The following is a 56,005-nucleotide window of genomic DNA, read 5'->3' as shown; positions in this document are numbered from 1 at the left end:
ACCCACGGCTGGCGGCGCAGCGGCCCCCTCGACGGCGACGGCATGCTCCTCGTACCGAGCGTCTTCCATTGGCCGGACACGCCGGTGATGGCCGAGCCGTATCAGCCGATGCTGGTCTACCCCGCCCCCGGTGTCGGCACGGTCTGGTTGCAGGGGGTGGTCCCCACCACGGACGCCCTCAATGCCCTCATCGGCCGCACCCGCGCCCGGATCCTGGTCACGCTCGGCGAAGCGGCGACCACCACCATCCTGGCGCGCCGGCTGTCCATGGCACCGGGCGCGGTCAGCCAGCATCTCAAGGTGCTCTGCGACAGCGGTCTGGTCACCCGGCAGCGCAGTGGCCGCGAAGTCTTCTACGAGCGCTCGGGGTTGGGCAACTCGCTGTGCGCGGCGTGACAGCGCCTGCCGCGGGAGGCAGGCGCTGGTCTCGCTCGTGCTGGGCCTCGGCCTGCTGTCAGCAGGGGTTGACGTTGAGTTTGAACGTGGTGGTGGTGTTGCGGATGTTCTCGTCGTTGCCGCTCATCCGCAGACAGTTGATGGTCGCCTCACCCACGGCGGGACCCTGGCCGGGTTCGGGCAGCTCGTTGGCCCAGATGCCCATGCCGGACTTGGCGTCCCAGGCGTCGCCGCTGCGCTTGGCGCCGGTGATGGAGATGTCGCTGAGGATCGTGTCCTTGATCGGGTTCTCCGGCTGGCTGCCGTTGTACTTCGTCTGGAACATGATGCCGCTGTAGGTGGGGTCGACGATGTCCACGTTGTTGATGCGGATGCCCTGGAAGACCTTCGAGGCCGAGAACAGCCAGATGCCGGGGAAGGTCTGGTTGCCCCAGAAGTGGCCGCCCGCCCGGACGATCGAGATGTTCTCGAAGGTCGTGGGGTCGGTGCCGAAGCCGTTCATCGGGTAGCCGAAGTCCAGCGACGAGATGGTGATTCCGGAGTAGACGAGCGTGTCGGCGATGTGGATGTTGCGGAAGGTGTTGTGGTAGCCGCCGTACACGGCGATGCCCGCGGCCCGCCAGGTCAGGGTGCTGGTCAGGTTCTCGTAGACGTTGTTCTTCATGTCCGCGCCGCCCGCGTCGATCGCCGAGAACAGCGCGAAGCTGTCGTCGCCGGTGGCCCGGGCGTCGTTGTTGGACACGAGGTTGTCCGTGGAGCCGTTGGTCATGTTGACGCCGTCGGCGAACATGTTCCGGATCCGGGAGTTGCGAATCGTCATCCGGTCGGTGTTGGCGCCCCAGTACAGGCACACCATGTGCTCGTTCCAGATGTCGTCGATGACGATGTCCGACACACCTGAGAAGTCGAACACCTTGCCCGGTCCGTCGATGCGCGAGGTGTAGTTGCCGAAGTAGGCGAAACCCTTGAAGAGCGAGCCCTTGGCCGTGGCCTCGGCGCGGAAGCCGACGTCCGTGTTGTCCTGCGTGGAGGGGGCGTGGAACTTGGTGTACCAGGGGCCGGCGCCGACGACCTTGACGGCCTTGCCGTACACCTGGAACTTGCTTGAGGTCTGGTAGTCGCCGGGCGGCAGGTAGACACCCACGAGCCTGCCCGTGGTGTCCATGCGGACCTGGTCGAGCGCGTTCTGCACGTCCTGGTGGGTGAAGCCGGCCGGTACCGCGTAGGCCGCCGGATCCGGATTGGCTACCGGGGCGACCTTCTCCAGGTCGATGAAGTCGAAGGCGTAGTGGGCGGCGGTGTTGGCGGCGTCCTTCTGGAGGCGGATCTTGCTGCCCGCGGGGACGGTCTCGCCCAGCAGCAGGTGCGCCTCGTCGTAGATGTGCCGCGGCGCGCCCGAGCCCGGGTCGTTGCCGGGAGAGGCTTCCGCCCCGTACAGCCAGGCGTACTTCGAGGTGAGCGGGAGTGCCTTCTTGAAGACGCCGTCGACGTAGACGTTGATGGTGGAGTTGAGGCCTCCGCCGCCCGGGGCGTCCGGGATGGAGAAGCGGGTGACGAGGGTGTTCGTCTCGGCGCGGGTGGTGAACTCGACGTACTCCCCAATCGCGTCGAGGGTCACCGCCTTGCGGCCGGAGGCCTCACCGGCGATGTCGCCGATGGTCCGGTTGGGGCCGACCACCTTCGCTCCCCCGCCGACGGTGGCGTCCTCCGCCTCGTACGTGGTGTACGGCATGTTGGCGCCGCGGCCGACGAACAGCGGCTGGGTGGAGGTGTTGTTCTCCCGCTTGACCGGCGGTTCGTTGGCGTCGTCGGCGATGACGGTCTTCACCGTGTAGGAGCCGTTCGCCGCGGTCCAGGGGCCGAGGCTCACCTCGGCGATGGCGCCGGCGGCGATGGTGCCGGTGTGGGCGCCTGTCAGGGTCTTGACCGTGGCCCCGCTGTCGTCGATCAGCGTGAGCGTGACGGCGTGGCTGCCCGAGGCACTGGCCTCGGTCCCCTGGTTCTTCACCGGCACCTTGAAGGTGACGGCGTCGCCGGCGCCGGGGCTGGAGGGGTTGGTGGTCACGGTGCCGGCGACCAGGTCCGAGCCGGCGACCGGCTTGACCACCAGGGCGGTGGGCCTGGTGTACGCGTTGTTGGTCTCGTTCTGCTCGACGACGTCGTTCGGCTCGTCCGCGACCGCGCTGAGCTCGTACGAACCCGCGTCCCGGGCGCCGATGGAGGCCTCGACCGTGCTCTGGGCACCCGGCGCGAGGGAGCCGACCTCGGCGGTGGCGACCTTGGTGTCGCCCAGGCGCACCGCGACCTTGCTCGCGGGAGCGGTCGCCGGGCCGTCGTTGCGGACGGTGGCGGCGACGGTGATGTCGTCCGACTCCACGGGTGCGGCGGGTGACGTGGTCAGACCCGTGACGACAAGGTCCGGGTTGGGTGCGGGCACGCCGACGATCTGGAACTCGGCGAGCTGGCCTGCCGGAGCGCCGGTGTTGGCGGTGAACTTCAGCTGTACGTCGGCCACCCGGTCCGTGACCGGGATGGTGACCGTGTTGCCATCGGCCGGGCTGAAGTCGTAGCTCTTCGCCGCCACCAGGCTGGTGAAGCCGGAGGCCTTCTGTTCCCGGCCGAGGACCTCGATCGTCTGGGAACGGGCGGACCAGGCCGTGTCCGGGTTCAGCTTGAGCACGAGCCGGTCCAGGTCGGCGTTGGCACCCAGCTTGACGGTGAGGGTCTGGGGGTAGCTGCCGCCGGCGCCCTCCCAGTAGGTGACGGTGTTGTTGTCGTTGGCGTTCGCGGCGACGTAGGTGTGCACCGTGGAGGAGGCCTCGATCGGCTTGCCGACGGCGAGGTTGGAGCCGTTTCCGCCGCTGCCGTTGCGGGTCACGCTGTTGCTGTCGCCCGACGCGTTCCCGGCCGCGTCCTTGGCCCGGACCACGTAGGTGACCGTGCTGGTCGTCGGCTGGGTGTCGGTGTACGTGGTGACGTTCCCGGCGACGCTCTCGCGCAGGACGTTGTTGGCGTAGATGTCGTATCCGGTCACGCCCACGTTGTCGGTCGAGGCGGTCCAGGTGAGCTTGACCTTGCCCGGGTCGGGCTCGGTGAAGGCGAGGTTCGACGGGGCGGTCGGGGCCTCGGTGTCACCGGCGTCACCGACGCGGGTGACTGTGTTGCTGTCGGCTGACTGGTTGCCCGCCGCGTCCCTGGCTCGTAGGCGGTAGGAGACGGTCTGGTTCGCCGGGCGGTTGTCGGTGAACGCGGTGACGTCCCCGGCAACGCTGGTCAGCAGGTCGCCGTTGGCGTAGATGTCGTACGCGGTGACGCCCGTGTTGTCGCTCGCGGCCTTCCAGGTCAGGCGGATCTGGCCGGTGGCGGGCTCGGTGTACGCCAGCTCCGAAGGCGCGGTCGGGGCCTCGGTGTCGCCGGTCGCCGGGCCGTAGATCTCCAGCTCGGATATCTGGGCGGCGGGCCGGCCGGTGTTCGCGGTGATCAGGACACGGACGTAGCGGGTCGTGGCCGCGTCCAGGGTGATGGTCGCGGTGTTGTCGTTCGCGGCGTTGAAGGCGTGGGCCTGCGACGACGACAGGTCGGTGAAGTCCGTGCCGTTGGTGCTGCCCTGGATCTTCAGGGTCTGGCTGCGGCTCTCCCAGCCGGCCGGGAGCTTCAGCACGACGCGGTTGACGGCGCGGGAGGTGCCGAGGTCGGCCTGGAGCCATTGCGGCAGTGCGTTGTTGGCGCTCTCCCAATAGGTGGCCCGGTTGCCGTCATTGGCGTTGCCCGCCGTGTAGACCTCGGTGTGGCTGCTGGCGGTCAGGGTGCGTCCGGCAGCGAGGTTCGTGGAGGCGTCGTCGGCCGAGTGCACCTCCAGCTCGGAGAGCTGGGCCGCCTGCCAGCCGGTGTTGGCGGTGACGTCGACGCGGACGAACCGTGTCTGGGTAGCCGGGAACGACACGGTGACGGTGTTGCCCGTGCCCGGGGTGAACGTGTAGGTGGCGGAGCTCTTGAGGGTGGTGAAGCTGGTGCCGTCGGCGCTTCCCTGGACGGAGAGCGTCTGGTTGCGACTCTCCCAGCCGGTCGGCAGTTTGAGGACGACCTCGTCCACGCGGGTGGACGTCCCGAGGTCGGCCTGCACCCACTGGGGCAGATTCGATCCGGCACTCTGCCAGTAACTGCCCTGGTTGCCGTCGGTGATGTTCGCGGCGCCGTACTCGGCGTGGGAACTGCTCGCCGACGCGGCGTCGCCGAGCGCGATGTTCGGTCCGCCCGCGGCGTGGGCGGCCGTCAGGGGTCCGCCCAGCGCCAGCAGGCTTGTTGCGATCACGGCGCTCAGGCACCGGGATCTTCTGGTGGGGGTGTGCATCAGTCCTCGCTCTTCCGTCGCGTGCCGAGGGGCACGCGACGCGACTCGGGGGAAGGGTGCGGGTCCATCGCTTGCCAGTCGTTCTGGCGGTGCGGCGGCCCGGGGAGAGCGGGCCGCCGCACCTGGTCTGGGCGAGTGGGTCAGGTGCGGTTGATGACGAACTGCGAGCCGGGCTCGACGCAGACGTCGCCTTCCGCCGAGTTGGTGTTGGTCACGTCGGTCAGAGTGGCGCTGCCGCGTGCGCCGCCCATGGCGAGGACGCCGCAGCCGTTGACCGACTTGTCGATGCGGACATGGGTGATCTTCACGTCCGGTATCGCGCCGCCTCCCGTCTTGAACTGGATGCCGTCATAGGTCGAGTCGTGGATGTCGGTGTCGCGGATGGTGACACCGGGGATGTCCGGTCCCTGCGCGAAGAGCGTGATGGCGCCGAACTCCTGGTCCTCGTTCCAGAACGCCCCGCCCGTGCGGTACAGGCCGTTGCCCGCGATGAGGGTCTGCCCGGAGAAGGGCAGCGGGTCGTGGTCGGTGGCCAGCATGATCCCCGGGTAGTTCATGGTGTCGGAGACGAGGTTGTTCTCGATGGTGTTGCCGTAGCCGCCGTAGACGGCGATGCCGTTGGCGCGCCAGGGCAGTTGGACGGTGTTGTTGCGGAAGTGGTTGTCGTGGCCGATGTCGACCGAGGTGTCCTTGACGTACTTGCTGGCCCATACGGCAAGGGCGTCGTCGCCGGTGTTGCGGAAGGAGGAGTTGTAGACGGTGGAGTTGCGGGTGCCATTGGCGAAGTTGACTCCGTCGGCGTAGGTGTTGCGGATGCGTACGCCGCTGAACTCGACGCGGTCGCCCGGGCCCCACAGTTCGGGGATGTTGGAGTAGTCGCGGCCGACCCAGGCACCGACGTTGGCGTGTTCGATCCACACGTTGGTGATCTTCGTGTCCTTGCCGAACCGGCCGTTGAGCGCGACACCGCCCTCGGCTCCCCCGTCGCCGCCCCGGATGGTGCCGGAGCCGAAGACGGCGATGTCGGAGATCTTGGTGTTGTCGTCGATGTCGAAGCCGAAGTTGCCCTCGTGCGGGTGGTTGATGCCGCCGGCCTGGTGCGGCGGGGTCAGCGAGTACAGCTGGGAGTGCCACATGCCGGCGCCGCGGACGGTCACGTCCCGGATGCCGACCTGGTTGTACTGGCCCCGGTCCTGCGGGTCGTCGGTGAGGATCTTCTTCTCCTGCCGCCACTGGCCCGCCGGGATCCACACGCAGTCGATCTCGCCGTTCTGGTCGGCAGTGACGGCGCGCTGGATGGCGTCGGCGTCGTCGATGCCGTCGTTGGGTACGGCGCCGTACTCGGTGATGGAGGTGCAGCCGGCCGGCTGGGCGGCCGGGGCGGCGACCTGCTCCAGGTCGACCAGGTCGATGACGTAGAAGGCGGCGGTGTCGCCCGCGTCCCGCTGGAGACGGAACTCCGTGCCCGCCGGGTAGGTCTCGGTCAGTAGCGCGTGGGACTCGTCGAAGAGGCGGCGTGCGTCGCCGCCCGGGGTGTTGGTCAGCCCCTCCGGGTCGTCGGTGGTGCCGTAGAGCCAGCTGTGCTTGGACGAGAGCGTCAGCTTGCGGACGAACTCGCCGTCGGCGTACAGGCTGAGCGTGGCCTCGCGTCCGCCTCCGCCGGCCGCGTCCGGGACGGAGTTGCGTACGACGACGGAGTTGGCGGCGCTGATGGAGGTGAACTCGACGTGGTCGCCGGTGTCGTCGAGCCGTACCGACCGGCGGCCGGACGATTCGGTGGCGAAGTTGGTGTGCCCGAAGGTGCGCTGCTTGTCGGCGGTGAGGAGGGTTCCGTCGTAACTGCCGTCCTCGGCCTCGTACTCGGCGTAGGGGACGGCGGCGCCGCGTCCGACGACGATGGAGCGGGCGAAGACGTTGTTGTTCTCGTCGGTCTCCTCGGCGGTTGCGGTGGCGTCGGCCGTGGCGGTCAGGGTGGCGCCGCCGTTGGTGGCCTTCCAGGTGCCGTCGATGGTGACGGTGGTCGTGTCGCCTGCGGCGACGGTCCCGGTCGTGCCCTGAAGGGTGGTGTCGCCGACGGTGAGCCGGGTGACGGTGCCAGCGGACACGGGGGTGGTGCCGCGGTTGTTGACCGCCACGGTGAAGGAGACGGACGAACCGACCGCGGGTGCGGCCGGGTTGCTGGTGATGCCGGTGACCCTCAGGTCCGGGCCCGGGGCCTGGGCGACGGTCAGCTTCTTGTCGGCCGTCCGGCTGTTGTTGCTGTTGTCCAGCTCGGCGACGGTGTCCGTCGGGTCGACGGCCGCGGAGACGGTGTAGGAGCCGGTCGGGCGCTTGCCGACGGGGACGGAGACGGTGGCGGACGATCCGGCCGGGAGGGCGGCGACCGGAGCGGAACCCGCGACGGCGCCCTCGACGCTGACGTTCACCGTCGTCGCGGGGGCGTCTGCGGTGCCGGCGTTACGGACGGTGGTGTCGACCGTCACCTCGTCCTTCTCGGACGGGGAGGCCGGGGACCAGGTCAGATCGGTGACGACGAAGTCCGGGTGCGGCGCCGTCCTGCCGATCACCTGCAGTTCGGCGACCTGCGCGCCGGGAGCGCCGGTGTTGGAGTGGAAGGCCAGCCGCACGTCCGCGACGCGGCCCGTCACCGGGATCACCACGGAGTTCTCGCCCGATGACGGGCTGAAGGAGTAATCGGCCCTGGGTTTCAACGTGGTGAACCCGGAAGCTCCCTGGGCGCGCCCCAGGACCTCCAGCGACTGCTTGCGTGCTGCCCATATGTGATCCGGGTTCAGCTTGACGGCCACGGCCTCGACGTCCGCGTCGGCACCGAGCTTCACCGTCAGGTCGGCCGGGAAACCCGCCGACTCCCAGTAGGTGCTGAGGTTGTCGTCGTTGGCGTTCGTCGCGACGTAGTTCTGCGTCGTGGACGTGGCCTCGATCGGCTTGTTCCGCGCCAGGTTGGTGCCCTCCGGGGGCGGGTCCACGGGATCCTCGCCGCCCTCGCCGTAGATCTCCAGCTCGGACAACTGGGCTGCGTTCCAACCCGAGTTGGAGGCCACCTGCACCCGTACGTAGCGGGCGGTGGCCGAAGGCAGGTCGATGTTCACGGTGTTCGCCTCGGAGGGGGCGAACGTGCGGGCCTGGGTGCCGGCGAGCGTAGTGAAGGAGTCGCCGTCGGGGCTGCCGAGGACGGCCAGGGACTGGGAGCGTCCCTCCCAGCCGGTGGGGAGTTTCAGCGCGACGCGGTCCAGGGGGACTTGGGAGCCCAGGTCGACCTGGACCCACTGAGGGAAGGAGCCGGTCGGGCCCTCCCAGTACGACTGCTGGCTTCCGTCGGTGACGTTGGCCGCCGGGTAGCCGCTGTGTGCTCCACCGGCCGCTGCCGGTCTGCCGAGTGCGAGGTTGGGATCCTCGTCCGCGGCATGTGCGGGGGCGGGCAGCAGTCCTACGGCGATCAGGCCCGCGGTCAGCAGGCCGACCCCCCATCGTCTGCCCGGAGGTATGCCTCTCATGTTGGCCTTTCCCAAGGTCATGCGCGGGGAGCGCAGCATGGGTTCGACAGGAAATGGCGACCGCAAGACAAATTCTTGAGTAGTTTCATCGCTTGCTTGCGTCGCTGGGCTGAGAGGTTTCTACTGCATGACGAGTTTGTCAACGGTTCCGTCCTGACCATGACAGGCGGAAGGCGGCAGAAACGCCGACGGCACCGGTATCAAAGCCGCTCAAGGAGCGGCGATACCGGTGCCGACAGGGTGGTGACGGAGGGTCAGCGGGTCGGGGGCGGTGCGGTCGATCCGCGGACGACGAGCTCGGGCTCGAAGAGCAGCTCCCCCAGGCCGGGGTGAGTGCCCTGGATCTGGGCGCACAGCAGGTCGACCGCGGCGCGGCCCATCGCCTCGATGGGCTGGCGGACCGTCGACAGGGGCGGCTCGGTGCACGTCATGAAGGCCGAGTCGTCGAAGCCCACGACCGACACGTCCGCGGGAACGGAGAGCCTGCGCCGGCGGGCGGCCCTGATCGCCCCCAGGGCAAGGGGGTCGCTGCCGCAGACGATTCCGGTGACGCCCTGGTCCAGGAGCTGCGCGGTCGCGGCCTGCCCGCCTTCCAGCGAGAAGATCGACCGCCGCACGAACTCCTCGGGCAGCGCCATGCCCAGCGCCTCCGCCGCCACCTTGGCGGCCTCCAGCTTGCGGCGCGAGGGGACGTGGTCCGGAGGGCCGATGACCAGGCCGATCCGTTCGTGGCCGAGCGAGGCGAGGTGGCGCCACGCCTGCTCGACGGCGACCGCGTCGTCGCACGCCACGCACGGGAAGTCGAGGCCCTCGATCGACGCGTTCACCAGGACGACCGGGATATTGCGCTCCGCCAGCAGGTGGTAGTGCTCGTGCGGCGCGTCGGCCTGCGCGAAGAGGCCGCCGGCGAAGACCACCCCGGACACCTGCTGCTGGAGCAGCAGGTCCACGTAGTCGGCTTCGGACACGCCTCCCGTGGTCTGCGTGCACAGCACCGGCGTGAGCCCCTGTTGCGCGAGCGCGCCCCCGATGACCTCGGCGAACGCCGGGAAGATGGGGTTTTGCAGCTCCGGCAGCACAAGGCCCACGAGGCGGGCGCGCTCCCCGCGCAGCTGCGTCGGGCGCTCGTATCCGAGGACGTCCAGCGCCGTGAGCACGGACTGCCGTGTCGCATCGGAGACACCGGGCTTGCCATTGAGGACACGGCTGACCGTGGCCTCACTGACCCCCACCTTCTTCGCCACCTGGGCCAGTCGTCGCGTCATGCACGCAAGCCTAACGCAAAACCCGCAAGTAGTTGCAGCCCTCCCACCGTTCATATCCGTCGACGGGACCGGATCTGACGTACCTGCACGTGGTCGTCGTTGTCTGCTCTGCGCAAACGGCTTCCAGAGGCGCCGACGGTGGGGTGTCAGGCCCGCAGCCACACCGCCGTGTCCGTCGGCAGCGTTCCGTCGGCGTGCAGCGGGCCGCTGGCCAGGAGGAGCCGTTCGTGCGGCGGCAGGACCGCCGGGGCGTCGGAGAGGTTGACGACGCAGACCAAGGCGTGGATTCGGCGGAAGGCGAGGACGCCGTCCCGTGCGGGGAGCCAGGCCAGGGGGCCGTCACCGAAGCCCGGCTCGCTGCGGCGCAGGCGCAGGGCCCGGCGGTAGAGGGCGAGCATCGACTCCGGGTCACCGCTCTGCCGGTCGACCGCGTAGCGCGCCCAGTCCGCCGGCTGGGGCAGCCAGGGCTCGGACCCCGGCCCGAATCCGAGGGACGGTGCGCCGGCCTCCCAGGGCAGCGGGACGCGGCAGCCGTCGCGGCCCGGGTCCGTCCCGCCGGAGCGGAAGTGCATCGGGTCCTCGATGCGCTCCAGTGGGATGTCGGCCTCGGGCAGGCCCAGTTCCTCGCCCTGGTAGAGATAGACGGAGCCGGGCAGGGCGAGGCTGAGCAGGGCGGCGGCGCGGGCGCGCCGGGTACCGAGAGCGAGGTCGGTGGGGGTGCCGAAGCGCTTGGTGGCGAAGTCGAAGGCGGTGTCCGCACGGCCGTAGCGGGTCACGGTGCGGGTCACGTCGTGGTTGCACAGCACCCAGGTGGCCGGGGCGCCGACGGGCGCGTGCTCGGCAAGGGTGTCGTCGATGGAGCGGCGCAGCCGGGCGGCCTCCCAGGGGCACGTCAGGAAGTTGAAGTTGAACGCCGTGTGCAGCTCGTCGGGGCGGAGATAGCGGGCGAAGCGCTCTGCGTCGGGCAGCCACACCTCCCCCACGAACACACCGCCGTACTCGTCGGCGATCGCCCGCCAGGAACGGTAGATGGCGTGGATCTCGTCCTGGTCGACGAAGGGCTCCGGGTCGACGCCCGCCGTGTAGTCCGGCAGGGACGGGTCCTTCACGAGCAGGGCCGCGGAGTCGATCCGCACGCCCGCCACGCCCCGTTCGAACCAGAAGCGCAGCACGTCCTCGTGCTCCTGACGCACCGCGGGGTGGGCCCAGTTGAGGTCGGGCTGCTCGGGCGTGAACAAGTGCAGGTACCACTCGCCGTCGGGGAGGCGGGTCCAGGTGGAGCCGGCGAACTGCGACGGCCAGTCGTTGGGCGGCAGTTCCCCGTGCTCGCCGCGTCCGGGACGGAAGTGGAACAGTTCCCGCTCGGGGCTGCCGGGGCCGGCGGCGAGCGCTGCCCGAAACCAGGGGTGCCGGTCGGAGACGTGGTTGGGCACGATGTCGATGATGATGCGGATCCCCAGTTCCCGGGCCTCCGCGATCAGCTTCTCCGCGTCGGCGAGCGTGCCGAAGGCCGGGTCGATGGTGCGGTAGTCGGCCACGTCGTAGCCGCCGTCGACCAGCGGTGAGAGGTACCAGGGGGTGAACCAGACGGCGTCCACGCCGAGTTCGGCCAGGTAGGGCAGTCGGGCGCGCACGCCCGCGAGATCCCCGGTGCCATCGCCGTCGCCGTCGGCGAAACTGCGCGGGTACACCTGGTAGATGACGGCGTCGCGCCACCAGTCGTCGGTGCGGTGCGGGGTGGGGGCTGCCACGTGACGGTCCTTTCGGGCAGGGTGGATCTTCGCCGCCGGTGCGGACAGCGGGGCGTCGGACAGGCCGGCGGCGAAGGCTTGTGGGCGGTGACGGGTGCCGCGGCGGGCGGTCAGCCCTTGAGGCCGCCGGCGGTGAGGCCGCTCATGATGTTCCGCTGGAAGATCAGGAAGATCAGCAGGGTGGGCAGGGAGGCGATCGTCAGCGCGGCGATCAGCACGTTCACCGGCACACCGTTGGACAGGGAGTAGATACCGACGTTGAGGGTCTGCTTGGCGGGGTCGGGCAGGGTGAGCATCGGCCAGAGGAAGTCCTTCCAGACGCCGACGACCGCGAAGATCGACACCACGCCGAGGATCGGCCGGGAGATGGGCAGCACGATCGACCACAGGATGCGCATCGGCCTCGCCCCGTCCATCGAGGCGGCGTCCAGCAGTTCCTTCGGGATCGAGTCGAAGAACCGCTTCAGCAGGAAGATGTTGAAGGCGTTGGTCACCGAGGGCAGCCAGATGGCCCACGGGGTGTTCAGCAGGTTCCGCTCGACGATCGGCACGTCCAGGACCGTCAGGTACTGCGGCACGACGAGCACCGTCGCGGGGATCATCAGGGTCGCCAGCATCATCCCCAGGATCGCCTTGCCGAATATCGGGCGGAGCTTGGACAGCGAGTAGGCGGCGGCCACGTCCAGGACCAGTTGGAAGGCCAGGGCACCGAACGCGTAGTAGAGGGTGTTGCCCAGCAGTCTGGCGAGGTCCATGACCTCCCAGGCCTGCTGGTAGTTGTCGGGCTCGAAGGATTCGGGAACCAGCGTCGGCGGGGTCTGGATCACTTCCTGCGCCTCCTTGAAGCCGCTGGAGACCAGCCAGTACAGCGGTCCGAGGAAGGCCAGCGTGAAAGCGCCGGTGACCAGGGTGAACACGATCCAGTACAGGGCTTTGCCGCGCGGCCTGGCCAGTTGGGCCGGCGAGATGAGCGTACGCGTGGACATGGTGGTCTCCCCTGGCCTACTCGTCCTCGGCGCGGCTGAGCCTGACGTACGCCGCGGAGAATCCGGCTAGCAGCACGAGCAGGAGCAGGCCCAGCGCCGCCGCGGCACCGTAGTTGTTGAAGTTGAAGGCGTACTGGTAGATCAGGTAGACCACCGTCGTGGTCGAACCCTCCGGGCCTGCACCGCCGGTCAGCAGGAACGGCTCGACGAAGACCTGCATGGTGGCGATGACCTGCATGAGCAGCATCAGCGACAGGATCAGCCGGGTCTGCGGGATGGTGACATGCCAGATCTTGCGGAACAGCCGGGCGCCGTCGAGTTCGGCCGCCTCGTACAGCTCACCGGGGATGCCCTGCAGCGCGGCGAGGTAGATCAGGGCGGCGCCGCCCATGTTCATCCAGGTCGAGGCGAGGACGACGGAGAGCATCGACAGGTCCGCGTCCTGGAGCCACTGCTGTTCGGGCAGGCCGAAGAAGCCGAGCATTTCGTTCAGGAGCCCGTAGCCGGGGTCGTAGAGGTACTTGAACAGCAGTACGGAGGCGACCGGCGGCAGCATCACCGGCAGGTAGACGAGCAGCCGCAGGTAACTCCTGCCGTGGTGGAACTCGTTGATGACGATCGCGACGACGAACGGCACCGCGAACCCGAAGACGAGCGCCAGGACGGTGAACAGCAGCGTGTTGCGCCACGCCTGCCAGAAGGCGGGATCGTTGAACACCGTGACCAGATTGTCCAGGCCGACCCAGGTGACCTCACCGCCCTCGGCCTTCTGGAAGGCCAGGAAGAACTCCCTGACCATGGGATACCAGGAGAACAGGGCGAAGCAGACGACCGCGCCGATCAGGAAGCCGTGAGCCGTCAGGTTGCGCCGCAGGCTCCGGGTGAAAGGTCCGCGGGCGGGCGCGCGGGATGTCTCGCGCGGCTTGGTGTGACTGGGTGGTCCTGCCTTGCTCGGGGTCAGGCTGGGGGCCGACATCGTCGCTCCTTGGTACCGATCTGCCATGTCTGTCACCGAGGCCGGGACGCCGGGCGGGGCGGCTCCTACGCCGCCCCGCCCGGTTGCGTCACTGATTGGCCAGGATCTGGTTGACCTGCGACTCCGCAGTGTCGAGGAGCTTGTCGATGTCGGCGTCCTCGTTGGTGAGGAGGCCGGACATGACGTTGTCGAGGACCTTGTAGATCTCCTGCGCCTTGGGCGGCTCGGCCTTGCCCACGACGGGGTTGTCCATGAACGTCTTGAAGTTCTCCACCGGCATCGTGGCGTGCTCGGCACGGGCCGCGTCGTCCTGCGTCTTGGACTCGTTCAGCCAGAAGTTGGGCTGCGGGACACCGACCGGCAGCCCGTCGGCCTTGGTGCGCTCCCAGTCGAACTGGCCCTTGCCCACGGTGAGGTTCTTGAGGTTCAGCCAGGCGATCGCGGCCTTGACCTTGTCGGACGAGATGCCCTTCTTGATCATGTAGCTGTTGCCGCCGGCCAGCGTGGCCTTCTCGCCGGGTATCGGCCCCATGCCGAAGTTCTCGTACTCGGCGCCGAGTTGCTGAGCCATGTAAGCAATGTCGTCGGGGGCCGCGAGGAACATGCCGAGCTTGTCGGTGGCGATCTGCTTCTGCAGGTCGCCCCACTTCAGCAGCTGGGTCTTGCCCATGCTGTCGTCCTGCCAGCGCATGGCGTGGAGGTTCTCGGCGACCCGCCTGCCCAACTCGTCGTTGAACGCGGCCTTCTTGCCGCTCGCGTCCACGATCTCGCCGCCGATGCTGTACATCTGCGCGGTGAAGTGCCAGCCGCCGGTGTTGCCCGCGCTGTACTCGCCGAATCCGGCGATGCCGTCGCCCAGATCGGCGATCTTCTTCGCCGCGGTGCGGACCTCCGCCCAGGTGCGCGGCGGGGCATCGGGGTCGAGGCCGGCCTCCTTGAACAGCTTGCGGTTGACCAGCAGACCCATCGTGTAGTTGCTCGTGGGCAGACCGTAGAGCTTGCCGTCCTGCTTGAGCGTGCCGAGCACGTTCGGGTCGATGTCCTTCAGCGCCGGCACGGTCTTGTCATTGACGTAGGCGGTGATGTCCTCCGCGCCGTCGTGGTCGAGCACCTGCGGCAGATCGGTGAAGTAGGTGTAGAAGACGTCGGGCTGCGACTTGGCCTTCAACATCGCGGTGAAGCGCGGCGGTTCCAGACACTGGCCAGGCGTGGAGCGGCCCTCGACGGTGACGTTCGGGTAGGTCTTGTTGAACTCCTCGACGTCCTCCTTCCACTCCTTGAGCTCGGCCGCCTTCGCCGTCGGCGGCATGCAGTCGATGGTGATCGTCACCTTCGTCTTCGGATCCAGCGGGGCGGAGGGATCCGACGAGCCGTTCCCCTCGGAAGAGCCACCGTCGTTGTCGCTGCTGCTCGTGCCGCAGGCAGCGAGCGCGGTCAGCGTGAGCGCGGAGACGAGGGCGACCGCGCTTGCGCGGCGAGTACGGCGGAACCTGGCACTTCTCATGGGTGGTCCCCTTCGGGCATGAACGTGAAAGGTCACCCCACCACCGGTCGGCGGGTGCGCTGTGGGGTGCGGCACACTCAACCACTCACTCCAAGTGAACGCAAGATCTCGCGTTGATTTCGTAATTTGCTTACAAGGGCAGGTCGGATAGCTGCTCAGGGATCGTCAGATCGCAATCCATGACGGCGACCGCCCCGGCCTCACATCAGCTGGAACATCTTGCGGACCGGCCACAAGAAGAGGAGGCCCAGGGCCACCGCACCGGTGCCCCTGGGCCTCCTCGTTCTGCCGTCAGGCAGGGATCATTTGCTTCCACACCTGGGCGCTGGTGCCGTTGCACTCGTGGATCTGCAGCCGGACGGCGTTGGTGAAGTCCGCGTAGGGCACGTCCAGGCACTTGCCGGACGCCGGGTTGCTGAAGGCGGCCGGGGTGGGCTGGTCATAGCGCCACTGCTGGGCGCCGGTCCCGTTGCACGTATAGATCTGGACCTTGGTGCCGTTCGCGGTGCCCCCGTCGGCCACGTCCAGGCACTTGCCCGAGTGCGGGTTCACCAAGGTGCCTTCGGATGTGATCCGCCAGGTCTGGCCCAGGGAGCCGTTGCACTCCCACAGCTGGACCCGCGCGGCATCCGCCGTGCTGGCGCCGCTCACGTCCAGGCAGTGCTTGCCGCCGTTCGGGCTGTAGGAGAACTCGGTGGGAGTGGGCTGCGAGCCGGTCACCGTGAACGGACACCAGGCGGACCAGGCGGAGGGCCCGTCGCCGTTCTCGGCACGGATCCGCCACTGGTAGTCACCCGGGCTGAAGGTGCTGGTGGGTATCTCGATTCCCCATACGTGCCCGACCGGCCCCGTGTTCACCTGATACGTACGGAACGGCTGCTCGCCCGCACGCGCGAGCTCGATCGTCCCGTCCAGACCGGGCTGGGGGTCCACGCCCCGGACGTCGGCGGCGAACAGCGGGGCGGAACCGTTGGCGGTGCTGAACGTCGGCGGGCTCTGGGCGCCGCACAACTGGAAGCCCGCATAGGGGCCGTTGGAGATGCGCAACGCCTCGGGCACATCAGGCACAGCCGCCCACGCCACAGCCGGAACACCGAGTAACGCCGTCGCCAGGCCCGCGGCGACGACCACCACGTAGCGAATCCATCTCATGCTCACTCCATCGCAAGATCGACACATCCGGTCGATCAGGAGTCCACATCGGCCGACATCCCCGCGTCAGCCCCACCGGGGCCGACGTAAGAAACACGTCACAACTCCCGCTCGGACAACGGATGTTCGAGCAGGACGCGGATGCGGTCGTCCGGTCGCGGCGGCGCGCATACAGTCGGGGCATGATTTGTCGACTGTGGCGAGGCTGGACCACGGCGGAGAACGCCGACGCGTACGAACGCATTGTCCGGGGGCAGGTGATTCCCGGGATCGAGGCGCGGCGCATCCCGGGGTTCCTCTCGATCGACCTGGTCCGGCGCGAACGGGAGAACGACGTCGAGTTCATGACGCTGATGTGGTTCGACGCGCTCGACTCCGTACGGGCGTTCATGGGCGAGGACTACGAGACGGCGCATGTGCCGCCGGCCGCCCAGGCGGTGCTCTCGGACTTTGACAAGCAGTCGGTGCACTACGAGGTGCTCGACCGCCGCGCGCAGCCCCAGTGAGCAGCCCCGGCGGACGACGGGTGACGTCAGACGCCGCGGTCGACCACGGTTCTTGATCCACTAAGCGGCCCGCACCATCCCAATTCCGCCCAAAAGCAAGCCGGTAGGGTGGCCGCTCCGAACTCCCTGTGACCGACAACCCATCGGAAGCAGGGAGTTACCCATGCAGCGGAACACCACCACCACGCCGGGCCGCAAGCGGGCCAGGAGGCTCGCCGTCGTTGTCGCGGCCGTCGGCGTCCTGCTGGGCGGCGGGTTCGCCGTGGCGGGCCCGGCCGGCGCCGACACCTTCTGCGGGGAGACCGGGGACGGCGGCTTCGGGTGTGTGATCGACCAGGGCGACGGAACGTTCAAGATGGTCAACAGCAACGGGGACATCGTCTACAACTGGTGACGCCGTTCGCTCCCGCGCGTGGCTGCCGTACGCCCGCCGGCGCAGGGCAGCCCGTCACGGGATGACGAGTACCGCCGCGCCGATGAACACCAGTTGCAGTGCGGTGCGCGGGCCGAGTGGGTCGCCTTGGGCCGTGTGGCGCCGGGCGGCCGAGACGTTCGCCGGGAACATCGCGATCATCAGTGCGATGAGGCATGCCGCGGCGAGGCGCGCGGTCGCCGGGATCAGGAGGCCGATGGCTCCGGCGATTTCGAGGATGCCGGTGAGCGTGACGAGGAGACCGGGGCGGGGCAGCGTCGGCGGGACCATGGCGATGAGGTCGGCGCGGAGTTTCGGGAAGAAGTGGGCGAACGCGGTGAGCAGGAACATCACCGCAAGTCCCCACCGCAGCGCCGGATGCCAGCCGTCCAGGGCGTCGACGCCGGCGAGTCCGGCCAGCCGGGCGGCGCCGAAACCGACCAGGAGCGCGAGGAGTGGTTCCATCGGGACCTCCATCTGGCCGACAGGTAAGTTTCCACTGGAAAGATAGGGGCGGCCCGCAATGTTGTCAACGGTAAGATGCGGGGCATGACTGATCGGCCCTATCACCACGGAGACCTGCGCCGGGCAGCGCTCGCGGCGACCGTCGAAGCCATCGAGCAGGGCGGGGCCGCCGCGCTGAGCCTGCGCGACGTGGCCCGCCGCGCCGGGGTCTCGCACGCGGCGTTCAAGCACCACTTCGGCGCGAAACCCGGCCTGCTCACCGCGCTGGCGACCGAAGGCTTCGATCTGCTGGCCGACGCCGTGACCGCCGCGGGCGGTGACCTCGTCGAGGCCGGCGTGGCCTACGTGCGGTTCGCGGCCGCGCACCCGGCGCACTTCGAGGTGATGTTCCAGCCCGCGCTGTACCACGCCGACGACGCGGAGTTGATCGGCGCGCAGGAGCGCGCAGGGCACGCACTCGGCGCGGCCCTCGCGGCGTCGTCGGCATCGGCCACCGAAACCTCCGAGCTGGCCGCCTGGTCGATCGTCCACGGCTTCGCCGGCCTGTGGCTGAGCGGCGCGCTCCCGGACGGACTCGGCGACGATCCCGGCAACGCCGCGCGACCGGTGATCCGGCTGCTGTCCTTCATTCCGTGACCTGACCGCGCCCCTCTCAGCCTTGGGCCGTCGGTCGGCCGCCGGGGCCGGGTCAGCGTGGTATGACCACCACCGTCACCTCGGCGCCCGGGCGGGCATGGACGCGCGCGGTGACCGAGCGGCCCGCCGGCAGGTTGGGGGTGGGCGTGACAGCGGGGCCTGTCAGGGAGATCCGCCAGCCGCCCGCCCGGGACGGTACGCGGATCTCCGTGACGCCGTGGCCGGCGCGGTAGGTGAGGCGGTAGGCGCCGGTCTCGGGGGTGTGGTTCTCGGCCGTGACCGTCCCGGCGACGGCCGCGGCGTACGGAGCGGCGGTCCGGTCCTTGTTCGGCCGCAGGGTGCCCGTGTCGTCGAGGGCGCAGTAGCCGCCGCCGTAGCACCACACATAGCCCGCCCAGCCGGAGGTGTAGCGGCCCAGGGAGACGAGGGCGTCCGAGTAGAAGCGGCCCATGCGGGGCAGCGCGTTGTTGAGCGGGCCCCACTCCCCCACGACCACCGGCACGCCGTGCTGCCGGGGATAGACCGTGACGGCCGCCTCGTAGGTTTCGATCCAGCCCGCGGCCGGGTCGTAGTCGGCGCCGGCTTCCATCGCCGTGTTGTAGAAGTGCGGGGCGTACACCGTCTTCGGGTCGTCGATGCGGCCGAGCGCGGTCGGCACGCCCTCGCCCACGATCGGGGTGGGCTCGAAGAAGATCCAGGCGTCCCGGTCGGCCGAGCGGACCGCGTCGGCGAGCCGGTTGTACATGGGGGTGAGCTGCTCGGCCTCGATCCGGGCGGCCGCGGTGGGCAGGTCCTCGCCGGGGCCGAGTTCGCCCATGGGTTCGTTGATCAGGTCGTAGCCGAGCACGGCCGGGTGGTGTGCGAAGCGCCCGGCCAGGACCCGCCACATGCCGGTCTGCGCGCGCCGCAGGTCGGCGTCCTCGTACAGGTGCGTGAACGCCCGCTGCACGGCGGGCTCGAAGTACTCCGAGAACCAGTCCTCGGGGTGCGGGGTGAACGGCAGCCCGTCCGTCCTGGTCGCCCATGCGGGGATGCCGCGGTGGCCGAAGGCGGGCCCGAACACATCCTGGTGGGCATCGATCAGCACACGTATGCGGTACTTGTGTGCCCAGTCCAGAACACGTTCGATCCGGCGCAGATAGTCCTCGCTGTATCTGCCGCGCTCCGGCTCAAGGTCGTCCCAGAAGACCAGCAGCCGGGCGAAGTTGAAGCCGTTGTCGTGCAGGTCCCTGAAATGCCGCTCGGTGATCGCCGACAGCGCCTGTTCCCCGCGGTGCACCTTGTCCTCGACGTTCCAGCCTCGCAGGGTCAGCACCCGGCCACGCTCGTCGGTGATCCGGGGGATGTCCGCGGCGAGCGGCGCGCCGACGTCCTCCACGGCCCTTCCGGCACCGGCCGTGGTGCCCGCCTGGGCGGCGGTCCCGGCTCCCAGCAGGGCACAGCAGACGAGCGCGGCGAACAGACGTCGGTACACAGGCGGACCTCCGGCAGGCTCTGAACGACTGGTGCGAGAGATCTCATCAGCAGACCTGACGGTCCATCAAGAGGCAGGACAGGAACGGCATCATGCAGGGCCGTCGCGTCCGCCGACTGGGACACTCCGCCGTATGACTTCCTCCATATCCGAGTCCTGGACCCGCATAGAGGCGTGGCTCGCGGACAACGCGCCGCGCACCTTCGCCGAGTTGGCGCCCCCCGCCGAGCCGGAAGCCATCGCGCTGGCAGAGCAGGCCACCGGCCTGGCCTTCCCCCGTCCGCTGACGGAGTCGCTGCTTCGGCACGACGGAACAGGAATCGGCGTTCTGCTGCCGCCGTTTTGGATGATGCTGAGCACCGAGCAGATCGCGGACGCCTGGAGGACACGGACCACAATCTCCGGGCCGGGGAGGCCGGACGCCGACGAGGGCGATCCCGAGGGCGAGTACGGGCCTTGGTGGCACCGGCAGTGGATCCCCTTCGCCGCGGACGGGGCCGGTGACTATCTGGTGATCGATGAACGTGCGACGCAGCGGCGCGGACGGATCGGCAACGCCGACCATGAGGAAGGCTGCCGCTTCGGTCCGCATCCGATGTGGGCCTCGCTGCCGGCGCTGCTCGACATGACTGCCACCGCGATGGAGACCGGCGATCTCGTGGACTGCTACGAACGGGTCGTCATCGATGAGCGAGAGCTGGGCTGGGAGTTCTGACCGCACAACGCGGATGCGGCGTCAGGTCCTGGCAGCAGGACGCGTCTTCAGAGGTGGTGGGTGCGGATCACGGCAACGCCTTGGTCGGTGGCCAGGGCCAGGTTCGGGCCGGCTGCCGCGAGTCCGTGACTCATGCTGTCCGCAAGGCCTGCGCGGTGCCGGCCGCCTGGGCGGCGATGCCGGGGATGCTGGAGGTGATGAACGAGCCGCCACCGGTCATGTCTCCGACCACGTGCACGCGCGGGTCGGCGGGGATCAGGCCGCCGGACGGGTGGAGCGTGGCCAGGCCGGTGCCCACCAGGGACTGCACCAGCTGCCGGGCGGCGGCCGGGACGGCTTGCGGCGGCGGGTTCACGGCGTTGACGACGATCTCCGCGGTGCGCTCGCCGTCGTCGTGTCGCACCCTGAACCGCCCGTTGGCCGGCTCGATCGCTCGGACGCCGGCCAGCACGGCGAGCCGGCCGGCATCCAACAGCCGCATCAGCACGGACGCGTTGACCGGAACCATGGGCGAGGCCACGCTGACGGCCGTGCGCAGGTGGCGCCGTAGCCGGGCGCGGTCGGATTCGGGCAGCAGCCGCCAGGCGTACGGTCCGACGCTGTGCGCCGTCTGCTGCACTACGCGGCGGCCGATCCGGGGATCGTCGACGGCGGCCATCTGGCGCCGGAGCCGTTGGACCGGGTCCTCGGCCGCAGGGTCCAGCAGGTCGGCCGCGAGGTCGTCGAAGTCCTCACCCGCGTCGGCCAGTTCCGCGCGCAGCAGCCCGATCAGGTCGTCGAGGGTGACCTCGCCGCGGGCCTTGTGCAGCGCCGCCACCCGTTCGGCCGTCACATGCCGCGGGCGCCGGCCGTCCGGGCGCTGCCAGACGTGGGGCAGCACCCCGCTGCGCGACAGGAGCGCGATCCGTCCCCGGTGACCCCGCGCGGCGAGCGACACGACGACGTCCACGGCGGTCAGGCCGCTGCCGATGATCGCCACATCTCCCCCGGCGGGGACGTGGTCCAGTGCGTCGGCCATCGGGTAGGGGTCGGCGGTGAAGCCCGGGTTGCCTGCGAGGCCGTACAGGTCCGGGGGTGTTCCTCCGCCCACGCACAGCGCCAGATGCGTGGCCTCGTACTCCTCTGTGTCGTGCGTGTGCAGCACGAGTCGGGTTCCGCGGCGGGCGACCTCGGTCACGCGCGCGGCAACGATGTGCACGAGCCAACCCTGCTCGTTCAGGGCCGCGACGGCCTTCTCGGCGGTGTGCGCCAGATACTCGCCGTAGAGCGCACGCGGGACCAGCGGTTGGCCCAGGAGTTCGTCGACGTGGTCGGCGCCTCGTTCCCCCAGCCAGGCCGCGTAGTGGCCGAAGTCGCCGTGCCGGATCGACATGAGAGCGGGCGGCGAGTTCACCAGTACCGCATCCAGGTCCGGGCCGTACGGCCGCCCCCGCCACAGATGCGGCGACGGCTCGAAGACCGTGATCGTGCCGCTCTCGCCCTCCAGGGCGGCCAGCGCGTCCAGCAGTCCGACCGCTGCCGAACCCCCTCCGACAATCGCGATATCCATGATCTCCCTCTTCGGTGGTCGTGTGTCATCGACCTTCGCCAACGCCGCCGCCCAGCCCCATCCCCCGCACAGGGGCGACCGGCCTGAAATACCCCCCTCGAACGAGGGGTTGGCGCCATACGGAAGGCCGGGCAGGCTGACCGGCGGAGGGGATACGTATGACCGATCCAGCCCGGCCGGTGCTGTCGGCCGCCGAACGGGCCGCCGACGCAGTGGAGTTGTTCAGCCGGGCCGCGGCCGGGCTGCGACGGCTGGTGCCCTACCACTCGGCCGTGTGGACGGCCGCCGACCCGGAGACCGGCCTGATCACGGCGCCGATGCTGACCGAGGACCTCGGCGACGGTGAGGGCTGTGCCGCCTACTGGGAGAGCGAACTCCTGGAAGAGAACATCGTGCCGTTCCGCGACCTGGCACGCGCGCGTGTACCGGCCGCCGGACTGCGCGCCGCCACCGGCGATCTGCCCGCCCGCAGCACCCGCTTCCGCCGCCTCCTGCTCCGCCAGGGCGTACACGACGAACTGCGCGCCGTACTGCGGATCGGCGACCGGCCATGGGGCCTGGTGAGCCTGTTCCGCACCACCGACGCGTTCCGCACGGACGAGATCACGCTGCTCGCCGGCCTGTCCCGCCCCCTGGCCGCGCGCCTGCGCGGCTTCGCCGGGCCGCCCGAGCCCGCACGACGCACCGGCTCACCCTCGCCCGGCCTGATCCTCTTCAACGACTCCGGCGACGCCGTGTCGATCAATGACGAAGCACGGCATTACCTCGCGCTACTGCCGAAGGGGCCCTCGTTCCCCTCACCGCTGGAACTGAAGCTGCCCATCTGGGTGATCGGCACGGCCCTCCAGGCACGAGCCATCGCCGACGGCCGCGACCACGGCCACGCCCGCGTGCGCATCCGCACCACCGAGGGCCAGTGGCTCAACTGCCACGCCTCCGCCCTCACCGGGCCCGGCGGCCGGTCCGGCCCCATCGCCCTCGTCATCGAGCCCGCCGCACCCACCGACCTGGCGGTCCTGGCCGCCGAGGCGTACGGCCTGACCCCGCGGGAGCTCCAGATCACCCAGCTCGTCGCACGTGGGATGACCACCACCGAGATCGCCACGGCACTGTTCATCTCCCCGCACACAGTCCGCGACCACCTCAAGACCGTTTTCACCAAGGCAGGCGTCTCCAGCCGAGGCGAACTCGTCGCCCGCCTGTTCACCGAGCACTACTGGCCCGCCCTGCCGGAACCAAGTCACATCGAGCGCCCCGGCCGGTCTCCGGCCCAAGCCCGAATTCCCCACGGCTGAGCCGCTGTGCGGCGGCTCGTGGACCGCGTTGTGCCATCAGCGCGGAATCACCCAGCCCGGTGCCCAGGTCCCGGTGGTGTCCTGGCCGGCGGCTGTGGCGGCGAGGTAGGCGCGCAGGGTGGCCAGCGCCGGGTGGGGGTTGTCGCGGTGCCACAAAAGCGAGTGCGGGTAGACGGGTGTCGGGTCGGTGACCGGGATGAGGCGCAGGCCGTGGCCGGCGGGCCAGACGAGGCGGGTCCGCCCGCCCATGAAGGTGGCCAGGGCCGGGGTGTCGGCGACGGTGTCGAGGAGGGCGTCGGAGCCGAAGTTGGGGCCGGTCACCTCGATGGTGAGGCCGAACTCGGCCACGAGGTCGTCGTAGTAGGCGGCCCACTCGGAACCGGGGACGATGCCGGGCATCCAGATCCGGTGCCCGGCGAGCCGGGCGAGGGTCACCGACCGGGCGCCCGCCAGCGCGTGCGCCGGGCCGGTCAGCAGCTGGAGCGGTTCGTCGAGCACCCGGGCGGACTCGATCTCCTCGAAGAGGGGTCGGCCGGGCGCGGCCACGGCGCGGAAGGACGCGTCGATCGTGCCTGAGCGGATGGCGGAAACGGCCGTCTCGATGTCGAGCAGCATCACCACGTCGAGGTCGATGTCGGGGTGCGCGCGGTGAAAAGCCCGCATCAGGCCCGTCGCCGCGCCGCGCGAGGCGATCACGTCGACGCGCAGCGGACGGCGTCCGGTACGCACGGATGCTTCCGCGCGCTCGGCGACGCGCAGCAGTTCGCGCGCGTGGGGCAGGAACGCCTGCCCGTCGATGGTGAGTTCGGCGCCGCGCGCGGTGCGGGTGAACAGCCGCACGCCCAGGTTGCGCTCCAGCGCGGCGATCCGCTTGGAGACGGCCTGCTGGGTGATCGCCAGCTCGGCGGCGGCCTCCTGGAACTGCCCCGCCTCGGCGGCGACGACGAAGGTCCGCACGGTGTCGAGATCCATACCGACACCCTACGAGTACAACCGTTGGTTGTGTCTGAGGACGCTGCGGTTGTTTGATCCCATGGTGCGGCGCTCGCTTTGATGCTTCCGGTCGCGAAATGGTTGTGCGGGTCAAGGGGCGAGGGGCGTCGGGCGTGAGGAGCGGGAACGGGAGCGGGAGCGGGCATCGGCTGGGGCCGCGGTTCGGGTGGTTGTGGGGCGCGTACGGGACCAGCGCGCTCGGCACCTGGCTCGCCTTCGGCGCGTTCCCCCTGATCGCCATCCAGGTGCTGCACGCCGGGCCGGCCGAGGTCGCCGCGCTCGCCGGCGTGGGGTCCGCGGTGGGCGCGGCCGTCGCGGTGCCGCTCGGGGGGTGGGTGGAGTTCCGCCGTAAGCGGTCCGTGCTGATAGCGATGGACCTGGTGCGCTGCGCGGCGCTGCTGACGATCCCCGCCGCGTTCGCCCTCGGCGTGCTCACCCTTCTTCAGCTCCTTGCGGTCTCGGTCGTCGTCGCGGCGGCCGACATCACCTTCCGCGCCGCCTCGGGCGCGTACCTCAAGACGCTGCTGCCGGACGAGGACCTGCTCGTCGCCAACGCCCGCCTCGAATCGACCGCCTGGACGACCACGATCATCGGGCCCCCGCTGGGCGGCGCGGCGACCGGGCTGCTCGGTCCGGTGTCGACGGTGGTGGCCGACGCCGTCAGCTACCTCCTCTCCGCCCTGGGCCTCCGCCGAATCGGCGGGCACGAGCCGCTACCCGAGCGCCGGCAGGACACGCGCCTGCGGGCCGGGGACCTGCTCGACGGCTGGCGGCACATCCTCGCCGACGCCACGCTGCGGCCGCTGTTCTTCAACACCGCCCTGTTCAACGGCCTGGTGATGGCCACCCAGCCGCTCCTGGCCGTCCTGATGCTCGACCGACTCGGCTTCGCACCGTGGCAGTACGGCCTCGCCTTCGCCGTACCCTCCATCGGCGGACTGCTCGGTTCACGTCTGGCCCGACCGCTCGCCGCCCGGTTCGGCCGGCACCGGGTGCTGGTCGCTGCCGGCTCCCTGCGCGCCGTCTGGCCCGTCGGCCTTGCCTTCCTCGGGTCGGGAACCGCAGGCCTGCTGCTCGTCATCGGCGTCGAACTCGGGCTCATCCTCTGCTGCGGCATCTTCAACCCCGTCCACGCCACCTACCGCCTCCAGCGCACCCCGACCGACCGAATTGCCCGCACCCTCACCGCCTGGTCGGTGACCACCAAAGCCACCACCGCACTCCTGACGGCCCTGTGGGGCCTCATCGGCGCCCTCCTCGGCCCGCGGACAGCCATAGGCCTGGCCGGCGTGATTCTGCTGGCGACGCCGCTGCTGCTCCCACGCCGTATGGCTACCCCGCTCATGAGCGGTAGCGAGAAGGTGCATTGAGCGCTTGAGCGCTATTGCGGTCGCATCAGGTCGAGGTCCTTGCCCCATGCGTCCAGCACGTCACCGTGTCCGGCCTGCCGGACGGCTGCCTCGACATCAGCGAAGAGCTGCCGCTGCACGGTGACATCGCCGGTTCCCGAGATCCGGTCCACAGCACGAAGCAGCAAGTCGGTGTCCCAGCCCGGCAGTGGGTATCGCGCAAGCTCCCACTCCAGGTACTTGTTGTAGGGGCGGGGACGACGGTCGAGAGCGAAGAGCAGCTCCAGTAGAAACTCAACGCTGTCGCCGGCATCGAGGCGAGCGGCGAGTGACTGGCCGTCCCGGTGGTTCTTGGCGGAGCGGTAGAGGGAGTTGGCGTAGGCGTCCAGCCAGCGCCGCGAGTCTCCGGATGCCTCGTCGGTGCCCAGACGCGCCTTGTCGGCCAGAATTCGAGCGATGCCTCCTTGGAGCGGTCGAGCACAATCCGGGCCCGGGCGAGGGCGTACCGCTCGAAACCAGGCATGCCGGCCGCACGGAACTCGGCGAGAGTGACGATGACGAGGTCGAGCTCGGGACTGCGGTGACCAGTGAACCGGGTGAGATCCATTGATACGTCATCGGCGAGGACCACGTACAGGTCGTGATCGGAGTGCCGCGTGACCATGCCCTCATGTGCTCGGGAGCCTTTGAGGACAAGTCCGACGACGGCCGAGTCAGCGGCGGCGAATTCGACAAACGCGTCGTAGGCGAGGGGCTGCTGAGCAGTCATTGCGTGAGTCTCCGGTGTGATGGTGACGGGTATGCCCGCTGGGGCGGCCCCCGCTCAGGGGGCGCACTGGACCGTCCGCGGCTGCACATGGCGGCCGCCCGGGAGATCAACTCACGTCTGGAGTCTATCGTTTGACCGGAGGGGGCTGCGCGTGCAGACCGCATGCGGCAGCGCCGCTGCACATGAGGTCGATGCCCCCAGTGGACTCAGCGGCATCGTCCGCAACGTCGAGGCCACCGACGACCCGGCGCTTCCGGTGTCCCGGTCACCGGTCGGGCTGCAGGAGCTCGCCGAGGTGCAGATCGATCACTGCGATCGACTGACCGACCTCTTCGCCCCCTCCCCCGCCGACGGCTCAAGGTCTCCGCACTCGGAACCGCTCTAAGTCAGGTCCAGGTCGGAGTGGAGCAGGTGGTGGTCCGAGTACGGGGTGGGCTGCACGTGGTGGGTGAGTGGGGCGATGCCTCGTAGGAAGATGTAGTCGAACTTGGTGTGCCATTCGGTGGTCGTCTCGCAGGTGCCGAGGGTCGAAGGGCGGCATTGGGGGTCGACGTCCTCGGCCAGTGCCCACATTGGGGTGAGTTCGGGAGCGTCCGGCACGGCGTTGAAGTCACCGAGGACGATGGCGCGGTCGTGTCGGGCGACAGCTGCGGCGAGTACGTCCGTCTGGTCTGCTCGGACCGCTTCTTGGCGTCGTTCGGCGAGGTGGGTGTTGAAGACCCGGACGAGACGGCCGCCCACCCGGGTGGTGACTGCCATGTATCCGCGGTCCTCGGACCCCCCGTCGGGGTATTCCACAGCGACGCGGTCCGTCATCGGCGCCGGCGACAGGATCGCCTGGCCGTAGGCTCCCGGGCTCCACGGCACTCCCCCGCAACGGCCCCAATTCCGCAGAACCGATCCGTACTCGACGTGGTAGGTCAGCCCGTACAGGCTCTCCAGGTAGTCCCGGATCCGCTCGACGTCGCGCACACATGCTTCCTGCAGGCCGACGACCTGGGGCGCATACGTGGCGATCTCCGCCGCCCGGTCGACGTTGCTCTCCTCGCACGGGTTGCAGATGTTCCACGTCATCACCCGGTTCGGTACGACGTCCCTGGCTGCGCCGACGGGCAGCGAGCCGCCGACGGGGGTACCGCGTGGCGCACTGGGGCCGACCAGTGCCGCACAGGCCACGATCATGGCTCCCGCGACCAAACGTGTGCCCCGTCCGAGCAACATCGCCTCCTGGATGTGGATGCACATGGCATCGGTCTTGTCCATCCATGAGGGTATGCGACGGGGTGTCACCCTTACCTGCTGAGCCGACGTCACCGTTCCCGAATGCGCCACCACCACCAGCGCCCGGCCGTCCACTCGCTGACCCAGCCCGGGTTCGGCAGCGTACGACGTTCGAACTCCTCGTCGATCCGCTCCACCAAGCGGCCCAGATCTGCTCGGGCCCCCTTGGGCAGATGCCGCAGAGCCACCTGAAGGTCGTCCCGGGCGTCCTCGATCTCGATGCCGGGACTGTCGCCCGGGCCGGTCAGATATCGTCCCGGCTGTCTGAAAGCCCACTCGAACCGGCTGAGCGCGTCAGCAACCGCGTCCGGCCACAGGTGTTCGGCTTCAACACGTCGCACGGCTGCCCGGGTTCGCGCTGATACGCCCGAAATCCGGCGGACCGGCATGTGTCTGGGTGGCCGCCATCGCTCGGCGCGGACGGCCTTCGGACGCCTACGCGGCATCGTCCTTTCGGATCACAGTCATGTCGGCATTGTGCCATCGCAAGGCCTTGGGCGTGCCCGTGTACCCTGCCGACCCCCGCCCGGGGCGCGAGGCCCATGCCTTCGCATGGGCCTCGCCCCGTTCCTGGTGTCCGTGCCGGGGCGAGCGGACAGGCCGGACCTCACTTCAGATACGGACCGTCAGCTCCGATCTTTCCGGGGCCGTTGAGGACGTACACCCTCAGGTTTCCCTTGCCCGGGGCGGCGGTGGTCAGTGTGCCGTTGGTGACGGTCTTCGCGTCGCCGGTGACGGCGTCGGTGTAGGTGCCGTTCGGGATGCCGGTGAAGGTGGCGCCGCCTGTGACGGCGACCAGGGCGAAGCTGTCGGTTGCTCCGCTGGTGTAGCGGCGTTTGAACGCCATCTCGCCCGTGATGCCTTCGGTGGAGTACTGGCCCATCTGCAGGGCCGGAACCGCCCGGCGGATCTGGTTCAGTCGCTGGAGGTGACGGGCCAGGGGCTGGGACAGCGTGGTGGCGACCTGGCCGCTCACCGAGTCGGCCTTGCCGAACTCCGAGGCCGTCACGGTGCCGGCCAGGTGGTCGCCGAAGTAGGCCCGGCCGGTCGAGGCCAGGGGGCAGGTGGGGCCGCAGTCGATCTGCTTGCCCTTCTGGAACTCGATTTCCGAGCCGTAGTACAGAGTTGGGATGCCGCGGAAGGTCCACATCAGCGACATGTTCTCGGCCCAGGCGTCGGTGCCTCCGCTGTAGCGGGTGCTCGACTTGTTCGGGCCGTAGTCGTGGCTGTCGACGTAGACGACGTTGTAGGTGGCGTCGTTGACGCTGTCGTCGGAGTCCTTGCCGTTGTAGAAGGCGTTCTGGGCGTCGCTGAAGTTCATGTGCATGCGCATGTCGATGATGTTCATGCCGGAGAACTGGCTGCGATCGGGCGTGTGGTAGGTGTTGCCGTTGAGGAAGGCGTTGGTGGAGGTGGGCTGGTTGCCCGTGCCCAACTGCTGCTCGTAGTCGTACTGTTCAAGCGCCGCCTTCTCGTCGTCCGCGCTGTACTCCTTGCGTTCCTTCCAGGTGTAGAACTGCGCGGAGTGGTTGACCGAGCCGCGGTTCCACTTGTCGTTGACGAAGGCCGCGACCTCTCCGAAGACGAAGAAGTTCTTCGCCGCGTCGGCGCCGAACTGCTGGGTGACACGTTCCTGAATCGCGGGCAGGAAGCGGCGGTTCCAGGTGACGCGCGGGATGTGTACGGCCGTGTCGACGCGGAAGCCGTCGACGCCCATGTCGATGTACTTGTTGTAGGCGCCGATGAGGTAGTTCTGCACGGGTGTCGACTCGGTGTTGAAGTCGGCCAGGTCCTCGTGCAGCCAGCAGGAGCGGGAGTCCTCGCCCTCCCAGTTGCCGATCCAGCACTGGTGGTAGTACTGCTGGGGGAACATGCCCGAAGTCGGGCTGGGCCACTGGCAGTTGTAGAGGGTGTAGCCCTCGGCGCTCTTGCCGCCGGTGGGCTTGCCCCAGTTGAGGCAGGTGTTGCCGGACGGCTCGGCCGTCGACCACAGGTCGCCGTTGTAGTAGGACTTGCCGGACTTCGTCTCGACGGTCAGGCCGTCGTATTCGAAGCCCTCGTTCTTCTCGTCGTAGTACCAGCTCCACTGCGTGTCGCGGACGCCGTACACCGTCGGGGTGTACAGGCCCTTGGCGCCCCAGCGGGAGCTGTGGTTGTACACGACGTCCTGGTAGATCTTCATGCCCTTGGCGTGCGCCGCGTTGATGAGGTCCTGGTAGGAGGCGCCTTCCGACTCCAGTCGTGGGTCGACCTTGTAGAGGTCGTAGCCGTGGTAGCCGTGGTAGTCGTAGTCGGAGCGGTTGAGGACGACGGGGGTGACCCAAACGGCGGAGAAGCCGAGGGCCTTGATGTAGTCGAGTTTGGCGATCAGGCCCTTGAAGTCGCCCCGGAACATGGGGTCGTCATTGGCCGCGTTGCCGGACTTCACATGCTGGCTGCCGCCGCGGTTGTTGGCGCTGTCGCCGTCGTGGAAGCGGGCGGTGAGAACGAAGTAGATCGGGTCCTTGCGCGGGTCGGTGCCCAGCGGGGTGCCGGCGGCCGGCTGTGGGGCCTTCTCGCCGGTGGTCGCCGTTGCCGCCGCCGAGGCGGGTGAGGTGTTGCCGGCCGCGTCGACCGCCTTGACGGTGTAGGTGTAGGCGGTCTTCTCCTCCAGGCCGGTGTCGGTGAGGACAGTCGAGCCGACGTCCGTCACCACCGTGCCCTGGGTGCCGCCGGTGCGGGTGACCTGATACTTCGTCACGCCCCGGTTGTCACTGGCCGCTTCCCAGCTCACGACCACGGACGTGTGGGTGGCCTCGGCCGTGACGTCGGTGGGGGCCGTCGGTGCCTCGGTGTCCGGTTCCTCCGCGGCGCAGGGGTCGTTGGCGCCGGCGGTGACGGTGCGGTCCCGCACGGTCGTGGTGCCGGTCGGGATCGTGTAGTCGGCGCTGTTGTTGTTGTCCCAGACGCCGTTGCCGTTGTTGAACGCCGCCTTCAGCGAGGTGGCGGTGCCGATGTCGAGGGTCTTCTTCCACCAGCCGGTGCAGGCCGCTTCCATGCCGACGCCGGGGGCGGTCGTCCAGGAGCCGCCGGTCGGGGCGTAGTGGATGTTGGCGGTGGTCCAGCCAGTGGTGGCGGTCGAGTAGTAGACGGTGGCCTGGTTGCCGGTGCCCCCGCCGGTGTCCGCGCACGGGTCGCTGTGGGCGATCACCCCGTCCTTGACGGTGATGGTCCCGGTGCCGAGGGCGTAGTCGGCGCCGCCGTTGTTGTCCCAGGTTCCGGAGCCGTTGTTGAAGGTCGCCTTCAGGCCCGTGGCCGATCCGAGGTCGACCGTCTTCTTCACCCAGTCCGTGCAGGCGCTTTCCATCAGCTCGCCCGGAACCGTGGTCCACGATCCGCCGTCGGGGGCGTAGTGCAGGTAGGTGGAGGCCCAGTTCTTGGTCTTCGTGTAGTAGAAGACGGTCGCCGTGTTCGACGCCTCCGCGGCGGTGGGCAGGCTCGCGGCGCCCGCCTGGGGCGGGCCGCTGAGCAGGGCGATGGCGCCTGCCGCCGCGGCGGCCGTGGCGGTGACCCGGCGCAGCGGACGCATGCGTCTGCCAGGCCCGTATCTGGTGGGGGCGAGTCTCATGGTGGCTCCGAGTGCGGGCAGCGGGTAGGGAGTTGAGCTGAAAGTACATCCAGCAACTTGCTGCAATCGATTGCAGAGCGGAAGCTACAGGGGCATGACAGACGCGTAAAGAAATACGACGCCGCGAATACCGAGTCGGGGGTGAAGAACGGGATCAATCACCGCAGTCCGCCGCGCCGCTGTCATGGCGTCAACTCCTTGGGAGGCGCGGCCCGTTCTGGTGCGGGGAGACACGGGGCTGGGCGCCCACGAGGAGCCGCCGGCCGCGACTGCCGGTCAGAGTTGACGGCTGATCTGTCGGGAGAGTTCCTCGAAGAACTCTTGGAGGCCGGCCGCGGCGAGGTCGAACTGGCCGGACCAGGAGGCGGTGGTGGACCGCCAGACCCGGCCGGAGCCTGCCAGCGCGAACAGGTGGCCGCCGCCATCGCTCGCGAACACTACGGCGGGCTCCTCCCCTTCGATCTGGAGGAGCCCGTACTCGCGGACGTGGCTTGCGGTCGTCGAAGCGGAGTGGACGAAGTAGCCGATGTGCACATCGGGCAGGGAGATCTCGTCGACCGCCCAGTACAGCGTGGTCAGGTCCGAAGGGATCGGTGTCAGCTCCACGAGCGCGGCCGTGGCTTCGTGGCTCTCGTCCGTGGCCGACGCGATCGCGTTGGTGTCGGGCGGGAAGCCGTGCCGTTCCTCGAACGACCGCATGAGGTCTGCGAGTGCCGTCTCCGTCTGCTCGCACCACCCGCGGAGCCACTCGGCGTTGAGCCGTTCTCCCGTCACCACTGACCCCTTCAACGTGTGCGGAAGAACGTACCGGACCGCCTCTCGCAAGCACTGCCGTGGCCGGTCCTGCGAGCCCCGAACCGGTTCGGGTGTGCGCTCGCAGGCCTTGCTCCTGCGGTGCCGTTACCCGGCGTAGGTCTCGAACTCGGCCACCTTCGGCGTGCCGTTGGAGCCCGTGATCTCGAACGTGACCTTGTTCAGTGAGGTCTGCGGGAAGCTGATGACGCCCGCGCCGGTGCCGGTGGTCAGAACGGCGCCCGTGTCGGCGTTGATGACCCGCCAGGAGCCGATGACGCCCTCGGATCCGGAGGCCTCGCGGATGTTGATTTTGGACACCGTGGTGGCGGAGCCCCACTTGATGGAGATGGAGCCGGTCGAGCCGGTCGGCGACCAGTACGTGCTCATGCTGCCGTCGCGGACATTGCCGTAGCTCGTGCCGTCGGCCTTGCTGGAGCCGTCGGATCCGGCTCCGATGCTGAGGTTGGTGCCGGTGGGCTGGGTCGGGGTCGACGGGGGGGTGGGAGTCGGGGTCGGCGTCGTGGTCGGGGTCGGGTCGGGTGTCTGCGGTGTGCAGTTGCCGTCCGACACCTGCAGCCCCTTGCCGGCGCCCGCCGTGCGGCTCACGACGTCGGGTACGCAGGTGGCGGCGTCGAGCGTGTAGGCGTAAGGGATGCTGACCGTGGTGTTCGACTGCGGGTTCGGGCCGGCGGGGTGGTTCTCGGTGCCGGCGCCGGACCAGGTGACGTTGTCGAAGACGTTGCCGCCGACCTGCCAGTAGCCGAGTTCGTCGGTGTAGAAGGTGCCCAGGACGTCCTTGGAGTCCTCGAAGTAGTTGTTGTCCACCTTGGCCTTGGCGCCGGCGCGGGAGTTGATGCCGGACTCGTTCAGGCTGACGTAGTGGTTGTTGTAGATGTGGGCGGTGCCGCCGCGCAGCAGGGGTGTGCGGGAGTCGATGTTCTCGTAGCGGTTGTGGTGGAAGGTGACGTAGCCGTTGGAGAGGTCGCTCTCGCTGGAGCCGATCAGGCCGCCGCGGCCGGAGTTGCGCAGAATGCTGTACGAGAGCGTCACGTACTGCGTGTTGTCCTTCATGTCGAACAGGCCGTCGTAGCCCTCGGACTCTCCGCCCGACGCCTCAAGGGTGGCGTGATCGACCCAGACGTTGCGAACGTCGCTCTCCATGCCGATCGCGTCGCCGCCGTTGGAGGTGGGCGAGCCCGACTTCTTCACGTTCCGGACGGTGACGTTCTGGATGATGATGTTGCTGGACTCACGGATGTGGATGCCCAGTTGGTCGAAGACGGCTCCGCTGCCTACGCCGATGAGGGTGACGTTGCTGATCTGCTTGAGCTCGATCACTCCGTCGGCCGTGTTGCAGCTGTCGCCCGAGACCTTCGCCGTGTTGGCGTGGTTGATGGTTCCCTCGACCTGGATGACGATCGGCGTGCTGCTGCTGGCGCGGCCGCACAGAGCCGCGTGGATCTGGGTGCCGGTGGTGACACGGACCGTCTGTCCGCCGGCGCCGCCGGTGGTCCCGCCGTTCTGGGTCGCGTAACCGGTGACACCGCCGGTCGCCGCCGACGCCTCGGGCATCGCGAGGGCCACGGCGGCGCCGGCCGCCAGGGCGATCGCGGCCGATGCCGCGGACAGTCGTAGTGCTACAGGTCTCCTCATTCTCGTCTCCTGAATTCACCGTGGTTCATTTGACGGGCGCTGGTGCACGAGCTGCCGCTGTGCAACGTCACGAGAAGCCGTCGCTTCCGACGGTTGCGGAGTTGTGCACCGAACCCGGCCTCGGGATGCACTGATCAAGAGCGCTCTCCCGGAGTGGTCCCAGCACTCCGGGAAAGCGCTTTCTGGCGGCAGACGATAGGGGCCGCCGACAGGGCTGGCAATACCAGCGGCGGAATCTGGTTCACATTCTCGAACGATGTCGAGAGATGACGGCTTAGAGACCCGAGAGCTTGACCTCAAGCTCTTCATGCATGAAGCACTCACATGGATGTGAACGCGCCGGAACCGCGTACCAACCCGCCACTCAAGGAGAACTGATCACCCCAGCCGGTCAGCGACCTCGGAAGCCCTGCCCACCGGTCCCGCCTCGCCGGGCGTTGTTGTACAGCCGCAGCAGGTGCTTCGCGGCCGCGCAGGGCACCGTGTCGACGTGGCACTGCCGGCAGGTGCGCATGTGGTGTTCGTAGGCAGCTCGGGCCTGCTGGAGGGCATCGCCTTGAGACGGCATCGGGGTCCTCGGAATTGCTGACGGAAGGGAGTTGAAGAGGGGGTGCGGTGCCGAGGTGACCGCGAGACGCGCTCTCGGGGCTGCACCCGCGAGAGAAGTTGATCATGTTACTTGTGGTACGGGAAAGTCGGGGCTCATACCTCCGGGCAACAGCGCGCGCCCCCCGCGAAATCGCGAGGGGCGCGTCGATGGGACCGGTCAGCCGGCGGCGAGCAGTTCGAGAGTGTCGATCACTCGGTTCGAGAAGCCCCACTCGTTGTCGTACCAGGCGACGACCTTGACGTGACGGCCGTCGACTCGGGTCAGGGCCGAGTCGAAGATCGACGAGGCCGGGTTGCCCGTGATGTCGGACGACACCAGGGGGTCGTCCGAGTACTCCAGGACGCCGGCGAGCGGGCCCTCCGCCGCGGTGCGGTACGCGGCCAGGATGTCGTCGCGGGTCACCTCGCGCGCGACGGTCGTGTTGAGTTCGACGATCGAACCCACCGGGACCGGCACACGGATCGAGTCGCCCGACAGCTTGCCGTCGAGGTTGGGCAGGACCAGGCCGATCGCCTTGGCGGCGCCCGTCGTGGTCGGCACGATGTTGACGCCCGCGGCGCGGGCGCGGCGGGCGTCGCGGTGCGGGCCGTCCTGGAGATTCTGTTCCTGCGTGTAGGCGTGCACGGTCGTCATGAAGCCGTGCTCGATGCCCGCGAGTTCGTCGAGGACGGAGGCCAGCGGGGCGAGCGCGTTGGTGGTGCAGGAGGCGTTGGAGACGATCGTGTGCAGCGCCGGGTCGTACGCATCGGTGTTGACGCCGTACGCGAGCGTGACGTCGGCGCCGTCCGAGGGCGCGCTGACGAGGACCTTCTTCGCGCCGGCGTCGAGGTGGGCGCGGGCGGCCTTGGCCGAGGTGAAACGGCCGGTGGCCTCCAGCACGATGTCGACACCGAGTTCGGCCCACGGCAGCTGCGCCGGCTCGCGCTCGGCGAGCACCTTGATGCGACGGCCGTCGACGACGAGGGTGTCCTCGTCGACGGTCACCGGGCGGCCGAGCCGGCCGGCCGTCGAGTCGTAGGCGAGCAGCCGGGCCAGAGTGGCGGGTTCCGTGAGGTCGTTGACGGCGACGACCTCGATGTTGCTGTCGCGTTCCAGCAGCGCGCGCAGCACATTGCGTCCGATGCGACCGAAACCGTTGATGGCGATGCGAGTCATGAGTCGTGTCCCTTCGTCTCGCCCACCAGCCTCGCGCGCCGGGCCCGCTGACGACCGCGGCGAGAGCGCCACGGTTCGAAAGGATCGTGCCAGGATGCCCTGGGCCCGGCGACCGCGGCGGGGCTACTCGCCGCGGGTGAAGGTGCGCCGGTACTCGCTGGGCGTGGTGCCGAGGATCTGCTGGAAGTGCTGGCGCAGGTTCGCGCCGGTGCCGAGGCCGACGTCGGTGGCGATCTGCTCGACGCTGCGCTCCGAACGTTCAAGGAGCTCGCGGGCCATGTCGATGCGGGCGCGCATGACCCACTGCATGGGCGTGTAGCCCGTGTCCTCCACGAAGCGTCTGGAGAACGTGCGGGGCGAGACCGCCGCGTGCTGGGCAAGCGCCTTGAGGGTGAGGGGTTCGCCGAGGCGGTGCAGCGCCCACTCCCGGGTGACGGCGAACCGCTCGCCCAGCGGCTCGGGCACGCTGCGCGGCACGAACTGCGCCTGGCCGCCGCTGCGGTAGGGGGCGGCGACCAGGCGCCGGGCCGCGTGGTTGGACGCGGCCACCCCGAGGTCGCCGCGCAGGATGTGCAGGCACAGGTCGATGCCGGAGGCGGCGCCGGCCGAGGTCAGCACACTGCCCTCGTCGACGAACAGCACGTTCTCGTCGACCCGCACGAGCGGATGCCTCGTCATGAGGGCCCGTGTGTAGTGCCAGTGCGTCGTGGCCCGCTTCCCGTCGAGCAGGCCCGTCGCGGCGAGCGCGAAGGCGCCCGTGGAGATGGCGGCGAGCCGCGCGCCCCGCTGGTGGGCGGCGACCAGGGCGTCCACGACGGCCTGCGGTGGATCGTCGCGGTCCGGGAACCGGTAGCCGGGGATGAACACGAGGTCGGCCCACGTCAGCGCGTCCAGCCCATGGGCGACGTGGTACGACAGCCCGTCGCCGCCGGTCACCAGGCCCGGTGCCGCACCGCACACCCGCACCTCGTACGGCATGCTCGCCCGGGTGGTGAACACCTGCGCGGGGATACCGACATCGAGCGGCTTCGCGCCTTCGAGGACCAGGACGGCGACTCGGCGCAGAGGGGAGGTTGGCACGGCAGACAGGGTATGAGGCGCTGGGCAGGGACCGGTCCTTGCCCCGGGCCTGTCGTCGCCGTCGCTCTCGGATGCGGCCCGTGAGTCATCGCGTCGCACTCACCACACCCGCTGACCGCACCCGCCCGCTCCCCACGCGCGGCCTCGGTACCTCAGTGGCTGTGCCCTGATTCGCCGTGGTCCTCGGCGGCCGGGGCGGAAGGGGCTGTCGCCGTCGGCTCCTCGTTCGGACCGCCGCTCGGTGCTGTCCCAGGGGCCGGGCTCTCGGAGGATGCTGGGGCGTGCTGGTGACCGTCCGTGCCCGTCGTCTCCGGTTCGGCTTCGCCGGCAGGCTCTTCGCCGTGGCTGTGCCCGTGACCGTCGCCGCCCGGTTGTGCGGCCATTTCCTCGGCGATGCCCTTCAGACCGACGAAGGCGACGGCCGCCGTCACCGCCACCAGGATCCCGGCCGGACCGGCAATGCTGCGCCATCGGGCGGGCTGGTGGCGCAGCACGTAGGCGACGAAGGACAGTGCGAGGCCGAACGGGATGAGCATCGCCGCACGTTCGGGGAAGTCCTCGAAGTGCTGCAGTCCGCCGCTGAGCATGCCGATGCCGAACGACAGCGCGAGGGAAGCCGCCACCACGCCGCAGACCTTCGCGGGGCTGGGGTGGCTGCGGGTGAGGACGAACTCGTTGAGCAAGGTGGCGCAGAGGAAGACGACGGCGCCTATGACGGCAATGAAGGTGTAGCGGGTGGGATCGAGCGGGTGGTGCACGATGGCGCCGCTGATCAGGCCCGCCCCGACGAAGGTCGCGGCATAGCCCAGGTAGTCGCCGAGCAGCGGGGTTCGTCTGGGTGCCCGGCGGCGGCCGCGCCGGCCGCCGCTCCTGCTCGTGGGCGCCGGTTCTGCCCGGCGCGGCGCGGGCACGGCGGCGTCTGCGGGGAGGAAGTTCGGGCCGCCCGGCGCTGCCGGACGGTAGGGGTGCGTCGGGCGGGAAGCGTCGGGCGGCGCCGGTATGAAGCGGGCGGCGGCAACGTGGTGCTCGGACACGGAAACAGTGACACCTTTCGGCACGGGCCGGCCGTGGAGGCGCTGTGCGTCTGCAGAGTTGGCGGCGCACAGGGCTCCGGACAGCGGCCCGGAAGAGCGCGGACAGGAACAGTCGGCCGGCCTGGCTCATCGAGGCCGCGGACCGGGAACTGTGGGCTGCGCCGAGGCATGGTGGTGCCGTCGGCGCGGGTCTGCCTCTAGATCCGCAGAACGCCGAGGGCGAGGGGTGAGGTGTGCGCGCGGCAGCTGTGCAGTTCCCTGGTGGGCGGCGCCGCGTCGGTGGGGGTCACGGTTCCCGTCGCAAGCTGAGCGGAAGGAACCGGCCACGGCCCGGTGGGTGCCGAGGCCCAGCAGTCGGCCTCGGGCAGGGAGTCCGGGTCCGCCGCGGCGAGGGTGGCTGCATGGTGGAGGGCTTCGACGAAGGTGTCTGCGGCGTGTCGGTCGGAGCCACCCGGGGATGCCGGGTCCGTCGGACCGAGGTCGAGGTAGCCGACGGTCGTGTGCCCGGTGACGCCGTCATGGGCGTCGGCGTGGGCAAGCGTGTGGACGACACCGAGGCCGATGAGGAGCACGCCGAGCAGCAGCAGGCGCGCCAGGAGACCCCCGGCGGTCCTCGATCTGCTCGTCACGTCGCCGTCCCTCGTGCGCGCCGCAGCGCGCAACGCTCGTCCTCGTGCTGGCGGCATCAGCGTACTCACGGCCGGCGGCAGACCGACAAGTGGCCCCCACTCAGCGCCGCCGACCCTACCGACGAACACCGTCGGCACCAGAGCGTCCCGGCCGGCCGGCGACCTCGCCCGGCGTCAGCGTGCGGTCAACACCGCGCAGGACCAAATGCGGCAACGGGAGGGCCGGCTGCCACGCCGGCCGCTCCACTCACCACCGGCTTCCAGCAGCAGGTCGGATCACGGCTCGGCGCCTCCGCCCCTGTGGGTGCCCTGCGGCGGCGGGAATCGGGTGGGGCTCGGGCCGCGCCTGCCGTGGGCGAGGCGGCTCATCCGGGCCTGGTAATCGGCCCTCCCGATGCGGCCGCGCAGCAGTAGTCCGGTGGTCCACCGCTCGTCGGCCTCCCGCGCGGCACGGCGTCCGCGCAGCAAGGCAAGCGATGGGCAGCGGGCCCGGCGCGGGGTGATCAGCCGGACGGTGTCGTGGACGGCACCGGCCAGGATGGCCGTCCCGAGCAGCAAGGCGATCACCGCTGACATGGCAGACCCCCCTGTGCCTGGCGGATCCCTCGGTCACCTCCGCCGTTGTGACTCATCGTGCTTGGACAACGGATCGCCCGTCGGCCGGTACTCTTGGCCGCTGTCGTGGCCGCCGTGCCTGCCACCACCACCGCCGCCGTGCATGCCACGCATCATGAAGATCATCATCAGCGGGCAGGCCAGGGCGATCGCCCCGAAGAAGAGGGTGGCGACCGGCACGCCGAGGGCCAGGGCGCCGACGACGCCGATCGCGACCGCGATGGCGTACAGGCCGTAGTTGCGCGGGTTGCTGGCCTGGCGCGCCTCGTCCAGCACGAAATCGACCACCTGGAAGGGAAGCTCTACACCAACCGGATGCCCGGCGCCGAGCCGATCCCTGTGGAGGAGTACCGGCAGACCGACCTTATCTACAGCTGTCAAGCATCTGTGCAGGCAGACAGGATGTGGCGACATCAAGTACATGAGGCACGTGGCCTTTCTGGAGCTGAGCGAGGAGTACGCCAGTGACCACACCGTCCACCGCCAGCGACACCATGAGGTCGATCGGCATCGTGCAGGAAGGGACCCCCGTCCTCACCGACCCCACCCGCCCCTTCGAACTCCCACGAGAAGAGGCGGAGGCCCGGGAGATCGTGGCGGCGCTTCATGCGGCCGCCGACCGTGCGGTGACAGTGCACACCTTCAGCAAGGGGATGGGCGTAGCCGCTCCACAAATCGGGGTCGGGCGGCGTGTGGCGATCGTGCGTCCGGCCGAGGGCGATGCCATCACTCTCTTGAACCCCGTGGTGGTCGAGGAGTCGTCAGACACCGATGAGCAGTTCGAGGGTTGCCTGTCGTTCTTCGATGTCCGCGGCAAGGTTCCCCGCCCGCGCAGGCTGCGGGTGCGGCATCAGAACTTCGACGGGCAGTGTCAGACGACGATCTTCACCGATGGGCTCGCCCGGCTCGTAGCACACGAAGTCGATCACCTGGACGGGGTGCTCTATGTCGCGCGGATGGCTCCCGGCAGCAGCACGATCTCGGTGGCCGAGTACAAGGGCACGGGACAGAACTGGCGGTACAGCCCGCACTCCGGGGCATAGGTCAAAACAGCCGTGGCAGCGGCAGGCCGGGCATCTGTGGGTGCCGCAGGTGCTGTCCGCCGTCGTAGACGTGCAGGGTGAATGTCTCCGGTCCCGGCCGGTCGGCCTCGTCATAGGCGTCCAGGACGCGCTCGATGCGCTCCCACAGCCGCACGGGGCCGGCCTCGCGCACCTGCCAACCGCCGTCGTACGGGGTGAGGGTGGTGGCTGAGCCAGTCACCACGTCGACCAGGTGCACCACGTCGCCGACCGTCGTCATCTGTGCGTCCGGCACCGCGCTTTGGGCGAGGAACCGTAGGTGGAACGCTTCGTCGGTGGCGACGGTGATCCGCTGCGGGCTGTGTCGGCCCGTCCGCGGCTTCTCCGGCAGGCCGGCCGCCCAGTGGGCGGGGTTGCCAAACGTCGGCGCCGCGTGGCCACGCGCGGACATGAACGAGACTGTGCCGCCCAGCAACTGGCCCGCGGCCGTGCCATCCTCGGCGACGGTCAGCAGTACGCGGGCGTATCCGTAGAGCCAGCCGCTGAGGGTGAGCAGGATCTTCCCTCCCGGCCGGGTCTGAGCCAGCAGCGCTGGCGGCACGGAGCGGACCGAGCAGGCGGCCACGATCCGGTCGAAGTGGGCCTCGGGCCAATAGCCGTACAGCCCGTCCGCCACGGCGAGTGTGGGGGTGTAGCCGCAGCCGTACAGTGCGCTCGCAGCCGTCGCCAGTCGGTGTGGGTCGACCTCGATGCTGGTGACGTCGGCGGAGCCGAGACGCTCGCATGCGAGCGCCGTCGAGTAGCCGGTCCCCGTACCGATCTCCAGCACCGTGTGTCCCTCCTGGAGGTCGGCGTCGGCCCACATCCGCAGTACGAGCGAGGGCAGCGTGGAGGACGATGTCGGGGCTCCGCCGTGCCGTTCCGCCGGGTTCTTCCAGTCGGGTTCGTCGCCGTCGAACTGTGTGATGAGCGTGGTGTCGGAGTAAGCGGCGGCCAGCCACCGGCCGCAATCGAGCTCGGCGGTGGCCGGTTCCCATACCGTCAGGCCCTGTCCGTCGCGCTCGTCGGCGGGCAGGTAGAAACCGGGCACGAACCGGTGCCGCGGTACCTTCTCCACCGCCTGTCGCCAGGCCGGATCGGTGAGAACTCCATCTTCGGCAAGGGCCTTCGCCATGGCCTCGCGCAGGCGGGCCGCGTCGGTCTCAAGGTCGGTGGGCATGGTCATGGTCCACCGTCTCCTTCCTGGTCAGGATGTCGGCGAACGCCTCGGTGATGGCCGGTGCGTCGGGCAGCCAGCCCCATTGCCCGTTGCTGTTGCACTCAATGGCCGTCCAGGATTCGGTCACGCTTTCGGGGCCGGTGAGAGCAAAGTCGAAGCAGCCGAAGACCAGGCCGAACGATGTGAGATAGCGGTGCAGGGCCTCCTCGATCGGTGCCGGGACGACAACGGGCGTATGGATGAGATCGTCCCAGTCGCCGCGGCGCCAGTCCAAGGCGCCGTCCGGAGCCTCGATGCGGCTACCAAAGACGCGTCGGCCGACAACGGTCACCCGCACGTCACCAGTCTTGGGGATTTCTGCCTGGAACAGGTGCGGCATCACCCCGAGTGAGTCGTCGAAGGTCTCTGGGTCGACACGCTGGGCCCAGATCGCGCCCGTGTGCCCGTCCTCGCCTCGGGGCAGGCCGCGGAACGTCTTGTAGATGATGTGCTCGTGCTCGGCTGCGAACTTACGTGCCTGCTCAGGGTCGTTGGTGATCAGCGTTGGCGGGATATGGAGCCCGAGCCGGGCGAAGCTCTGCAATTGGGCGGGCTTGAAGTCGGCGCGGGTCACTGCGGCCGGGTGGTTGACGTACAGCGCGGCGTGCAGGTTGTTGAGGATGCCGCCGAGCCCGTGCCGTGCCTCAGCGGCGGCGAAGTCCTGCTGCTGGGCTGGCAGTTGCACGTACCGGGCGGCGTAGGGGGTGGGGCGGCGGTAGTAGACCGCCGCCACCTCCCCCAGCTCCACCTCCCGGCTCGCCGTACGCAGCCGCCCGCTCCATGCCGGAGTGTCCGGACCGATGTGGGCGCCGAAGGTCAGGCCGGGCCCGATGTCGCCGGGGTCGATGCGTGCGACGGGTACCTCACGCTCGTTCAGCGCGGCGATGACCGAGTCCGCGGTGACGTCTTCCAGCGCCGTGATGACCAGGACGGTGGAGGCCATCGGTCAGTCCGACTCGTAGTCGGTGGTGTTGTCGTCCTGGGTCTGCGGCTGCGGGTTCTGACCGTCACCGCCACCCGACATCGACGCGGTACCGGTGGTCTTGCTGGTGCCGTGCTTGCCCATCTCCACCGGCTGGCCGACGCTGTCGGTGTAGCGCGCGGTCTGTGTGACCGGGTCGAGCGTCACCGCCGCGTACGACGGCGGGCCGACCGGGAGCCGGTCGGTGACCAGTCGCATCGCCCACGGAGCCTCGGGTGCGAGCGTCGCCATACGTTGTCCCTTCGCCTATACGCCAGGCGGTAGCCGGTCGGCTCCCGCCTGCACAGAATCGGTGACCGCCAGGCGCCCTGACCAGTACCGTAGGCGTCGCGAACCGTGGCGAATATGCCACGCTCCGTATATGTCGGCGGGGAAGGCGAGGCAGCGATGGCCAGCAGATCCAGCAACCCGCACCTGGCGCTGTGGATCGCGGCGACCGGGCTGTCCCACGGCGAAATCGCCCGACGCATCGCCGCGACGGCCAAAGCCCAAGGTCACCGCCAGGTCGCGCCGGACGCGACCCGCGTCCGGCGCTGGATCGACGGTGAACGGCCCCGCCCGCCGGTGCCCGCCCTGCTCGCGGAAGTCCTTTCGGAAGCGGCCGGGCAACCGCTCACTCTCGGTGATCTCGGCCTGACGGCCACAGGCCCGGAGCTGGATAGCATCCAGCTCCCGCTGCTGACCGAGGCAGCCGCCCAGACCCTGGCCGGATGGACGCAGATGGATCTGTTCATGAACCGCCGCGACACCCTGAAGCTCGCCGTCGGCGTCCCGCTGATCCTCGCCGCCGAGCGGATGCTCGGCGGCACCGCCCGCGCCCTGAACCACGGCCGCAAGGGCTTCGACGCGGACACCGTCACCGCGCTGGAGGAGGTGACCGCCTTCTTCACCAAGGCCGACGCCTGCAAGGGCGGCGGCCTGTACCGCTCGGCGATCGTCGCCCAGCTCGCCGAGGCCGCCCGCCGAATCCAGGACAGCGTTCCGAAGAATCTGCGGCCGCGGGTGTTTGCGGCGACGGCCGGCTTGGCGGCGCTCGCCGGGTGGGTCAGCCATGACTGCGGCCGGTACCCGACAGCCCAGCGGTACTGGAGTTACGGCGTGTACGCGGCCGGGGAAGCCGGGCAGCGTGATCGCGGGGTGGAGATCGTCACCCGCATGTCGCACCAGATGATTTACCTCGGTCGCCCCGACGACGCTCTCGGTCTCCTCGGTGTTGCTGCGGCGAAGGCGAAGATGCCCGCGGTCAAGGCACTGGTCGCGTCGCAGACGGGGCGCGTGCACGCTGCCCTCGGCGACGAGCGCCAGGCCGAGCGGCATCTCGGCGACGCCGATGAGCTCATGGCAGACGGGCTTGGCGAGGACGTCCCCGAATGGGTCGCGTACTTCGATGCTGCCGAGCACGCCGGTGCCCGCGCGGTCTCCGCCCGGGACCTCGCTGGGCTTGGCCGTCCCCGTAAACGAGCGAGCACCCACTTCGAGAATGCGCTGAAACTCAGGAAGCCGGGGTTCGACCGCGTCCGCGTCATGGACCGCGTTGGGCTCGCCGCGGCGCTGTTCGACGAGGGCGAGGCCGAGAGGGGCGCCGCGGCGGCTCAGCAGGCGCTCGACGACGCCGCTCGGGTTGACTCCACACTGGTGGCCTCCAGGCTCAACACCCTGCTCGACGCGGCCCGCCCGTACGAGACAGCCTCCGTCGACGAGGTGCGTGTGAGGGCGAAGGATCTCGCCGCCGCCCGGCCGACCACGATCGCGGCCTGAGACCATCGAGCGCATGGGCAAGCACAGCCGTCCTGGACCGCCGAACCAGCCGTCGCGCGCTCTCCCGCGCGTCGATGCCGACGACCCGCTCGCCGCGTACACCAAGCGGCGCCGTCCCCCGATGGACCAGTACCGGCGGCACCGACCGCTGCACGGCGGTGCCGGCCACTGTCGGCCCGAGGAGCCCAGGGCCTTGGAGGAGTGGGACGGGTTCGCCTACGTCCCTGTCGGCACTGCCTCCGACCTCGCAGCAGCCACAGCCTGGGCTCACGGGCTCGACTGCCACGAATCGACCGATCAGGAGTAGGGCCTCGGTAGAGGCGCCCGGCGGCGGAGGGCACTTGGCCAACACGGCCGCCGCCGGGCTCGGGATCAGAACAGACAGGACTCGCCGGCGTCAACGGCCACTGGTACGGCTTTCGTCCCGGATCATGCGGCGGAGGCTGGTGCGGGCCGCCGCGAGGTCGTCTTCGGCTTCCTCCAGGCGCCGGGTGAGCTGAGTGTTGTCCTGCCGAACGTGCTGGAGCTGGGTGGACAGTTCGTGGTTGTGGCTGGTCAGCTCATCGATCCGGGCGACGAGGTCCTTCGTCGCCGACTGGTCGAGCTGCTGGCCGAGGCTGCGTTGAAGGGCTGCTTTCAGCTTGTCTCGTTCTTCGCGGAGGGTCCGTATCTCGGTGCGGAAGAGTTCCAGGTCGGTGCGCAGACTCGCTGTGCTCGCGGTGCCTCCGCACTGCCGGTCATGGGAGGGACGTCTCGCCTGCTGGGCACGGGCCTTGTCGATGTGCTCGCGCACCCCGTCAGCGTAGACCAGCCAGTTCGAGACGCCCGCTGTGCGGGCGACCGCGGCGAAGGTCACCGGATCTCCCTGGGCCAGCAGTTGGTCCACTACGGCGAGGACGTGCTGCCGCTTGGTCCGGCTGTCCCGGCGGCGGGACTCCGCCAGGACCTCGGCGGGCGTGCGGGACACGGTCACGCCTGTTCCCCCTGCCGTTGAATGACGGAGAGCGGCAGAAGGGTGCGCCCTCCTGCGGCCCTGAAATCAACCCCGCCGCGGCAGACGCTCGGGGCCCAGCCGCCGGCACCGGCAGTCGGCTGCTGATCGTCGGCGCGGGCGGCTCCTCGCCGGGCGCCTGACCGGTGCGCTGCCGAAGCGCGCGCAAATACGAGGCGGCACGGGGTGCTGTTGGTGAAGAGTGTCGGCATGGAGTTCTTCTGTTACCACCGTGATCGGCCCGGCTCCCTGCCTCTGCGTGACGAACTGCTGGAGGAGCACTGGTCCTACATGGACCGGTACGACAAGGAGATGATCGCCCGCGGGCCCACCCTCACCGGCGCCGACGGCATACCCACCGGCAGCGTGCACATCGTCGACCTGCCCGACATCGCCGCCGCCCGCGCGTTCGCGTTCGACGAGCCCGGCTACCAGGCCGGTGTGTACCGGGATGTGCTGCTGCGGCGGTGGCGCAACCTGCTGGGGCGCACGATGTGGGAGTTCCCGGGCGGCCGGACGGAGGGCACCCGGTATCTGGTACTCGGCCTCGGCGAGGGACCCGGCGCCGATCTCGCCGTACCGCCCGGCTGGGAGGACGAGCTCATCGCGTACGGGCCGCTGCTCTCCGACGACGGCAGCACCTGGGTGGGTACGGCGGCGCTGGTCCGGGCGCCGGATCCGGAGCGAGCGCGCGCCGTCCTGACCGCGGGGCGGTACGCGGACGTCGAGGTCCACAGGTGGCAGTTCGGCGGACGGTCGTAGCCGACGCAGCGGGGATCGCGCGTATCGCGGGCGTATCGAAAACCGCATACGGCACCGCAACGGCTCGCCGTCTGTCATGGGGGTATGAATCACGACGCATCCCCGTCAGCACCGCCCGGCCGTACGCGCAGGATCGTGCTCCTCGGACTAGTGGTCCTCGGGTTGGCTAGTGCCGTGTTCGTGGTGCGGGGGCCGTTGATGATGTCCGCTCCGCGGTGCATGGCCGGGCGGTGGCACGGCTGCTTCGACACGTTCAACGGTGTGGTGCTCATGACGTTGGTGACGCTGCCGGTGTCCGCGGTGGTGGTGTGGGCTCTGGCGCGTCGTCGGCGGGCGGCCGGCGTCGTACGGGCGTGGCGGATGTCAGTGGCCGAGGTGGGGATGGTGCACGGGACGGTGCCGTTCCTGTGGTTGACCATGATGCCGGGTGAGGGGGCCGGCATCATGCCCGCCCGGGTGAGCCTGGTGCCGCTGCGGGACCTGGTCACGATGGGGCCGCTCGGGATCGCGGGCAATCTGCTGGTCTTCGCGTCGCTGGGGTGCTTCGCCCCTGTGCGGTTCGCGGCGCTGGCGTCCGTGCCGCGGATCCTGGCGCTCGGGGCGGGCTGCTCGGTCCTGGTCGAGACCGCGCAGTACGTCCTGCGGCTGGACCGGGTGTCCTCCGTGGACGACGTACTGGTCAACGCCGCCGGTGCCGTGCTGGCCGGGCTGGCTTCGCGCCGCTGGTGGCGTACGGCGGTGAAGGCGCCGTCGGACCGGCCGAGCCCCGCGCCGGTACGGGCAGGCTGAGTCGCGGGTCCGGTGGGCACACGTCTTTGCATACGTTGGCGACATGCCGTGCTGCTTAGGCTTCACACATGCGCGTACTGATCGTGGAGGACGAGCCCTACCTGGCCGAAGCCGTGCGCGACGGTCTCCGGCTGGAGGCCATCGCCGCCGACATCGCCGGCGACGGCGACTCCGCCCTGGAGCTGCTGAGCGTCAACTCCTACGACCTCGCCGTCCTCGATCGCGACATCCCCGGCCCCTCCGGCGACGAAGTCGCGCGGCACATCGTCGCCTCCGGCAGCGGCATCCCGATCCTCATGCTCACCGCCGCCGACCGGATCGACGACAAGGCGTCCGGGTTCGAGCTCGGTGCCGACGACTACCTCACCAAGCCGTTCGAGCTGCGGGAGCTGGTCCTGCGGCTGCGGGCGCTCGACCGCAGGCGCGCGTACGCCCGGCCCCCGGTCCGCGAGCTCGCGGGCGTGCGCCTTGACCCGTTCCGCCGGGAGGTCTTCCGCGACGGACGCTATGTCGCGCTCACCCGCAAACAGTTCGCCGTCCTCGAAGTCCTCGTCGCCGCCGAGGGCGGTGTCGTCAGCACCGAGGAGCTGCTGGAGCGGGCCTGGGACGAGAACGCCGACCCCTTCACCAACGCCGTCCGCATCACCGTCTCCGCACTGCGCAAACGGCTTGGCGAACCGTGGATCATCGCCACGGTGCCGGGTGTCGGCTACCGCATCGACGCTCATGCGTAGACGCCCAGGGCTCAGCGCCCGACTGAAACTCACCCTCAGCTACGCCGGGTTCCTCGCCGTCGCCGGCGCTCTCCTGCTGGCCGTGGTGTGGGGGTTCCTGCTGCGCTACGTTCCCGACAACTCCCAGGGCCTGCTCGGGATCTCGCCCAACCGCTACCTCCTGGTGCGCACCTTCGCCCCCGCCGCGGCCGCGGCGATGGCCTTCCTCCTCGTGTTCGGCCTCGTCGGGGGATGGATCCTCGCCGGGCGGATGCTCGCACCCCTCACCCAGATCGCAGCCGCCGCACGGACGGCCGGGAACGGATCGCTGTCGCACCGGATCCGTATGAAAGGCCGCCAGGACGAGTTCCGTGAACTGGCAGACGCGTTCGACACCATGCTCGAACAACTCGAATCCCACGTCGCCGAGCAGCAGAGGTTCGCCGCGAACGCCTCCCACGAACTGCGCACCCCGCTGGCCATCTCCCAGACCCTGCTCGACGTCGCCCGCAGGGATCCCACACGGGACCGCGACGAACTCCTCGAACGCCTGCAGACTGTCAACACGCGCGCGATCGACCTCACCGAGGCCCTCCTGCTGCTCAGCCGCAGCGACCGCGGGAACTTCACCCGCGAGAGCGTCGACCTGTCCCTCGTCGCCGAAGAGGCCGCCGAGACCCTGTTCCCCCTCGCCGAACAGCGCGGGATCACGCTCGACGTCAGCGGCGGACCGACAACGACCGGCGGCTCCGCGGAACTTCTGCTGCGGATGGTGACGAACCTCGTCCAGAACGCCATCGTCCACAACCTCCCCGCCGGCGGCACCGTGACGGTCCACACCGAGGCGCAGGGCGGCGCGAGCGTGGTCCGGGTCGAGAACACGGGTCATCCGCTCCCGCCGGAACTGGTGCCGACCCTCACCGAACCCTTCCAGCGCGGAACGGAACGCGTACGCACCGACGAGCACGCCGGGGTCGGCCTCGGCCTCGCCATCGTGCACAGCATCGTCCGCGCCCACCACGGCACCCTCGACCTCGTCCCCCGCCCCGCCGGCGGTCTCCTCGCCACGATTCGGCTTCCCACCGCGCCGTAGGGCGAAGTCCCTCCCGTCGATGTCCGCGGTCAACGGCGTCATCCAGTCATCGCCACCACTAAATCGGCTCGACGGCTTTGCGGGGCCCTGACACAGTGGCGCACCATGACGAACCTTGAGCTGGTGACCGCCGCGGACATGGAGCTCATGCAGGGTCTGGCGCAGCGGGTCACCGCCACTCGCCCGGACCTGGTGAACAGTGACGCGTCGTTCGGCGAGCTGGCCTGGAACTGGGGCAAGGGGCACGCCGGCGAGGGCGCGAGCTGGCGGCGCCAACTGTGGTTCTCCGGCGGGAGTCTGGTGGCATGGGGCTGGGCCCAGCTTCCGCGAACGGTACGGCGCAGTGACGGGTCGGTGAAGGACGTCACCGGTGCCTATCTGGCGTATCAGGTCCATCCCGGCCACGCAGGGCTGATCGACGAGGTGATCGACTGGTACGACGCCACGGCCGCGGGCCTTGAGCGTACGGTGGTGCCGAGCGCGGCGGACGGGTTCGCCCTGCAGCGATGGTCGGCGCACGGCTATGAGACCGACCCGGACTCGCTCGGCGACGCCGGTTCCTGGACTCAGCTCAACGAGCGGGACCTCACCGACGTAGAACAGCCGGTGCTGCCGGACGGATTCCGGTTCCGCACCGCCGACGAGGCCGGGCCGGAGGCCGCGGTGCAGGCCCATCTGGATGCCTGGGCGTCCTCGGCGTACACGGCCGAGGGCTACCGGGGCGTCCGGCAGACGGCTGCCTACCGCGGTGACCTGCACATCCTGGTGGAGGCGCCGGACGGGACGATGGCATCCTCGACGATCATGTGGCTCGACGAGGCGAACAGGACCGTGGAGTTCGAGCCGGTCGGGACCCATCCGGACTACCGGCGTCGAGGGCTGGCGAGCGCGATGCTGCTGCACGGAATGCATCGGGCGCGGGCGGCCGGGGCCGCTCATGCGACGGTCGCCTGCCTGGGCGCGCCGGGGCATCCCGCGGCGCGCGGGCTGTACTACGGCGTCGGGTTCCGGAAGTTCACGCGGGACGCGCCGCTCATCAAGACCAGGACTGGACGTTCGCTTCCGGTCGGCTGACAGGACGCGGAGCAGCTTCTAACCGCCTGCCGGTGCGCCGTAGGAGAACTTGTACCCGGTGAAGTCGGCGACGCGGACGTATCCGATGCGCTGGTAGAGGGCGTTGCTTGTGGGGTTCGTCGGGTCCGCGAACAGGACGACGTCCGTCGCGCCCGCGGCCAGCGCGGCCCGGCTCACCTCGACCGTCACGGCGCCCGCATAGCCGCGCCCCCGCAAGTCGGCCGGGGTGTAGACGGGGTCCACCCGGACCATGCCGCCGACGATCGAGGTTACGGCCGCCATGGAGAGGGGGGTGCCGTCCGAGGCCTCCCAGAACGTGAAGTGTCTGTCGCCGAAGCGCGAGTGGGCCCAGGAGCCGGAGTCGATCAAGTCGATGGAGGGCTGTTCCCCGACGTCGACACAGAACTCACGGCACCAGCGCACGACTTGCTCACGGTCCTGCTCCCCCGCCCCGCGGCCCCGGCCCTCCGGGCACGGCCGCGGTGGGGTGAGTGTGCCGAGTCGGTAGAGATGAGTCCGCCAGAACCGTACCGGCGCCGCGCCCGTATGCCGCTGCCACGCCTCGGCGAACGCGGTGGCGGTGTCGTGGTCCGCGATGACGTTGGAGGGGGACTCGCCGAGGCCGGCCAGGCACGCGGCGAGGGTGTCGGCCTGCTCGGCAGAGAGGGGGGTGAGGCCCAGGCGGCCGCGCGGAGTGCGATAGAAGACGGCGCGGACCTCGCCTCCGGATTCCAGCCGACCGAAGAGTGTGGCTTCGGCACCGTGCGCGCCCGCCCCGCCTGTGCGCAGTTTCTCGATGTCCGTGAGCGGCGTGTTGTGCAGGGCCGGTCGGGAGCGCAGGAAGTCTCCGGCTCGGGCCAGGAAGTCCTCGACGTCTTCGGTGAGTTGCCAGTCATCCGGGAGCATGCTTCATGATCCCGGATGGGTTCGGCCGAGAGATAGGGCTTAGGCGGCGGTGTGTGCCCGCCACAAATCCCGGAGCAGCGCGATCTCGGCCATGTGGTGGATGAATTCGAGGTTGGCCCCCGCCAGCACATTGACGAACGGGTACTCGGCGTCGTTGCTGTACGGGTACTGCGAGAAGCCGACCGTGTCGAGCTGTTCCTCGGTGACGGTGCCGACGCTCTCGCGCCAGCGGTCGATCAGAGGCCAGAAGCGTTCCAGCGCCAGGGCCGCGGAGGGCGTGAAGTCGACCAGCTGCTTCGGTTCCCGGCGCCGTTCGCCGAAGGTCCACTCCCATCCGCCCGCGAAGTGGAAGTGCAGGTGCGCCAGGCGCCACGCGATGGTCGTGATCGGCGACTGGTCGGGCTGCGGCTCCCCGGTGTGGGCGAGGACCTCCTCGACCCGTTCGACGCTCACGCTCCAGTCGTCGGCGATCTTGGCGAGGGACATGCCGTCCGCGGCCTGCCGGGCCACCTCGGCGTACTCGCTCGCCGGGATGTCCGGGGCGCCCAGGTCCAGCACCCACTCCCCCGGCCCGAACGCCCTGGGCGTGGTGGCCTCGCCCCTGCGCCTGATCGACCAGCTGCCGGGGGCGGGCTCCCACAGGTACTCCTCGTCACCGAGGCCGGCAAGCCGCACCTGGGCCATCTCCCTGGCCTGGTCGAACTGCTCCAGCAGCAAGCCCAAACGGTCGGTCCGCGTGCCCTCGAACTCCATGCCCGTTCCCCTCGCGGTGGCGTGTCGTACCTGACTGCGCTCAGCGGAAGGTAACGGCTCGCCTCGCAGGAGCGCGACCGATTTCCGCTGCCTGGGAGGCCGTGCCCCGATACGCAAGACTGAGCCCGTGACCCTTCCCAACCCGCTGGCCACCGCCGAAGAGATACACGCCCACCTTGTCGACCGGTTCAACCTCGCGCTCCGCCGGCCCGGAATGTTCGGGGGCGAGCTTGCGCTTCGGATCCTGGTCGATCACCTGCTGTTCGTTGAACGGCAACCCGAGGCGCTCGCTCAACAGCAGCGGGACTGGGAGGACCGCGGGATCTGGACTCCCATCGGCGTGAGCGGCGCCTTCCGAGACTTGTTCCCGGGGCAGAGCTACGAGTACGGCATGGCGTCGGTGTACGCGGAGTTCGCGCGGCAACGCGGTTGGCTCAAGCCGGACTTGGTTCTTTCGGAGGAGGCGTACGACGCTCTCAAGGGCCGCGTCCGGCAGTGGGCCGGAGAAGACCGCACGTGGGCGGACGTGACGGCGGAGTTCGGTGCCCCCTCTGTGCTGTTCGGAGGAAACAATCCCCTGTACGGGAAGACGCTCGGCTATCTCGGTGAGGATCCGATGCAGCCGATGGTGGTCTTCCACCTGTGGAACGGCAGCGCACCGGGGGACGAATCGTGGCCGCCCGAGCACGAGCAACCGCTTCTTCTCGCGGTGCGCTTCGGCGCAGGTCCGTTCCGTCGGTCCTTCACCTTCACGCCGGAGGGCGAGCGAAGGAAATCATGCGCAGGCCTCGCTTGACGGTCTGCATGGGCGGCCCGGCGAGCACCGGAAGCGCGGCGCGTGCGCGGAGAGCCAGGCGCGAGTCGCTCGGCTGTCCGCCGGGGCGGCCAAAAGGGCCTTCAACCCCGGCGAACGCGACCACCTGATACGCCAGGCCGCCCGGCTCAACACCCGCCGGAGCCGCTGAGGACGCTACGACGCCGCACGCACGCCCCGCGCGGTGAACACGTACGTCCCCGACGCGACCCGGTACACGGCCCGGCCGCCCTCGCTGCGCCGGAACTCCGCACCCTCGCCGGCCGTGAGCGGCGTTCCGTCCCCGCTCGGCACCCGCACCTCGGCCGTGGTGTTCGGCGGCACCTGGACCTTGAGGCGGAAGGTGCCGTTCCTGAGGGTCCACTCCGAAGTGACCTCGCCCTGCGGTGTGCGGTAGCCGCCTTCCACGTGGGTGAGGTCGCCGACCACCCGCGGGTCGATGACCAGCTCGCGGTAGCCGGCGGAGCCGCGCGCCTGCCGGATGCCCGCCAGGCCGCTGTGGAACCACTCCTCGATCTGCAACAGGATCATGTGGTTCTTGGAGTTGCCCATCCCCCACTCCTCGGGAAGGGTCGTCAGCCCTTGGGGGTTGGCGGTGGTCGGCGCCATGAAGAAGCCGTAACCGGGACGGGTGTCCTCCCGGAGCGCGTTCCACAGCACGTCGTCGCGGCCGCCGTCCATCAGGGCCCGGACGATGGGCGCGAGGCCGATCGTTCCGCCGCTGAAGTGCGGGCCGCCGCCGAACGGCTGGTATCCGTTGACCAGTTCGACGAGCGCGTCGAGGACCCGCCCACGCTCGCCCTCGGGTACCAGCCCCTCGTCGAGCGCAAGCGCCTGCGCGGCCTGCGTCGCTCCGGCGGTGCCCTGGTCGCCCTGGCTGGTGTAGCGGCCGAGGGTGCGGTTGTAGAAGGCGTCGTTGAAGGCCTGCTTGATGTTGGAGGCGAGGTTGCGGTACTCGCTCGCGTCGCCGTCGCGTCCGATCAGCTTGGCCATCCTTGCCATGCGGTCGGCGATCTGGTGGTACGCCCAGGTGCCGGTGATGCGGCCGGAGGTGTTCTCGGCGGCGATCCAGTCGGCCAGGGCGGCGTCGACGAGGTAGGCGTTGGCGCCGGTCCCTGCCTTCCGGGTCCTGATGTAGTTCAGGAACGCCTGCATCTGCGGGTAGTAGCGGGCCATCGTCTGGGTGTCGCCGTAGGTCTCGTACAGCAGCCACGGCGTGAGGATGATGCCGTCGCCCCAGTTGATCTCGTCGCCGAAGCGGCCGGTGTAACCCCAGTCGTACACGGGGGCCTTGAGCGCGACGTTGCCGATGTTGTCGCCTGAACGGGACTGCCCCTCCGCGAGGTGGCGTTGCATCGTGCGCAGGTAGGCGGCGTAGCCGAAGGTGCGGTGCAGTGATCCGAAGGGCTGCAGGTAGTCCGCGGGGTACGCCAGCTTCTCGCGTCCGGGGCAGTCGGTGAATGTGGACATGGTGTTGCTCATGATCGAGTAGCGCGCCATGCGGTGGATGCGGTTGATCCGGTCGTCGGAGGTGCGCACGTCGCCCGCCGCCGGGACGTCCGCGTGCAGTTGGAGGCCGGTGAGGGTGTCCTCGGTGGGGGTGTAGTCCGAGGGCAGGCCGGTCACCTGGACCCATTGCATGCCGAAGTAGTGGAACTGCGGGTGCCAGCTCTCGCCGTCCGGGTCGCCGTACGTGGTGTAGGTGGCGAAGAGGTCGGTGCCGCGGGCCGCGCCACCGCCCATGAGGGACCCCTGGTGGACCGTGCCGTCGGCGTTCAGGGACTCGGCGGGCCGCATCCTGATCGTGGTGCCCGCGGGCACGGTGCCGTCGAGCCGGAGCAGGGGCCAGCCGGCGAAGTTCTGGCCGAAGTCGAAGACCCAGACGCCCGGTTGGGGCTGTGTCACGCCGACCGGCCGGAGCTTGTCGGCGACCTTCACCGGTTCGGCCGCACGCCATACGAGCTCGGTGGTCAGATTGGGGGGCGGGGCGATGCCGGCGCGCACCCAGCCGACGGGTGTGCCGTCGCGGCGCTTCGCGCTCTCGCCGAGGTCGGCTCCGGGGGCGGTCCAGGCGGGCTGTTCGCGGCGGGCGTCGTAGTCGGAGCCGGAGTACCAGTTGGCGAGGGTGGTCGGGCCGAGCGCGGCCTTCCACGAGCGGTCGCTGACGACGGTCCGTGTCGTGCCGTCGGCCTGGGTCAGCTCCAGGCGGGCGATCAGGCGGGGGGTGACCGCGGCCCCGGCACTCGGGTCGGTGCCGGCGAGCGGGTTGCCGGAGCCGGTGACGGTCGCGCCGGCGGTGTGTGCCGCTCGGAGGGCGGGTTCGAAGGTGATGCCGGTTCCGTCGGCGCCTGGGGTGCCGATGGCGGTGATGGTGCGGGACTCCAGCCGCTCGCCGCCGTCACCGGTGTCGATGTTGAGGGTGCCTCCGAGGTGGTAGCCGGTCACGCTGCTCACCTTGACGTCGGTGGCGCCGGCCGCCGCTGCCGCGACCAGCGTGCCGCTTCCCTTGAACTGGCTCTGCCACCAGCTGTACGGCGCGGTGCGGCCGGTCGCCGGGTTGGTGACGGAGCGCGTGACCAGTGCGGTGCCGTGGCCGAGTTCGACGCCCAGGGTGTTGGCGCCCGGGCGGACGAGCCGGGTCACGTCGTGGACGCGGTACTCCGTGGACAGCTGGTAGTTGGAGTTGCCGGGTGCGAGCACCTCGTCGGTGACCGGGCTGCCGTTGAGCCGGACGTGGTGCAGGCCGACGCCCGACACATACAGCCGTGCCTTGGTGACCCTCGCGCCGTGCCGGCCGTCGACCTCGAAGGCGCGCGCGAGGATCGGCAGGGGCTGGTCGAGAGTGCGGCCGGGGTACTCGATCCACCGGGCCTCACCCCAGTCGGAGCGCTTGAGCAGACCCGTTTCCCAGGTCGCCGGCCGGCTCCACGCCGTCACCTCACCGTCGGTGCTCCAGGCTTGGACCTCCCAGACGACCTGCTGGCGGGAGCCCAGCGGCGGGCCGCCCCAGGGGATGTCGTTCTGGTCGCCGGAGCGGACCTTGCCGGAGTCCCACAGGTACCGGCCCTCGCGCAGCTGCCGCTCATCGCGCGCGGCGCGGATCCGGTACGCGGCCTGGGTCCAGCCGGCGCCCGCGCCCTCCGTCCGCCAGCCGAGTCGCGGAGCCGTGTCGTCGATACCGAGGGGCCCGTCCGTGCGGGCGTCGACCGACAGGCCGGTGACGGTCGCCCCGCCGGAGTCGTCCGCCGCTGCTGCGCCGGCGGGCAGGACGGGGGCGAGCGGCAGGGCCAGGCCCGCGCCTGACACCACGATGCTTCCGACGACCTGTCTGCGGCTCAGGACACCGCGCTGATTCATGGACATGCAGAACTCCCTGGAACGGATACGTGGGGATTGATACGTTTCAAACAGGCTCCGTGGCTGATTGCCACGGAGGGGCGGGTGGTCGGGGGCCCGGTCAGGAACCGGCCGCGTAGTCGGCGTCCATCGCCTTGAGCAGCTCGTCGGGGGTGGACTGTCCGCTGAAGATCTCCTGGAGGCCGCTGAGCATGGTCTGCTGCACCTTGGCGTTGGGCCAGAGCTGGTCCATGAACGGCACCGTGCGGTCCGACGTGATGAACGTCGAGAGTTCGGTGAGCGACGGGTCGACCGCGTAGCCCGTGTCGGGGAGGGAGGGCAGGCCGCCCTGCTTCTTGGCGAACAGGTTCATGCCCTCGGGCGACATCACGAAGTTCACGAACTTCAGGGCCAGTTCCTCGTTCTTCGCCTTGGCGTTGACGCCGTAGCCGGCGCCCGCCGCGGCCGGGATGAGAGTCTCGGACGGGTCGTCGGTGGCCGGCAGCGCCTTGAGGGTGAACGTGCCCTCGGGGTTCTTCTGCTTCAGGAGGGCGATCACCCAGTTGCCCTGGATGATCCCGAGGGTCTTCCCGGTGGCCGCGAGCTGCTGGCTGGCCTCGTAGTTGGTGCCCAGCGGGTTCTTCTGGAAGCAGCCGGTGCGCTCCATCGTCAGGTACTTGTCGAGCGCCGTGACCCAGGCCGAGTCCGCGAACGTGGCCCGGCCGTCCTGCATCTTCTGGTCGAAGTCGCGGTCCGGGCCGTAAACGGTCGTGGCGACCTGGGCGTACAGCACGAGCTGGGTCACCCAGTTGTCCTGGTTGCCCAGCGCGAAGGCGGGCGTCCCCTTGGCCTTGGCCGACCGGCAGAAGGTCAGCAGCTCCGTCCAGGTGTCCGGCGCGGTGAGTCCGGCCTCGGCCATGGCCTGTTGGTTGTAGACCGCGCCGATGCCGTTCTGCCCGAAGATCGCGTTGTAGGTCTTTCCCTCGTACTGGGCCACGCTGAGAATCGCGTCGGGCATCTTCGCCGCCCACGCCTGGTCCGAGAGGTCGCGCAGATAGCCGGGCCCGGCCAGGACATGAGTGGCGGCGGGGTTGCCGTTGCCGGGCCACACCGACATCACGTCGGGTGCGGTGCCGGAGGACAGCTGGGTGCGGATCTGCTGCTGGTACTGGTCGGCGCCGCTGGTGGTGTAGCGGACCTTGACGCCCGGGTTGGCCTTCTCGAACGCTTTGACGA

General features: G+C 69.7%; 49 protein-coding genes and 1 pseudogene (2 of these 50 running past the window's edge). 18 read left to right on the top strand and 32 right to left on the bottom strand.

The genetic code is table 11. From position 1 onward, the window contains the following. Positions 1-396, top strand: the final stretch of a protein-coding gene (locus tag AB0Q90_RS25010; protein ID WP_363161601.1) for a helix-turn-helix domain-containing protein. The gene continues 579 nt to the left of window position 1, outside the view; only the last 396 of its 975 coding nucleotides appear in the window; its start codon lies beyond the left edge, outside the window; its stop codon occupies positions 394-396. A 58-nt stretch (positions 397-454) separates the two neighbouring features. Here AB0Q90_RS25010 and AB0Q90_RS25005 read toward each other — a convergent pair whose 3' ends face one another. From AB0Q90_RS25005 to AB0Q90_RS24970, 8 genes are all read right to left on the bottom strand, one after another. After that, the gene (locus tag AB0Q90_RS25005) at positions 455-4,747 is read right to left on the bottom strand and encodes a discoidin domain-containing protein (RefSeq protein ID WP_363161600.1); all 4,293 of its coding nucleotides are present in this window, start codon (positions 4,745-4,747) and stop codon (positions 455-457) included. Between the two features lie 140 nt (positions 4,748-4,887). After that, the gene (locus AB0Q90_RS25000) at positions 4,888-8,262 is read right to left on the bottom strand and encodes a CARDB domain-containing protein (protein ID WP_363161599.1); all 3,375 of its coding nucleotides are present in this window, start codon (positions 8,260-8,262) and stop codon (positions 4,888-4,890) included. A 254-nt stretch (positions 8,263-8,516) separates the two neighbouring features. Further along, positions 8,517-9,527, bottom strand: coding sequence for a LacI family DNA-binding transcriptional regulator (locus tag AB0Q90_RS24995; RefSeq protein WP_363161598.1), 1,011 nt, complete (start codon positions 9,525-9,527; stop codon positions 8,517-8,519). Between the two features lie 146 nt (positions 9,528-9,673). Continuing rightward, positions 9,674-11,278 carry an alpha-amylase family glycosyl hydrolase gene (locus AB0Q90_RS24990; protein WP_363161596.1) on the bottom strand — a complete coding sequence of 535 codons (1,605 nt, stop codon included), beginning with the start codon at positions 11,276-11,278 and terminating at the stop codon, positions 9,674-9,676. 110 nt (positions 11,279-11,388) lie between these two features. Then, complete coding sequence (locus AB0Q90_RS24985; protein WP_363161595.1) at positions 11,389-12,264, bottom strand: carbohydrate ABC transporter permease; 876 nt, start codon at positions 12,262-12,264, stop codon at positions 11,389-11,391. Between the two features lie 16 nt (positions 12,265-12,280). Further along, on the bottom strand, positions 12,281-13,240 hold the full coding sequence (locus tag AB0Q90_RS24980) for a sugar ABC transporter permease (RefSeq protein WP_363161594.1): 960 nt from the start codon (positions 13,238-13,240) through the stop codon (positions 12,281-12,283). Positions 13,241-13,328: 88 nt separating this feature from the next. Further along, a complete protein-coding gene (locus AB0Q90_RS24975; RefSeq protein ID WP_363161593.1) occupies positions 13,329-14,744 on the bottom strand; it encodes an extracellular solute-binding protein in 1,416 nt (471 codons plus the stop codon). Positions 14,745-15,035: 291 nt separating this feature from the next. Next, positions 15,036-15,896: an RICIN domain-containing protein gene (locus AB0Q90_RS24970; protein WP_363161591.1), complete on the bottom strand. Its 861-nt coding sequence runs from the start codon at positions 15,894-15,896 to the stop codon at positions 15,036-15,038. Between the two features lie 182 nt (positions 15,897-16,078). Between AB0Q90_RS24970 and AB0Q90_RS24965 the strand changes: the two genes are divergently transcribed. Further along, on the top strand, positions 16,079-16,402 hold the full coding sequence (locus tag AB0Q90_RS24965; RefSeq protein WP_363161590.1) for an antibiotic biosynthesis monooxygenase: 324 nt from the start codon (positions 16,079-16,081) through the stop codon (positions 16,400-16,402). 163 nt (positions 16,403-16,565) lie between these two features. After that, positions 16,566-16,796, top strand: a complete 231-nt coding sequence (locus AB0Q90_RS24960) for a hypothetical protein (RefSeq protein WP_363161589.1) — start codon at positions 16,566-16,568, stop codon at positions 16,794-16,796. 54 nt (positions 16,797-16,850) lie between these two features. On the opposite strand, the gene AB0Q90_RS24955 is transcribed toward AB0Q90_RS24960, so the two are convergent. Continuing rightward, entirely contained in the window at positions 16,851-17,279 is a 429-nt protein-coding gene (locus AB0Q90_RS24955) for a DoxX family membrane protein (RefSeq protein WP_363161588.1), read from the bottom strand. A gap of 84 nt (positions 17,280-17,363) precedes the next feature. On the opposite strand from AB0Q90_RS24955, the gene AB0Q90_RS24950 reads away from it, so the two are divergent. Further along, positions 17,364-17,915, top strand: coding sequence for a TetR/AcrR family transcriptional regulator (locus AB0Q90_RS24950; protein ID WP_363161587.1), 552 nt, complete (start codon positions 17,364-17,366; stop codon positions 17,913-17,915). A gap of 52 nt (positions 17,916-17,967) precedes the next feature. On the opposite strand, the gene AB0Q90_RS24945 is transcribed toward AB0Q90_RS24950, so the two are convergent. After that, positions 17,968-19,389: a cellulase family glycosylhydrolase gene (locus AB0Q90_RS24945; protein WP_363161586.1), complete on the bottom strand. Its 1,422-nt coding sequence runs from the start codon at positions 19,387-19,389 to the stop codon at positions 17,968-17,970. 133 nt (positions 19,390-19,522) lie between these two features. On the opposite strand from AB0Q90_RS24945, the gene AB0Q90_RS24940 reads away from it, so the two are divergent. Then, positions 19,523-20,104, top strand: coding sequence for an SMI1/KNR4 family protein (locus AB0Q90_RS24940; protein WP_363161585.1), 582 nt, complete (start codon positions 19,523-19,525; stop codon positions 20,102-20,104). A gap of 130 nt (positions 20,105-20,234) precedes the next feature. On the opposite strand, the gene AB0Q90_RS24935 is transcribed toward AB0Q90_RS24940, so the two are convergent. After that, positions 20,235-21,653, bottom strand: coding sequence for an FAD/NAD(P)-binding protein (locus tag AB0Q90_RS24935; RefSeq protein ID WP_363161584.1), 1,419 nt, complete (start codon positions 21,651-21,653; stop codon positions 20,235-20,237). Positions 21,654-21,811: 158 nt separating this feature from the next. Between AB0Q90_RS24935 and AB0Q90_RS24930 the strand changes: the two genes are divergently transcribed. Continuing rightward, positions 21,812-22,948, top strand: coding sequence for a helix-turn-helix transcriptional regulator (locus AB0Q90_RS24930; protein WP_363161583.1), 1,137 nt, complete (start codon positions 21,812-21,814; stop codon positions 22,946-22,948). Positions 22,949-22,984: 36 nt separating this feature from the next. Here AB0Q90_RS24930 and AB0Q90_RS24925 read toward each other — a convergent pair whose 3' ends face one another. Then, a complete protein-coding gene (locus AB0Q90_RS24925) occupies positions 22,985-23,920 on the bottom strand; it encodes a LysR family transcriptional regulator (RefSeq protein ID WP_363161582.1) in 936 nt (311 codons plus the stop codon). 134 nt (positions 23,921-24,054) lie between these two features. On the opposite strand from AB0Q90_RS24925, the gene AB0Q90_RS24920 reads away from it, so the two are divergent. Further along, entirely contained in the window at positions 24,055-25,311 is a 1,257-nt protein-coding gene (locus AB0Q90_RS24920) for an MFS transporter (RefSeq protein ID WP_363161581.1), read from the top strand. Between the two features lie 11 nt (positions 25,312-25,322). Here AB0Q90_RS24920 and AB0Q90_RS24915 read toward each other — a convergent pair. Beyond that, positions 25,323-26,059, bottom strand: a pseudogene (locus AB0Q90_RS24915) (hypothetical protein). Between the two features lie 151 nt (positions 26,060-26,210). Between AB0Q90_RS24915 and AB0Q90_RS24910 the strand changes: the two are divergent. Then, entirely contained in the window at positions 26,211-26,444 is a 234-nt protein-coding gene (locus AB0Q90_RS24910; protein ID WP_363161580.1) for a hypothetical protein, read from the top strand. Here the strand turns inward: AB0Q90_RS24910 and AB0Q90_RS24905 are convergent. The 11 genes from AB0Q90_RS24905 to AB0Q90_RS24855 form a co-directional block, all read right to left on the bottom strand. Continuing rightward, on the bottom strand, positions 26,441-27,322 hold the full coding sequence (locus AB0Q90_RS24905) for an endonuclease/exonuclease/phosphatase family protein (RefSeq protein WP_363161579.1): 882 nt from the start codon (positions 27,320-27,322) through the stop codon (positions 26,441-26,443). The two genes, AB0Q90_RS24910 and AB0Q90_RS24905, sit on opposite strands and share 4 nt — an antisense overlap. Positions 27,323-27,369: 47 nt before the next feature. After that, positions 27,370-27,681 carry a hypothetical protein gene (locus tag AB0Q90_RS24900; RefSeq protein ID WP_363161578.1) on the bottom strand — a complete coding sequence of 104 codons (312 nt, stop codon included), beginning with the start codon at positions 27,679-27,681 and terminating at the stop codon, positions 27,370-27,372. A 266-nt stretch (positions 27,682-27,947) separates the two neighbouring features. Next, the gene (locus AB0Q90_RS24895) at positions 27,948-30,908 is read right to left on the bottom strand and encodes a carbohydrate binding domain-containing protein (protein ID WP_363161676.1); all 2,961 of its coding nucleotides are present in this window, start codon (positions 30,906-30,908) and stop codon (positions 27,948-27,950) included. A gap of 315 nt (positions 30,909-31,223) precedes the next feature. Continuing rightward, a complete protein-coding gene (locus AB0Q90_RS24890) occupies positions 31,224-31,721 on the bottom strand; it encodes a hypothetical protein (protein WP_363161577.1) in 498 nt (165 codons plus the stop codon). A gap of 126 nt (positions 31,722-31,847) precedes the next feature. After that, the gene (locus tag AB0Q90_RS24885) at positions 31,848-33,395 is read right to left on the bottom strand and encodes a pectate lyase (protein WP_363161576.1); all 1,548 of its coding nucleotides are present in this window, start codon (positions 33,393-33,395) and stop codon (positions 31,848-31,850) included. Positions 33,396-34,161: 766 nt separating this feature from the next. Beyond that, complete coding sequence (gap, locus tag AB0Q90_RS24880; protein ID WP_363161575.1) at positions 34,162-35,160, bottom strand: type I glyceraldehyde-3-phosphate dehydrogenase; 999 nt, start codon at positions 35,158-35,160, stop codon at positions 34,162-34,164. A gap of 123 nt (positions 35,161-35,283) precedes the next feature. Next, the gene (locus AB0Q90_RS24875) at positions 35,284-36,240 is read right to left on the bottom strand and encodes a helix-turn-helix domain-containing protein (protein ID WP_363161574.1); all 957 of its coding nucleotides are present in this window, start codon (positions 36,238-36,240) and stop codon (positions 35,284-35,286) included. A 152-nt stretch (positions 36,241-36,392) separates the two neighbouring features. Beyond that, positions 36,393-37,274: a hypothetical protein gene (locus AB0Q90_RS24870; protein WP_363161573.1), complete on the bottom strand. Its 882-nt coding sequence runs from the start codon at positions 37,272-37,274 to the stop codon at positions 36,393-36,395. A gap of 197 nt (positions 37,275-37,471) precedes the next feature. Then, positions 37,472-37,903, bottom strand: a complete 432-nt coding sequence (locus tag AB0Q90_RS24865; protein WP_363161572.1) for a hypothetical protein — start codon at positions 37,901-37,903, stop codon at positions 37,472-37,474. A 276-nt stretch (positions 37,904-38,179) separates the two neighbouring features. After that, the gene (locus AB0Q90_RS24860) at positions 38,180-38,479 is read right to left on the bottom strand and encodes a hypothetical protein (protein WP_363161571.1); all 300 of its coding nucleotides are present in this window, start codon (positions 38,477-38,479) and stop codon (positions 38,180-38,182) included. Between the two features lie 33 nt (positions 38,480-38,512). Then, entirely contained in the window at positions 38,513-38,794 is a 282-nt protein-coding gene (locus AB0Q90_RS24855) for a DUF2933 domain-containing protein (protein ID WP_363161570.1), read from the bottom strand. Here AB0Q90_RS24855 and AB0Q90_RS24850 point away from each other — a divergent pair. Next, on the top strand, positions 38,774-38,986 hold the full coding sequence (locus AB0Q90_RS24850; protein WP_363161675.1) for a peptide deformylase: 213 nt from the start codon (positions 38,774-38,776) through the stop codon (positions 38,984-38,986). The two genes, AB0Q90_RS24855 and AB0Q90_RS24850, sit on opposite strands and share 21 nt — an antisense overlap. Then, positions 38,983-39,561 carry a peptide deformylase gene (locus tag AB0Q90_RS24845; protein ID WP_363161569.1) on the top strand — a complete coding sequence of 193 codons (579 nt, stop codon included), beginning with the start codon at positions 38,983-38,985 and terminating at the stop codon, positions 39,559-39,561. Before AB0Q90_RS24850 ends, AB0Q90_RS24845 begins: the two co-directional genes overlap by 4 nt. A 1-nt stretch (position 39,562) precedes the next feature. Here AB0Q90_RS24845 and tgmC read toward each other — a convergent pair whose 3' ends face one another. Genes tgmC through AB0Q90_RS24830 form a run of 3 tightly spaced genes read right to left on the bottom strand, consistent with a single transcriptional unit; the run spans position 39,563 to position 42,011 of the window. After that, positions 39,563-40,765 carry an ATP-grasp peptide maturase system methyltransferase gene (tgmC, locus tag AB0Q90_RS24840; RefSeq protein WP_363161568.1) on the bottom strand — a complete coding sequence of 401 codons (1,203 nt, stop codon included), beginning with the start codon at positions 40,763-40,765 and terminating at the stop codon, positions 39,563-39,565. Beyond that, complete coding sequence (gene tgmB / locus AB0Q90_RS24835; RefSeq protein WP_363161567.1) at positions 40,743-41,741, bottom strand: ATP-grasp ribosomal peptide maturase; 999 nt, start codon at positions 41,739-41,741, stop codon at positions 40,743-40,745. The genes tgmC and tgmB overlap by 23 nt, the downstream gene beginning before the upstream one ends. A gap of 3 nt (positions 41,742-41,744) precedes the next feature. Further along, positions 41,745-42,011: a putative ATP-grasp-modified RiPP gene (locus tag AB0Q90_RS24830; protein ID WP_363161566.1), complete on the bottom strand. Its 267-nt coding sequence runs from the start codon at positions 42,009-42,011 to the stop codon at positions 41,745-41,747. Positions 42,012-42,167: 156 nt separating this feature from the next. Here AB0Q90_RS24830 and AB0Q90_RS24825 point away from each other — a divergent pair, with 156 nt between their 5' ends. Continuing rightward, the gene (locus AB0Q90_RS24825) at positions 42,168-43,538 is read left to right on the top strand and encodes a Tat pathway signal protein (RefSeq protein WP_363161565.1); all 1,371 of its coding nucleotides are present in this window, start codon (positions 42,168-42,170) and stop codon (positions 43,536-43,538) included. Between the two features lie 13 nt (positions 43,539-43,551). After that, positions 43,552-43,845: a DUF6087 family protein gene (locus tag AB0Q90_RS24820; RefSeq protein ID WP_363161564.1), complete on the top strand. Its 294-nt coding sequence runs from the start codon at positions 43,552-43,554 to the stop codon at positions 43,843-43,845. Positions 43,846-43,935: 90 nt separating this feature from the next. Here AB0Q90_RS24820 and AB0Q90_RS24815 read toward each other — a convergent pair whose 3' ends face one another. Next, positions 43,936-44,511, bottom strand: a complete 576-nt coding sequence (locus AB0Q90_RS24815) for a DUF6262 family protein (RefSeq protein ID WP_363161563.1) — start codon at positions 44,509-44,511, stop codon at positions 43,936-43,938. Between the two features lie 228 nt (positions 44,512-44,739). On the opposite strand from AB0Q90_RS24815, the gene AB0Q90_RS24810 reads away from it, so the two are divergent. The 5 genes from AB0Q90_RS24810 to AB0Q90_RS24790 all read left to right on the top strand — a co-directional run bounded on the left by AB0Q90_RS24810 (position 44,740) and on the right by AB0Q90_RS24790 (position 48,960). After that, positions 44,740-45,291 (top strand): YciI family protein, encoded by a 552-nt coding sequence (locus tag AB0Q90_RS24810; RefSeq protein ID WP_363161562.1) that lies wholly within the window; start codon positions 44,740-44,742, stop codon positions 45,289-45,291. An 84-nt stretch (positions 45,292-45,375) separates the two neighbouring features. After that, positions 45,376-46,080, top strand: coding sequence for a VanZ family protein (locus tag AB0Q90_RS24805; RefSeq protein WP_363161561.1), 705 nt, complete (start codon positions 45,376-45,378; stop codon positions 46,078-46,080). Between the two features lie 68 nt (positions 46,081-46,148). Then, positions 46,149-46,814, top strand: a complete 666-nt coding sequence (locus AB0Q90_RS24800; protein ID WP_363161560.1) for a response regulator transcription factor — start codon at positions 46,149-46,151, stop codon at positions 46,812-46,814. Beyond that, positions 46,807-47,886 carry a HAMP domain-containing sensor histidine kinase gene (locus AB0Q90_RS24795; RefSeq protein WP_363161559.1) on the top strand — a complete coding sequence of 360 codons (1,080 nt, stop codon included), beginning with the start codon at positions 46,807-46,809 and terminating at the stop codon, positions 47,884-47,886. Before AB0Q90_RS24800 ends, AB0Q90_RS24795 begins: the two co-directional genes overlap by 8 nt. A gap of 105 nt (positions 47,887-47,991) precedes the next feature. Beyond that, positions 47,992-48,960 (top strand): GNAT family N-acetyltransferase, encoded by a 969-nt coding sequence (locus AB0Q90_RS24790; RefSeq protein ID WP_363161558.1) that lies wholly within the window; start codon positions 47,992-47,994, stop codon positions 48,958-48,960. Positions 48,961-48,978: 18 nt separating this feature from the next. On the opposite strand, the gene AB0Q90_RS24785 is transcribed toward AB0Q90_RS24790, so the two are convergent. Next, positions 48,979-49,866, bottom strand: a complete 888-nt coding sequence (locus AB0Q90_RS24785; RefSeq protein ID WP_363161557.1) for a GNAT family N-acetyltransferase — start codon at positions 49,864-49,866, stop codon at positions 48,979-48,981. Positions 49,867-49,905: 39 nt separating this feature from the next. After that, the gene (locus AB0Q90_RS24780; RefSeq protein WP_363161556.1) at positions 49,906-50,619 is read right to left on the bottom strand and encodes a DinB family protein; all 714 of its coding nucleotides are present in this window, start codon (positions 50,617-50,619) and stop codon (positions 49,906-49,908) included. Between the two features lie 127 nt (positions 50,620-50,746). Between AB0Q90_RS24780 and AB0Q90_RS24775 the strand changes: the two genes are divergently transcribed. Then, positions 50,747-51,415 carry a hypothetical protein gene (locus tag AB0Q90_RS24775; RefSeq protein ID WP_363161555.1) on the top strand — a complete coding sequence of 223 codons (669 nt, stop codon included), beginning with the start codon at positions 50,747-50,749 and terminating at the stop codon, positions 51,413-51,415. Between the two features lie 174 nt (positions 51,416-51,589). Here the strand turns inward: AB0Q90_RS24775 and AB0Q90_RS24770 are convergent, their stop codons facing one another. Together AB0Q90_RS24770 and AB0Q90_RS24765 are read right to left on the bottom strand one after the other, a co-directional pair. Further along, on the bottom strand, positions 51,590-54,796 hold the full coding sequence (locus tag AB0Q90_RS24770) for a family 78 glycoside hydrolase catalytic domain (RefSeq protein ID WP_363161554.1): 3,207 nt from the start codon (positions 54,794-54,796) through the stop codon (positions 51,590-51,592). 94 nt (positions 54,797-54,890) lie between these two features. Next, positions 54,891-56,005: the 3' portion of an extracellular solute-binding protein gene (locus tag AB0Q90_RS24765; RefSeq protein ID WP_363161553.1), read on the bottom strand. Its footprint extends 142 nt past the window's final position; only the last 1,115 of its 1,257 coding nucleotides appear in the window; its start codon lies beyond the right edge, outside the window; the stop codon is at positions 54,891-54,893.

This window comes from Streptomyces sp. NPDC079141, assembly GCF_040686775.1.
Taxonomy (GTDB): domain Bacteria; phylum Actinomycetota; class Actinomycetes; order Streptomycetales; family Streptomycetaceae; genus Streptomyces.
Note: the sequence above shows the minus strand (reverse complement) of the source record. Positions and strands in the feature narration are given on the sequence as shown.

Bases quoted from the DNA above. Each gene is read 5' to 3' on its own strand.
- AB0Q90_RS25005 (WP_363161600.1), bottom strand. From the start codon at position 4,747: ATGCACACCCCCACCAGAAGATCCCGGTGCCTGAGCGCCGTGATCGCA.
- AB0Q90_RS25000 (WP_363161599.1), bottom strand. From the start codon at position 8,262: ATGAGAGGCATACCTCCGGGCAGACGATGGGGGGTCGGCCTGCTGACC.
- AB0Q90_RS24995 (WP_363161598.1), bottom strand. From the start codon at position 9,527: ATGACGCGACGACTGGCCCAGGTGGCGAAGAAGGTGGGGGTCAGTGAG.
- AB0Q90_RS24985 (WP_363161595.1), bottom strand. From the start codon at position 12,264: ATGTCCACGCGTACGCTCATCTCGCCGGCCCAACTGGCCAGGCCGCGC.
- AB0Q90_RS24980 (WP_363161594.1), bottom strand. From the start codon at position 13,240: ATGTCGGCCCCCAGCCTGACCCCGAGCAAGGCAGGACCACCCAGTCAC.
- AB0Q90_RS24975 (WP_363161593.1), bottom strand. From the start codon at position 14,744: ATGAGAAGTGCCAGGTTCCGCCGTACTCGCCGCGCAAGCGCGGTCGCC.
- AB0Q90_RS24970 (WP_363161591.1), bottom strand. From the start codon at position 15,896: ATGAGATGGATTCGCTACGTGGTGGTCGTCGCCGCGGGCCTGGCGACG.
- AB0Q90_RS24965 (WP_363161590.1), top strand. From the start codon at position 16,079: ATGATTTGTCGACTGTGGCGAGGCTGGACCACGGCGGAGAACGCCGAC.
- AB0Q90_RS24960 (WP_363161589.1), top strand. From the start codon at position 16,566: ATGCAGCGGAACACCACCACCACGCCGGGCCGCAAGCGGGCCAGGAGG.
- AB0Q90_RS24955 (WP_363161588.1), bottom strand. From the start codon at position 17,279: ATGGAACCACTCCTCGCGCTCCTGGTCGGTTTCGGCGCCGCCCGGCTG.
- AB0Q90_RS24950 (WP_363161587.1), top strand. From the start codon at position 17,364: ATGACTGATCGGCCCTATCACCACGGAGACCTGCGCCGGGCAGCGCTC.
- AB0Q90_RS24940 (WP_363161585.1), top strand. From the start codon at position 19,523: ATGACTTCCTCCATATCCGAGTCCTGGACCCGCATAGAGGCGTGGCTC.
- AB0Q90_RS24935 (WP_363161584.1), bottom strand. From the start codon at position 21,653: ATGGATATCGCGATTGTCGGAGGGGGTTCGGCAGCGGTCGGACTGCTG.
- AB0Q90_RS24930 (WP_363161583.1), top strand. From the start codon at position 21,812: ATGACCGATCCAGCCCGGCCGGTGCTGTCGGCCGCCGAACGGGCCGCC.
- AB0Q90_RS24925 (WP_363161582.1), bottom strand. From the start codon at position 23,920: ATGGATCTCGACACCGTGCGGACCTTCGTCGTCGCCGCCGAGGCGGGG.
- AB0Q90_RS24905 (WP_363161579.1), bottom strand. From the start codon at position 27,322: ATGGACAAGACCGATGCCATGTGCATCCACATCCAGGAGGCGATGTTG.
- AB0Q90_RS24895 (WP_363161676.1), bottom strand. From the start codon at position 30,908: ATGCGTCCGCTGCGCCGGGTCACCGCCACGGCCGCCGCGGCGGCAGGC.
- AB0Q90_RS24885 (WP_363161576.1), bottom strand. From the start codon at position 33,395: ATGAGGAGACCTGTAGCACTACGACTGTCCGCGGCATCGGCCGCGATC.
- gap (WP_363161575.1), bottom strand. From the start codon at position 35,160: ATGACTCGCATCGCCATCAACGGTTTCGGTCGCATCGGACGCAATGTG.
- AB0Q90_RS24860 (WP_363161571.1), bottom strand. From the start codon at position 38,479: ATGTCAGCGGTGATCGCCTTGCTGCTCGGGACGGCCATCCTGGCCGGT.
- tgmC (WP_363161568.1), bottom strand. From the start codon at position 40,765: ATGACCATGCCCACCGACCTTGAGACCGACGCGGCCCGCCTGCGCGAG.
- tgmB (WP_363161567.1), bottom strand. From the start codon at position 41,741: ATGGCCTCCACCGTCCTGGTCATCACGGCGCTGGAAGACGTCACCGCG.
- AB0Q90_RS24830 (WP_363161566.1), bottom strand. From the start codon at position 42,011: ATGGCGACGCTCGCACCCGAGGCTCCGTGGGCGATGCGACTGGTCACC.
- AB0Q90_RS24825 (WP_363161565.1), top strand. From the start codon at position 42,168: ATGGCCAGCAGATCCAGCAACCCGCACCTGGCGCTGTGGATCGCGGCG.
- AB0Q90_RS24820 (WP_363161564.1), top strand. From the start codon at position 43,552: ATGGGCAAGCACAGCCGTCCTGGACCGCCGAACCAGCCGTCGCGCGCT.
- AB0Q90_RS24810 (WP_363161562.1), top strand. From the start codon at position 44,740: ATGGAGTTCTTCTGTTACCACCGTGATCGGCCCGGCTCCCTGCCTCTG.
- AB0Q90_RS24805 (WP_363161561.1), top strand. From the start codon at position 45,376: ATGAATCACGACGCATCCCCGTCAGCACCGCCCGGCCGTACGCGCAGG.
- AB0Q90_RS24800 (WP_363161560.1), top strand. From the start codon at position 46,149: ATGCGCGTACTGATCGTGGAGGACGAGCCCTACCTGGCCGAAGCCGTG.
- AB0Q90_RS24795 (WP_363161559.1), top strand. From the start codon at position 46,807: ATGCGTAGACGCCCAGGGCTCAGCGCCCGACTGAAACTCACCCTCAGC.
- AB0Q90_RS24790 (WP_363161558.1), top strand. From the start codon at position 47,992: ATGACGAACCTTGAGCTGGTGACCGCCGCGGACATGGAGCTCATGCAG.
- AB0Q90_RS24785 (WP_363161557.1), bottom strand. From the start codon at position 49,866: ATGCTCCCGGATGACTGGCAACTCACCGAAGACGTCGAGGACTTCCTG.
- AB0Q90_RS24780 (WP_363161556.1), bottom strand. From the start codon at position 50,619: ATGGAGTTCGAGGGCACGCGGACCGACCGTTTGGGCTTGCTGCTGGAG.
- AB0Q90_RS24770 (WP_363161554.1), bottom strand. From the start codon at position 54,796: ATGTCCATGAATCAGCGCGGTGTCCTGAGCCGCAGACAGGTCGTCGGA.